55 protein-coding genes (1 of these 55 running past the window's edge) are annotated in these 57,671 nt (G+C 33.3%); 19 read left to right on the plus strand and 36 right to left on the minus strand.

The annotated features are described in order from the left end of the window. Positions 1 to 669 precede the first annotated feature (669 nt). From BUE95_RS08775 to BUE95_RS08795, 5 genes are all read right to left on the minus strand, one after another. Positions 670 to 1,710: an ATP-grasp domain-containing protein gene (locus tag BUE95_RS08775; RefSeq protein ID WP_073583546.1), complete on the minus strand. Its 1,041-nt coding sequence runs from the start codon at positions 1,708 to 1,710 to the stop codon at positions 670 to 672. Between the two features lie 2 nt (positions 1,711 to 1,712). Further along, positions 1,713 to 2,384 carry an NRDE family protein gene (locus tag BUE95_RS08780; RefSeq protein ID WP_073583548.1) on the minus strand — a complete coding sequence of 224 codons (672 nt, stop codon included), beginning with the start codon at positions 2,382 to 2,384 and terminating at the stop codon, positions 1,713 to 1,715. Beyond that, complete coding sequence (locus tag BUE95_RS08785) at positions 2,372 to 2,860, minus strand: hypothetical protein (protein ID WP_073583550.1); 489 nt, start codon at positions 2,858 to 2,860, stop codon at positions 2,372 to 2,374. The genes BUE95_RS08780 and BUE95_RS08785 overlap by 13 nt, the downstream gene beginning before the upstream one ends. 5 nt (positions 2,861 to 2,865) lie before the next feature. Beyond that, complete coding sequence (msrB, locus tag BUE95_RS08790) at positions 2,866 to 3,342, minus strand: peptide-methionine (R)-S-oxide reductase MsrB (RefSeq protein ID WP_200778613.1); 477 nt, start codon at positions 3,340 to 3,342, stop codon at positions 2,866 to 2,868. 162 nt (positions 3,343 to 3,504) lie between these two features. Continuing rightward, a complete protein-coding gene (locus BUE95_RS08795) occupies positions 3,505 to 3,948 on the minus strand; it encodes a DUF4268 domain-containing protein (RefSeq protein ID WP_073583552.1) in 444 nt (147 codons plus the stop codon). A 69-nt stretch (positions 3,949 to 4,017) separates the two neighbouring features. On the opposite strand from BUE95_RS08795, the gene BUE95_RS08800 reads away from it, so the two are divergent. Next, positions 4,018 to 4,659 carry an NUDIX hydrolase gene (locus BUE95_RS08800; protein WP_073583554.1) on the plus strand — a complete coding sequence of 214 codons (642 nt, stop codon included), beginning with the start codon at positions 4,018 to 4,020 and terminating at the stop codon, positions 4,657 to 4,659. Positions 4,660 to 4,777: 118 nt separating this feature from the next. Then, a complete protein-coding gene (locus BUE95_RS08805) occupies positions 4,778 to 5,587 on the plus strand; it encodes a lysophospholipid acyltransferase family protein (RefSeq protein WP_073583556.1) in 810 nt (269 codons plus the stop codon). 32 nt (positions 5,588 to 5,619) lie between these two features. On the opposite strand, the gene BUE95_RS08810 is transcribed toward BUE95_RS08805, so the two are convergent. Further along, complete coding sequence (locus BUE95_RS08810; protein WP_073583558.1) at positions 5,620 to 6,483, minus strand: alpha/beta fold hydrolase; 864 nt, start codon at positions 6,481 to 6,483, stop codon at positions 5,620 to 5,622. Positions 6,484 to 6,650: 167 nt separating this feature from the next. Between BUE95_RS08810 and BUE95_RS08815 the strand changes: the two genes are divergently transcribed. The 8 genes from BUE95_RS08815 to BUE95_RS08850 all read left to right on the plus strand — a co-directional run bounded on the left by BUE95_RS08815 (position 6,651) and on the right by BUE95_RS08850 (position 14,745). Next, complete coding sequence (locus BUE95_RS08815) at positions 6,651 to 7,469, plus strand: M48 family metallopeptidase (RefSeq protein ID WP_073583560.1); 819 nt, start codon at positions 6,651 to 6,653, stop codon at positions 7,467 to 7,469. Between the two features lie 65 nt (positions 7,470 to 7,534). Then, positions 7,535 to 8,824, plus strand: coding sequence for an MFS transporter (locus tag BUE95_RS08820; protein ID WP_073583562.1), 1,290 nt, complete (start codon positions 7,535 to 7,537; stop codon positions 8,822 to 8,824). Between the two features lie 32 nt (positions 8,825 to 8,856). Next, positions 8,857 to 9,393, plus strand: a complete 537-nt coding sequence (locus BUE95_RS08825; RefSeq protein WP_073583564.1) for a lipocalin-like domain-containing protein — start codon at positions 8,857 to 8,859, stop codon at positions 9,391 to 9,393. Positions 9,394 to 9,590: 197 nt separating this feature from the next. Further along, a complete protein-coding gene (lon, locus tag BUE95_RS08830; RefSeq protein ID WP_073583566.1) occupies positions 9,591 to 12,053 on the plus strand; it encodes an endopeptidase La in 2,463 nt (820 codons plus the stop codon). Positions 12,054 to 12,172: 119 nt separating this feature from the next. After that, entirely contained in the window at positions 12,173 to 13,192 is a 1,020-nt protein-coding gene (gene porQ, locus BUE95_RS08835) for a type IX secretion system protein PorQ (protein ID WP_073583568.1), read from the plus strand. A gap of 81 nt (positions 13,193 to 13,273) precedes the next feature. Beyond that, positions 13,274 to 13,555 (plus strand): hypothetical protein, encoded by a 282-nt coding sequence (locus BUE95_RS08840; protein WP_143165261.1) that lies wholly within the window; start codon positions 13,274 to 13,276, stop codon positions 13,553 to 13,555. A gap of 23 nt (positions 13,556 to 13,578) precedes the next feature. Next, on the plus strand, positions 13,579 to 14,262 hold the full coding sequence (gene cmk / locus BUE95_RS08845) for a (d)CMP kinase (protein WP_073583572.1): 684 nt from the start codon (positions 13,579 to 13,581) through the stop codon (positions 14,260 to 14,262). Positions 14,263 to 14,280: 18 nt separating this feature from the next. Further along, entirely contained in the window at positions 14,281 to 14,745 is a 465-nt protein-coding gene (locus tag BUE95_RS08850) for a hypothetical protein (protein WP_073583574.1), read from the plus strand. Positions 14,746 to 14,792: 47 nt separating this feature from the next. Here the strand turns inward: BUE95_RS08850 and BUE95_RS08855 are convergent, their stop codons facing one another. From BUE95_RS08855 to BUE95_RS08885, 7 genes are all read right to left on the minus strand, one after another. Beyond that, entirely contained in the window at positions 14,793 to 15,770 is a 978-nt protein-coding gene (locus BUE95_RS08855) for an MlaD family protein (RefSeq protein WP_073583576.1), read from the minus strand. A gap of 8 nt (positions 15,771 to 15,778) precedes the next feature. After that, positions 15,779 to 16,525, minus strand: coding sequence for an ABC transporter ATP-binding protein (locus tag BUE95_RS08860; protein ID WP_073583578.1), 747 nt, complete (start codon positions 16,523 to 16,525; stop codon positions 15,779 to 15,781). A gap of 2 nt (positions 16,526 to 16,527) precedes the next feature. After that, positions 16,528 to 17,313 carry an MlaE family ABC transporter permease gene (locus tag BUE95_RS08865; protein WP_073583580.1) on the minus strand — a complete coding sequence of 262 codons (786 nt, stop codon included), beginning with the start codon at positions 17,311 to 17,313 and terminating at the stop codon, positions 16,528 to 16,530. A 165-nt stretch (positions 17,314 to 17,478) separates the two neighbouring features. Continuing rightward, on the minus strand, positions 17,479 to 18,456 hold the full coding sequence (locus BUE95_RS08870; RefSeq protein WP_159433506.1) for a TlpA disulfide reductase family protein: 978 nt from the start codon (positions 18,454 to 18,456) through the stop codon (positions 17,479 to 17,481). A 211-nt stretch (positions 18,457 to 18,667) separates the two neighbouring features. Next, positions 18,668 to 19,906 carry an ATP-binding protein gene (locus tag BUE95_RS08875; RefSeq protein ID WP_073583584.1) on the minus strand — a complete coding sequence of 413 codons (1,239 nt, stop codon included), beginning with the start codon at positions 19,904 to 19,906 and terminating at the stop codon, positions 18,668 to 18,670. 143 nt (positions 19,907 to 20,049) lie between these two features. Beyond that, positions 20,050 to 21,417, minus strand: a complete 1,368-nt coding sequence (rimK, locus tag BUE95_RS08880; RefSeq protein WP_073583586.1) for a 30S ribosomal protein S6--L-glutamate ligase — start codon at positions 21,415 to 21,417, stop codon at positions 20,050 to 20,052. Positions 21,418 to 21,494: 77 nt separating this feature from the next. Then, positions 21,495 to 24,044 (minus strand): ATP-dependent Clp protease ATP-binding subunit, encoded by a 2,550-nt coding sequence (locus BUE95_RS08885; protein ID WP_073583588.1) that lies wholly within the window; start codon positions 24,042 to 24,044, stop codon positions 21,495 to 21,497. 254 nt (positions 24,045 to 24,298) lie between these two features. Here BUE95_RS08885 and gyrA point away from each other — a divergent pair, with 254 nt between their 5' ends. Beyond that, on the plus strand, positions 24,299 to 26,842 hold the full coding sequence (gyrA, locus tag BUE95_RS08890) for a DNA gyrase subunit A (protein WP_073583590.1): 2,544 nt from the start codon (positions 24,299 to 24,301) through the stop codon (positions 26,840 to 26,842). Between the two features lie 57 nt (positions 26,843 to 26,899). Further along, on the plus strand, positions 26,900 to 28,012 hold the full coding sequence (locus BUE95_RS08895; protein WP_073583592.1) for a hypothetical protein: 1,113 nt from the start codon (positions 26,900 to 26,902) through the stop codon (positions 28,010 to 28,012). Between the two features lie 91 nt (positions 28,013 to 28,103). Here the strand turns inward: BUE95_RS08895 and BUE95_RS08900 are convergent, their stop codons facing one another. After that, positions 28,104 to 28,862 carry a DUF4348 domain-containing protein gene (locus tag BUE95_RS08900; RefSeq protein ID WP_073583594.1) on the minus strand — a complete coding sequence of 253 codons (759 nt, stop codon included), beginning with the start codon at positions 28,860 to 28,862 and terminating at the stop codon, positions 28,104 to 28,106. A 470-nt stretch (positions 28,863 to 29,332) separates the two neighbouring features. Here BUE95_RS08900 and BUE95_RS08905 point away from each other — a divergent pair, with 470 nt between their 5' ends. Continuing rightward, a complete protein-coding gene (locus tag BUE95_RS08905; RefSeq protein WP_073583596.1) occupies positions 29,333 to 30,424 on the plus strand; it encodes an FUSC family protein in 1,092 nt (363 codons plus the stop codon). A 22-nt stretch (positions 30,425 to 30,446) separates the two neighbouring features. On the opposite strand, the gene BUE95_RS08910 is transcribed toward BUE95_RS08905, so the two are convergent. Both BUE95_RS08910 and BUE95_RS08915 read right to left on the minus strand, forming a co-directional pair. Continuing rightward, on the minus strand, positions 30,447 to 30,896 hold the full coding sequence (locus tag BUE95_RS08910) for an SRPBCC family protein (protein WP_073583598.1): 450 nt from the start codon (positions 30,894 to 30,896) through the stop codon (positions 30,447 to 30,449). Positions 30,897 to 30,991: 95 nt separating this feature from the next. Next, a complete protein-coding gene (locus BUE95_RS08915; protein ID WP_073583600.1) occupies positions 30,992 to 31,324 on the minus strand; it encodes a winged helix-turn-helix transcriptional regulator in 333 nt (110 codons plus the stop codon). Positions 31,325 to 31,437: 113 nt separating this feature from the next. Between BUE95_RS08915 and BUE95_RS08920 the strand changes: the two genes are divergently transcribed. Further along, positions 31,438 to 31,983, plus strand: coding sequence for a cysteine hydrolase family protein (locus BUE95_RS08920; protein ID WP_073583602.1), 546 nt, complete (start codon positions 31,438 to 31,440; stop codon positions 31,981 to 31,983). Between the two features lie 14 nt (positions 31,984 to 31,997). Further along, the gene (locus BUE95_RS08925; protein ID WP_073583604.1) at positions 31,998 to 32,384 is read left to right on the plus strand and encodes a nuclear transport factor 2 family protein; all 387 of its coding nucleotides are present in this window, start codon (positions 31,998 to 32,000) and stop codon (positions 32,382 to 32,384) included. Between the two features lie 160 nt (positions 32,385 to 32,544). Here the strand turns inward: BUE95_RS08925 and BUE95_RS08930 are convergent, their stop codons facing one another. The 3 genes from BUE95_RS08930 to gcvT all read right to left on the minus strand — a co-directional run bounded on the left by BUE95_RS08930 (position 32,545) and on the right by gcvT (position 35,900). Then, the gene (locus tag BUE95_RS08930; protein WP_159433507.1) at positions 32,545 to 33,660 is read right to left on the minus strand and encodes an STAS-like domain-containing protein; all 1,116 of its coding nucleotides are present in this window, start codon (positions 33,658 to 33,660) and stop codon (positions 32,545 to 32,547) included. Positions 33,661 to 33,989: 329 nt separating this feature from the next. Continuing rightward, entirely contained in the window at positions 33,990 to 34,709 is a 720-nt protein-coding gene (locus tag BUE95_RS08935) for a YebC/PmpR family DNA-binding transcriptional regulator (RefSeq protein ID WP_073583608.1), read from the minus strand. Between the two features lie 108 nt (positions 34,710 to 34,817). Further along, the gene (gcvT, locus tag BUE95_RS08940) at positions 34,818 to 35,900 is read right to left on the minus strand and encodes a glycine cleavage system aminomethyltransferase GcvT (RefSeq protein WP_073583610.1); all 1,083 of its coding nucleotides are present in this window, start codon (positions 35,898 to 35,900) and stop codon (positions 34,818 to 34,820) included. 165 nt (positions 35,901 to 36,065) lie between these two features. Between gcvT and hutH the strand changes: the two genes are divergently transcribed. Then, positions 36,066 to 37,568 carry a histidine ammonia-lyase gene (hutH, locus tag BUE95_RS08945; protein WP_073583612.1) on the plus strand — a complete coding sequence of 501 codons (1,503 nt, stop codon included), beginning with the start codon at positions 36,066 to 36,068 and terminating at the stop codon, positions 37,566 to 37,568. 50 nt (positions 37,569 to 37,618) lie between these two features. On the opposite strand, the gene can is transcribed toward hutH, so the two are convergent. The 4 genes from can to BUE95_RS08965 all read right to left on the minus strand — a co-directional run bounded on the left by can (position 37,619) and on the right by BUE95_RS08965 (position 40,996). Next, complete coding sequence (can, locus tag BUE95_RS08950; RefSeq protein ID WP_073583614.1) at positions 37,619 to 38,254, minus strand: carbonate dehydratase; 636 nt, start codon at positions 38,252 to 38,254, stop codon at positions 37,619 to 37,621. 96 nt (positions 38,255 to 38,350) lie between these two features. Continuing rightward, entirely contained in the window at positions 38,351 to 39,034 is a 684-nt protein-coding gene (locus BUE95_RS08955) for a carbonic anhydrase family protein (protein ID WP_073583616.1), read from the minus strand. A 6-nt stretch (positions 39,035 to 39,040) separates the two neighbouring features. Next, a complete protein-coding gene (locus tag BUE95_RS08960) occupies positions 39,041 to 40,633 on the minus strand; it encodes a SulP family inorganic anion transporter (RefSeq protein ID WP_073583618.1) in 1,593 nt (530 codons plus the stop codon). 69 nt (positions 40,634 to 40,702) lie between these two features. After that, positions 40,703 to 40,996: a hypothetical protein gene (locus BUE95_RS08965; RefSeq protein ID WP_073583620.1), complete on the minus strand. Its 294-nt coding sequence runs from the start codon at positions 40,994 to 40,996 to the stop codon at positions 40,703 to 40,705. Positions 40,997 to 41,220: 224 nt separating this feature from the next. On the opposite strand from BUE95_RS08965, the gene BUE95_RS08970 reads away from it, so the two are divergent. Next, complete coding sequence (locus BUE95_RS08970; RefSeq protein WP_073583622.1) at positions 41,221 to 42,162, plus strand: LysR substrate-binding domain-containing protein; 942 nt, start codon at positions 41,221 to 41,223, stop codon at positions 42,160 to 42,162. Between the two features lie 31 nt (positions 42,163 to 42,193). Here the strand turns inward: BUE95_RS08970 and BUE95_RS08975 are convergent, their stop codons facing one another. The 4 genes from BUE95_RS08975 to BUE95_RS08990 form a co-directional block, all read right to left on the minus strand. After that, a complete protein-coding gene (locus BUE95_RS08975) occupies positions 42,194 to 42,388 on the minus strand; it encodes a hypothetical protein (RefSeq protein ID WP_073583624.1) in 195 nt (64 codons plus the stop codon). A 104-nt stretch (positions 42,389 to 42,492) separates the two neighbouring features. Further along, entirely contained in the window at positions 42,493 to 43,152 is a 660-nt protein-coding gene (gene mnmD, locus BUE95_RS08980; protein WP_073583626.1) for a tRNA (5-methylaminomethyl-2-thiouridine)(34)-methyltransferase MnmC2, read from the minus strand. A gap of 73 nt (positions 43,153 to 43,225) precedes the next feature. Beyond that, on the minus strand, positions 43,226 to 43,684 hold the full coding sequence (locus tag BUE95_RS08985; RefSeq protein WP_073583628.1) for a hypothetical protein: 459 nt from the start codon (positions 43,682 to 43,684) through the stop codon (positions 43,226 to 43,228). After that, complete coding sequence (locus BUE95_RS08990; protein ID WP_073583630.1) at positions 43,684 to 44,175, minus strand: DUF4920 domain-containing protein; 492 nt, start codon at positions 44,173 to 44,175, stop codon at positions 43,684 to 43,686. The genes BUE95_RS08985 and BUE95_RS08990 overlap by 1 nt, the downstream gene beginning before the upstream one ends. Before the next feature lie 241 nt (positions 44,176 to 44,416). On the opposite strand from BUE95_RS08990, the gene BUE95_RS08995 reads away from it, so the two are divergent. Continuing rightward, positions 44,417 to 45,484, plus strand: coding sequence for a branched-chain amino acid aminotransferase (locus tag BUE95_RS08995; RefSeq protein WP_073583632.1), 1,068 nt, complete (start codon positions 44,417 to 44,419; stop codon positions 45,482 to 45,484). Positions 45,485 to 45,539: 55 nt separating this feature from the next. Here the strand turns inward: BUE95_RS08995 and BUE95_RS09000 are convergent, their stop codons facing one another. Beyond that, complete coding sequence (locus tag BUE95_RS09000; RefSeq protein WP_073583634.1) at positions 45,540 to 45,923, minus strand: pyrophosphohydrolase domain-containing protein; 384 nt, start codon at positions 45,921 to 45,923, stop codon at positions 45,540 to 45,542. A gap of 293 nt (positions 45,924 to 46,216) precedes the next feature. On the opposite strand from BUE95_RS09000, the gene BUE95_RS09010 reads away from it, so the two are divergent. Then, positions 46,217 to 47,242 carry a GyrI-like domain-containing protein gene (locus BUE95_RS09010; protein ID WP_073583638.1) on the plus strand — a complete coding sequence of 342 codons (1,026 nt, stop codon included), beginning with the start codon at positions 46,217 to 46,219 and terminating at the stop codon, positions 47,240 to 47,242. Between the two features lie 87 nt (positions 47,243 to 47,329). Here BUE95_RS09010 and BUE95_RS09015 read toward each other — a convergent pair whose 3' ends face one another. From BUE95_RS09015 to purL, 8 genes are all read right to left on the minus strand, one after another. Next, on the minus strand, positions 47,330 to 49,120 hold the full coding sequence (locus BUE95_RS09015) for an acyl-CoA dehydrogenase family protein (RefSeq protein WP_073583640.1): 1,791 nt from the start codon (positions 49,118 to 49,120) through the stop codon (positions 47,330 to 47,332). A gap of 135 nt (positions 49,121 to 49,255) precedes the next feature. After that, a complete protein-coding gene (locus tag BUE95_RS09020; protein ID WP_073583642.1) occupies positions 49,256 to 50,440 on the minus strand; it encodes an acetyl-CoA C-acyltransferase in 1,185 nt (394 codons plus the stop codon). Positions 50,441 to 50,494: 54 nt separating this feature from the next. Then, positions 50,495 to 50,851 (minus strand): four helix bundle protein, encoded by a 357-nt coding sequence (locus BUE95_RS09025; protein ID WP_073583644.1) that lies wholly within the window; start codon positions 50,849 to 50,851, stop codon positions 50,495 to 50,497. A gap of 32 nt (positions 50,852 to 50,883) precedes the next feature. Continuing rightward, positions 50,884 to 53,274 carry a 3-hydroxyacyl-CoA dehydrogenase/enoyl-CoA hydratase family protein gene (locus tag BUE95_RS09030; protein ID WP_073583646.1) on the minus strand — a complete coding sequence of 797 codons (2,391 nt, stop codon included), beginning with the start codon at positions 53,272 to 53,274 and terminating at the stop codon, positions 50,884 to 50,886. Positions 53,275 to 53,292: 18 nt separating this feature from the next. Continuing rightward, positions 53,293 to 53,733: a MarR family winged helix-turn-helix transcriptional regulator gene (locus tag BUE95_RS09035; RefSeq protein WP_073583648.1), complete on the minus strand. Its 441-nt coding sequence runs from the start codon at positions 53,731 to 53,733 to the stop codon at positions 53,293 to 53,295. Between the two features lie 132 nt (positions 53,734 to 53,865). Beyond that, positions 53,866 to 55,635, minus strand: a complete 1,770-nt coding sequence (locus tag BUE95_RS09040) for an AMP-dependent synthetase/ligase (RefSeq protein ID WP_073583650.1) — start codon at positions 55,633 to 55,635, stop codon at positions 53,866 to 53,868. Positions 55,636 to 55,762: 127 nt separating this feature from the next. After that, positions 55,763 to 56,617 (minus strand): DMT family transporter, encoded by an 855-nt coding sequence (locus BUE95_RS09045; RefSeq protein ID WP_073583652.1) that lies wholly within the window; start codon positions 56,615 to 56,617, stop codon positions 55,763 to 55,765. A 75-nt stretch (positions 56,618 to 56,692) separates the two neighbouring features. Next, positions 56,693 to 57,671 carry the final stretch of a phosphoribosylformylglycinamidine synthase gene (purL, locus tag BUE95_RS09050; RefSeq protein WP_073583654.1) on the minus strand. The gene runs 2,687 nt beyond the window's last position, so only the last 979 of its 3,666 coding nucleotides appear in the window; its start codon lies off the right edge, out of view; its stop codon occupies positions 56,693 to 56,695.

The following is a 57,671-nucleotide window of genomic DNA, read 5'->3' on the forward strand; positions in this document are numbered from 1 at the left end:
CCCGACTGCGCAGATGGTACTGCATTTATGTGGGAGAGTATGTCGCCGCCTTTCTTTTGAAAACCCTTCATCTATCGATGAGGGGTTTTTTGTTATCCATAATCCCATAACTCTGGGACTGAAAAACCACCGCTAAAGGGTGGTTTTGTTGTTTGGTGTCATTAGAATTGAAGAATCCTACTTGGTTAGTACGGCTGAAGTCTTTTAACTTTTGGTAAGGTGATAGGTATTAGCGTGTGGAACTATGAAACAGCGTTGTCTCAATGTAGTTTACTTTACTACTTTTTGAAAAGCTACGTTTGTTTGGATTATGAGTTTAGTTAGTTCAGCTGTAGCTTTATAACTTTTGAAAGGTGTTATTGGTTTTGTTTCTAAATGTCGTCCCTACGTGACTATGCAATTAGAATCCTCTTAGAGTAACTTTTTTATAAATTTGAGGTTTGTTTAGACTTGTTCGCCAGAAGTATCTAAACTTTTGGCAAGCGTATTATTTAGTTTAGTTTCCAGCATAAAATCTTAATGGAACTTTAATAGGATATTATTCAACTCTTATGAGTTTTAGTTGATTTTGGTGTTCGCGAGTTTGCTTGTATTAATAAATTTGTTTCTGCCCGGAGAATAGAGTATTTTAAGTAAAAAAAGTGCGTATAGTTCTGTCTAAATAATTTTTTAAAATTCTAAAATGGTATCGTAATGTTTGTGGTGGTTTTTAAATTCTTGGACGCCTTCTTTGAATGTTAGGTATTTAGCTCCATTTTTGTGGTTGTTCTTGCTAATTAAATACATGTAATGAAAATGGCGAGTAAGTTCTTTCCAACCAAACCATATGCTGTGTTTTGGGTCGTACATGTGTGTGGGTTCACTTATAGCTCCGTTGATTTCTACAATTTGAAAATTTTTCCCTTTAGCTAAGTCTTCATAAGATTTATACATAATGTCCATTCGGCCAAAGTGAAATCCATCAATTTGGTTGCAAATCCTATTGAAACTTTCTATCATTTCAGCGGTTATTTCGTGACTAGCATCTACGAATTTTGTACCACGACAATGATTTCCATAAGGGACTAAATTAATAGTTTCCCCTATTTTTAAAACAGCGTTTAGTTTGTCTTTGTATTCTTCTTCAAGTGCTTTTAGTTGAATAAGATAGCGTTTGTTTTGATGAATTAATTCACGAAGTGTATTTTTTCCGTTTCCTTTTAGGATCATAAATTCTTTTGATACAATTCCGGTTATTTTTCCCGGTTGGTTTGGAAGTTTTACATAAAATAATCCAATTTCGTTTTCAAAAGGAATTAATTCTTGCAGTAGCACTTCAAATTTTGCTTTTTTGAGGTAATCCTGTAATTCTTCTGTGTTGTATAATTTTTTTACAGCAGTACCTCTTAGACCGATATCAGGTTTGGCAATTAGTGGAAAAATAATGTTCGCAATGTTTATTTTTTCTAAAATGCTATTTAGCGTTTCATTTGGATGAATCAAAATGGTTTTTGGATAATAATCAGTAGGAATCAAATCGTAAATTTCTTTTTTTGATTCCATAAAAAATCCGCCATTTTTTATTGTTGGATTAGATGCGTTGAAGAAAAAGAATGATTTTGTTCTGAAAGCATAATATAAGTATTGAAAGTAGACGGGTAAATAGACGACCTGATAAGGCCAATATTCCCAATGTATAAGTTTATGAAAGAATAGTTTTATTTTTATCATATTTACAGTAAGTCAAGATAAGACATTTGAATTTGGTTTTCTGAAACTACACATTGTGTAATGCTAATAGTTTTTAACATATCGTTACGGTTAATTTGGAGACCAAACTCTTTATTGTTGGCTTCAGTAAATTGATGAAAATTAAAAATTTGCTCAGGGGATATTTTTTTTTCAGTTTTTATGAACTGGTGAAACCAATTTTTTCTTTGTTCTCTTATTTCTTTTGAATACAGCGTTGCAGAGGACCAAATGTGAAATTCTTGTTTGTTGAGAATAGTTGTTTTTTTGTAAACTTCATTCCATTGTAATTCGATTAGTTTATTGTCTTCAAAAAGTACAATAGTGAAAGGTTCGATATCATCTAAATCAATAGTTTTCCAAAAGTTGAATGTATTTTCGGCTGTCATAAGATCCAAAACGATTAAACCTCTACTTTTTCTATATAGGGGTTTGGGGATGTGTTTTTCTTGCGCACCATTGAGTAATACAATAATTTTATTTTCGTTGTGTGCTATCCATGTGCCTCCAGCTTTAGGGTCTTTTGGAAATATTAAAGTCTTATTGTTTATTGAATGTTTTTGAGGAGATAGCGCCCGCTCTCTTGCGATTTTTTCATCTCTATTTGATGTAATGATACAACCATCAAATTTAGGAACATAAGTTACTGTGCACATTGTTTTCGAAATTCGATAGTTGATGGAGCTACTCCAAAAGAATTGGAAATTTTAATATGGGGTAAATTATGTAAAGCCACTTTTATCAATGCCTGATGATGAATGCTGTGTTCTAAATTATAAACTAATTCTCTGAAATAATTGGTTTCCAATAGCTCACTACTACTAAAATAGTTATAGGCCAATGAAAGTTTTTTGTTTGGTTTTTCTATTGCTACAAGATATTTTTGAATGATTGTTATAGCTTCATTTTTATCCGTTTGAAGAAGTAAATCTCGTTTTCTATCGTCGTAATTAATTATTCCCAAATCATAATTTTCTAATAGGCAACCTATGAGTTCTATAATGTGACGCATATGTTCGCCTATAGTTGCATTGCTTAATTCGGGATTTTTTTGTGTGAACTCGTCGTTAGTGAGTTGACGAAGGAGCGCAATATTTTCGTTAAGATTAATTTTTATACTTTCTATTAGCATGAATGTTATTTTTTTTCTGGAACAAATTTTATTGAAACGGAGTTCATACAGTAGCGTTGACCAGTAGTTTCTTTAGGACCATCATCAAAGATATGCCCTAAATGACCATCGCATTTTGCGCACAAAACTTCTGTTCTAATCATTCCAAAACTTAAATCTTGTTTGTATATAACAGAGCCTTTGATTGCTTTATCAAATGAAGGCCAACCACAGTGAGAATCAAACTTGGTATCTGAGGTAAACAAATCATTCCCACAACCGGCACAAACATATTTACCCTTTTCAAAATGGTCCCAATATTCTCCTGTGAAAGCTCTTTCGGTTCCTTTATTTCTTAATACTTCATATTGTTCAGGAGTAAGTTGGGCTTTCCATTCGGTCTCCGTTTTTTTGGAATTTGAATTCATAGTTTTCGTTTCTTTGTTTTGAGATTGGCATGCTTGTAAACATACAATTGCAAATAATAAAAATAATTTTTTCATATGTGTAAATTTTATTTTTTTGTGATCACATATGGTGTCGCTTTTTTTAATTGGTGTTTGGTTAGCAAACTTATTAATAATAGCGATTTCATAGCTAACATTTTTTCAAATTTAATTGTACTTTTTCAAATAAAATGTTAACGAATTTACAAAGTATTTGAATTATGTATTTATTTCTAGATCTTTAATATAATCTTCATTCTCATAGAAAAAGCTTTCAAATGCATCCATTTTTTCGGCAAAGAATTCAAAAATTTGGGGCCAAGTATCTTTATTATTAATACTTATTCCAGTTTTTTCTACCCAAACACGACTGATAATTTTTCCTGTTTCTAGATAGAAGTTTCGTTCAAAAATAACATCTTCAAGATAATCCTCTAGTAGTATGGTCTTTAACGATTCTACTTTCTCATAATATACTTTACGTTTTTCTTCGTCTTTTGGTTCTATATCTAGTATAACTTGAGCTTTTTTATTGTCTACATAAAATTTGAAAGTTACATCTTTAATTTTGGTGTTGTATAATAACCATTTGCGAGGATATTCAGAGGCGAATGCTATCCAAAAGTCTTTTTTTATTTTAATTGCTTCTTCTTTACTAAACATAGTATTTTAAAAAATGTTATTTTTCCTGTAAAAAAATAATTATCTTTAGTTTTGAAAAAAATAATTGATATGCTTTTCACAGATTTTATTAAATATATTCCAAAGATAGAAAAAGAAACCCTTCTTTCTACTGATGCTCATGCAAAAATGGCACCATTAGAGCGTATTTCTTATTTGAAAGAGGAGAATTATATGGATAAAAACCCTAGAAAAGCTGCAGTTTTAATGCTTTTTTATCCAAAAAATGAGGTTACACATTTGGCTCTAATTGTGCGAAACACCTATCCTGGCGTTCATTCCTCACAAATTGGATTTCCTGGAGGGAAAGTTGAAGAATATGATGTTAATTTAGAGGAAACAGCATTGCGAGAAACGCATGAAGAAGTTGGTGTTCCTCCACACAAGGTAAAGATAATTAAGTCGTTTAGTGAGATTTATATTCCCCCAAGTAATTTTTTAGTAGCCCCATTTATGGGCATTTCATCAGAAGAGTTAACTTTTATTCCTGATTTAGATGAAGTAAAGCGTGTGCTTGAATTTTCGATTGTAGATTTCTTAGATGATAAGAGTATTACAAAAGTTAAAATGTCTACCTCTTATGCAACGGATATAGAAGTTCCTGCTTTCATGGTAGATAAATATGTGGTTTGGGGAGCTACAGCTATGATGATGAGTGAATTAAAAGAAACGATTAAAAGTGCATTAATTTAACTGGGTTTAAATTATATGCTTGGTAAAGATTAAAATTGTGATTTTCTTCTTTTTTTCTTTTAAAAATCTTTGATTTTATTACTTTTGCCATCTTGTTTTGTTAATAAAGTTAATTATTATGGGATTATTTAAGAGAAATCCTTTCGGACATATATTATTTTTAAAGAAGTGGTTAATTCGTGTTGCGGGGATTATTACTCATAGGCGTTACAAAGGGTTCAATCAATTGCAAATTGAAGGGTCTGAAATTATTAGAAGTTTACCCGATACAAATGTTTTATTTATATCAAATCATCAAACCTACTTTGCAGATGTTGTTGCTATGTTTCATGTTTTTAATGCCAGTTTAAAAGGTAGAGAGAACAATATTAATAATGTTTTTTATTTGTGGAATCCCAAATTAAACATGTATTATGTAGCTGCAAAAGAGACCATGACAGAAGGTATTTTACCTAGAATATTTGCTTATGCAGGTGCGATAACAGTGGAACGAACTTGGCGACAAAAAGGTAAGGATGTAACAGAAAAAAAAGAGGTTAATCCTAATGATACTGAGAATATAAAAGTTGCGCTAGAGGATGGTTGGGTAATTACTTTCCCACAAGGTACGACTCGTTCATTTAAACCCGTTCGTAAAGGTACGGCTCACATAATTTTACAGCATCGTCCTATAGTGGTTCCTATAGTTATTGATGGATTCCGTCGTTCGTTTGATAGAAAAGGATTGCGAATTAAAAAGAAAGGAATTCTACAATCTTTCGTAATTAAAGAGCCGTTAAAAATTGATTATGATCATGCAACTGTTGATGAAGTAGTAGAAATGATTGAGTATGCTATAGAACAACATCCTTCTTTATTGAAGGTTATTCCTGCAGAAGAATTAGAAGAAAGAACAAAATTAGATCGTGAGCGATCTTGGAAATATTAAGCCTTTTTTCAGAAACGAAATTGGATTACATTTTATTTGGATATAAAATCCATGATTCTTTTTATTACCATTTCATCTCCAAGTATTTTTCGATGTCCAAGTCCATTGGTAATCATAAGTTCGGAACCATTTAAATGTTCGTGAATATGATGAGCCGCTTTAACAGAAACATCATCATCTTCTTGATCGTGAAGAATTAGTACTGGGATTTTAATTTCTTTTGCAGCTTTGTATGCTGAATAATCATCCATTTTTCCAGCAAAGCGTTTTTCGAAATGATCTCTTAATTTGATTCCGTATTCTGGTTGTAATTCTAATTTTTTGATAAAATCATCAATAATATCTTGAATAATATCGCCAGCTCCGATAGTTATAGCTTTCTTAACTTGAAGATTTTGCTTGATTGCATTTAAAACCGACATCCCACCAAGCGAATGTCCAATGGCATATTCAAACTTACCATATTGTTTTTCCAACTCTAAAATTGAGGCTATAAATTCAGTCATTATTGAATAATTGCCTTTTGATTTACCATGTGCAGGTGCATCAAAACTTATGGTCATGTAACCCATTTTTAGTAACTCATCAGCAATTTTTACTAACTGAGTTCCTCTACCGGACCAACCATGAACTAAAAGAACTTTTTTATCACTTTTACCATATTCGTATACCACAATTTCTTTATTTATTTCGGTAACAGGTATACTTTTTTGAACGCTTTCACGTTCCATATGTAATTCTCTTTTTGGTAATTTATGTCGAATTGGGGTTGTAAAAAGTTTAGCAGCAAATTTAGTGGTCAAACTTGGCGATATTGCCTGTAGTAGTTTTGCGGTCAACAAAATGGCTTTCGGGATTTCGATAACTTGTGATTGCTTTTGTTTCTTTTTAGACATGTTCATAAATTTTGCGCAAGTTACAACTTATGTAAATTTGGAAGTGCATGTGGATTATAAAATAAAGTTAAATTATAAATAATAATAAGTTTCTTTACAGGAACAAAACACATCTAGGGTTAAGTTGCTAACTTATAAAATTGTATTTTTGTAAAAAATTTTCAGTTATGAATTTCAAATTAAAATTTATTGCTTTTGCAATTTTAGTACTTGTAGTATCTTGTGCTAAAAACCCGTTCACTGGGAAAAGTACAATGGCTTTAGTTCCAAATAGTCAAATTTTTCCGTCAGCTTTCCAACAGTACAATCAGTTTTTATCTGAGAATAAAGTTGTTAAAGGAACAGCAGACGCAAAAAGAATAGAAACTATTGGAACTAAAATAAAAACGGCTTCTGAAAGATGGTTGACTGCTAATGGTCATGCTGATTATTTAGAAGGATATGCATGGGAATACAAATTGGTAGACAGCAAGGAAGTAAACGCATGGTGTATGCCCGGTGGAAAAATTGTTTTTTACACAGGAATTTTACCAATTTGTAAGGATGATGCAGGAATAGCTGCTGTTATGGGGCATGAAGTAGCACATGCCTTGGCAAATCACGGACAACAGCGAATGAGTGCAGGACTTTTACAGCAATTAGGTGCTGTAGGCACACAAGTTGCTGTTGGAAATAAAGACCCTCAAACACAGGCTTTGATTATGCAAGCTTATGGAGTAGGTTCTCAAGTTGGTGGTATGTTGCCTTTTAGTCGTTCACATGAAAGTGAAGCCGATATGATCGGATTAACATTGATGGCAATTGCAGGATATGATCCGATAAATGCCGTTAAAGTTTGGGAACGAATGTCTGCAAATTCTGGAGGACAAGCGCCACCAGAAATTTTGAGTACGCACCCTAGTAACGAAACCCGTATTAAAGAATTGACCGCTTTAATTCCTCAAGCTAAAGCAGAGGCAGCTAAGTTTGGAGTAACTTTTAAATAATTCAAAAAATACTATTATATTTGAATCCCGACATTGTCGGGATTTTTTATTTAAAGACCATTATTATGCAGCAACTTGAAAAAGGAGATTCAAAACTACTAAATGCTTGGGCATTTTATGACTGGGCCAATTCGGTATATGCTTTGGTGATTTCTTCAACCATTTTTCCTTTATATTACGGCGCTTTATTTCGTCAAAAAAACATTGAAGAAATTGTTTTATTTGGATTTTCCATACGAAGTGAGGCTTTAATAAGTTATGTTACAGCGTTAGGTTTTTTAATCATTGCTTTTATTTCACCTTTGCTATCAGGAATCGCTGATTATATGGGAAATAAAAAGTTTTTCTTGAAACTTTTCTGTTACGTAGGAGCTATTTCTTGTATGTCGTTATACTTTTTTTCTCTGGATACGGTTGTTTTGAGTTTGATTTCGTATTTGCTTGCTTTGATAGGTTTTTGGGGGAGTTTGGTTTTTTATAATTCGTATTTGCCCGACGTGGCTCACAAAGAACAGCAGGACAAAATCAGTGCCAAAGGATTTAGTTTGGGATACCTTGGAAGTGTTCTTTTATTGCTGATTTGTTTGGCTATGGTGATGTTAGTAGAAGATGACCAGAAACTCCAAATGATGCGATATTCCTTTCTTTTTGTTGGGTTATGGTGGATAGGTTTCAGTCAGTATTCCTATTATTATTTACCTAATACAAAGAATACTAATAAGTTACATCGAAACGTGGTTTTTAATGGATTTAAAGAATTGCGTAAGGTTTGGCATCAGTTGAAAGAATTAAAACCATTAAAACGTTATTTAGCCGCTTTTTTTGTATACAGTATGGCTGTGCAAACTATCATGATTATCGCGGCTTATTTTGGAGAAAAAGAGGTACAGTGGGGTAGTGATAGTAAGCGAACTATGGGGTTGATAGTTAGTATTTTATTAATTCAATTGATTGCAGTTTTGGGTGCTTGGTTCACTTCAAAAGCATCGGCAAAATTTGGAAATATAAAAGTGCTAATTTTTATCAATTTCTCTTGGATTTTAATTTGTACCTATGCCTATTTCGTAGTTACTCCAAATGATTTCTACATTGCTGCTGCTTTTGTGGGATTGGTGATGGGAGGTATACAATCCTTATCACGTTCCACGTATTCTAAATTTATTCCTGAAAATACAGTAGATACGACTTCGTTTTTTAGTTTTTATGATGTTGCAGAGAAAATAGGTATCGTAATCGGAATGTTTACCTATGGTTATATTGCTGATGTTACGGGAAAAATCCAAAATGCCATCTTATTTTTGATTTTATTTTTTGTAGTTGGGTTACTTTTGTTGTTACGTGTTCCAAAAAAATAAAATATATTTTTATATTTGATAAAACAATAATTATGAAACATATTAAATACACCTTAGCTTCTTTTTCAATCCTATTAACTACACTTTTGTTGCTTTCCTGTGAAAACGAGCCATTGGATCCAGCGATTGACGTTTCAGGAAATTCATCTGTTGTTGGGTCGTATTTCATTACTGCATTCAATACTTCTGTTCCTACAGATTTAAATCAGGATGGAACGGCTTCTTCTAATCAACTTAATGAAACAACATGTTTTGATGGTAATTATATTCTTCTAAATCCCGATAATACTTTTACGGCTAATTCAAAAGGAATTGACATAACGACTAATGGAACTGATGAGACGATTACTTGTTTTGTTGATCCAGATATTAACGGAACTTGGTCTTTAAGTGGAGATCAATTGTCATTAACCTATACCGAAGCAGGAGAACAATTTACCGATATTTTCACAGTTTCTGGTTCAACATTAACACTAAGTATTAATGATGGTGAAATTGTTGGGGTTACTTCTACTGGAGACCCTGTTTATTTGAATGCTGACATTGATATTATTTTTACAAAACAATAGTATTTCCTTTTTTACCCTATAAAGTCTCAAAAATTTCTTTGGGACTTTTTTTATGGCATACAAATTGACTTATAAGACTTGAAATTGCTATTTAAAATTATTTTATGATTTGATTATCAATAGAATACTGCCTTAATGTGTAACTTTGAATACAGTTTCAAAAAAGAATTACTGACAAAAAGACCATAAATATTATTATGCCGAATCAAAAAATACTAGCACTTGACAATTTGTCACTTCAAGAAATGGATCCAGATGCGGAATTGATTCCGTTGATGACCCCTGAGGATGAAGAAGAAATGAATAACGAGGCGTTGCCTGACGATATTGCCATTTTACCTTTACGAAATACTGTTTTATTTCCAGGTGTGGTTATTCCTATTACAGCAGGAAGAGACAAATCGATTAAATTAATTAATGATGCTAATGCCAAAGGGAAAATCATTGGTGTGGTGGCACAAATTGATGAAAACGTAGAAGAACCAACTCCAAATGATGTGCATCACGTTGGAACTGTAGCCCGCATCATGCGTGTTTTAAAAATGCCTGATGGCAATACAACCGTAATTTTGCAAGGGAAAAAGCGTTTTGAAGTGGCCGATTTTACACAAGAAGAACCCTATCTACGCGCCACAATTAAAGAAGTTTCAGAGGAACGCCCAGAGACCAAAGATGTGGAGTTTAAAGCGATTGTAGAATCCATTAAGGAATTGGCTATCCAAATTATCAAGGAGAGTCCGAATATTCCAACAGAAGCTACTTTTGCTATTAAAAATATCGAGAGTAACCCTTTCTTAATCAATTTTGTTTCTTCTAACATGAATCTTTCGGTAGAAGAAAAACAAGAATTACTTTCTATTCCAAATTTAAAGGATAGAGCATTAGAAACGTTGCGCTATATGAATTTAGAGCTTCAAAAATTAGAAGTTCGCAATGATATTCAATCAAAAGTTCGTTTTGATTTGGACCAACAACAACGAGAATATTTCCTACAGCAACAAATGAAAACCATTCAAGAAGAATTGGGTGGTGTTTCCTATGAAGCTGAAATTGAAGAAATGCGTGCGAAAGGGAAAAAGAAAAAATGGGATGATAAAACAGCAAATCATTTCGAAAAAGAATTGGCAAAGCTACAACGCACCAATCCAAATTCGCCAGACTTCGGTATTCAACGCAACTATATTGAGTTGTTTTTAGAATTGCCTTGGAATGAATTTACCAAAGATAATTTTGATTTAAAACGCGCTCAGAAAATTTTAGATCGCGATCATTATGGTTTGGAAGAGGTAAAGCAGCGCATCATTGAGCACTTGGCGGTTTTAAAACTGCGAAACGATATGAAATCCCCTATTTTGTGTTTGTATGGACCTCCTGGTGTTGGTAAAACATCTATTGGAAAGTCAATTGCAGAAGCTTTAGGGAGAGAATATATCCGAATGTCGCTTGGAGGTTTACGTGATGAGGCGGAAATTAGAGGTCATCGAAAAACGTATATTGGAGCGATGCCGGGACGAATTCTTCAAAATATTAAAAAAGCGAAAACGTCAAATCCTGTATTTGTTTTAGACGAGATTGACAAATTATCATCAAGTCATAACGGTGATCCATCTTCGGCTTTGCTAGAGGTTTTAGATCCAGAGCAAAACAAAGAGTTTCATGATAATTTCCTAGAGTTGGGTTATGATTTATCTAAGGTAATGTTCATTGCCACTTCAAATAGTTTGTCAACCATTCAGCCAGCACTTCGTGACCGTATGGAAATCATTGAAATGACAGGCTATACGATTGAAGAAAAAATAGAGATAGCCAAAACACATTTATTGCCAAAACAATTAAAAGAACACGGCTTAACGGCTAAAGATTTACAAATTGGTAAAAAGCAATTAGAGAAAATCGTTGTGGGGTATACACGGGAGTCGGGTGTACGTGGTTTAGAAAAGAAAATTGCGCAAATGGTACGTCATGCGGCAAAATCTATTGCAATGGAAGAGCCTTACAATGTAAAAATTACCGATACCGATATTTTAGAAGTATTAAAATCACCTAGAATGGAGCGCGATAAATACGAAAATAACGATGTTGCGGGAGTTGTTACAGGTTTAGCTTGGACATCAGTAGGGGGTGATATTTTGTTTATTGAATCCTTAATTTCTAAAGGAAAAGGTGCTATGGCGATGACTGGAAATTTAGGGACCGTTATGAAAGAGTCGGTTACTATTGCTTTAGAATACATTCGTGCTAATGCTGAGGATTTGGGTATTAATCCTGAAGTTTTAAATAATTATAATATTCACATCCATGTACCAGAAGGGGCCACTCCAAAAGATGGACCAAGTGCAGGAATTGCCATGTTGACTTCTATGGTATCTTCTTTTACTCAAAAACGCGTCAAGAAGAATATTGCGATGACCGGAGAAATTACGTTACGTGGAAAAGTACTGCCTGTGGGTGGAATCAAAGAAAAGATTTTAGCAGCTAAGAGAGCAAATATTAAAGAAATCATTTTGTGTAAGGAAAACAAACGTGATATTGAAGAAATCAAAGCAGATTACATTGAAGGATTGACCTTTCATTATGTGGATCGAATGAGTGAGGTTTTAGATATAGCGATTACGAACCAAAAGGTAAAAAATGCTAAGGTTTTAGAAGTTAAAAAATAATAATAAAATTACATAAAGAGGAACTCTCAATAAATCACTTATTGGGAGTTCTTTTTTTGTTTCCTAACCGATATAATTTTATCTTCGCAGTTGCGTTATAAGTAAGATTAACACACAAAATGCTAAGAAAACTCGTATTTCTATTTGCTTCTCTACTATCGGCTACAGCTTTTAGCCAAATAGGAGGTAGCGCAGTATATCAGTTTTTGAACTTAGCCCAATCGCCAAGACAAGCCGCTTTAGGTGGAAAAACGGTAACAGTGGTGGATTTTGATGTCAACCAAGCGTTTTATAATCCTGCCACAATTAATGCCGATATGCACAAACGATTATCGGTAAATTATGGGAATTATTATGGTGAAGTGTCTTACGGAACAGCTGCTTATGCTTACACTTATGACCGTCATTTACAGACCTTTCATGCGGGAATCAATTACATTAATTATGGGACTTTTGAAGGAAGAGATGAACTCGGAAATTTGACAGCTGATTTCACCGGAAGTGAAGCTGCTTTATCCCTAGGTTATGCTTACAACATTCCCTGGACCGATATGTTTGTCGGTGCTAATGTAAAGTTGATTTCGTCAACGTTAGAAAGTTATAATTCTTGGGGAACAGCTATTGATTTAGGATTTTTGTATGTCGATTATGATAACGACATTAATTATGGTTTCACGGTTCGTAATTTAGGTTTTCAAATTAAGCCTTATCAAGATACCAATGAAAGGTTACCACTTGCTATTGATGCGGGTATTTCTCAATTATTGGAAAATGTTCCCATTCGTTGGCATGTTACTTTAGAGAATTTGCAACAGTGGAATATTGCTTTTTCTAATCCAAATAGAACAACGGGTGGTTTAGACGGGAGTTCGCAAGAAGAAAAAGTATCGTTCTTTAATAACGCTTTGCGTCATGTAATTTTAGGGGCCGAACTGTTTCCTGAAAAGGGTTTTAACCTTCGAGTGGGATACAATTTTAGAAGGGGAGAAGAATTACGAATTGTAGACCAACGTAATTTTTCAGGAATTTCTGTTGGATTTGGTATTCGTTTTGGAAAAGTGAAATTCGACTATTCGTATTCTAGATATACTGTAGCAGCGAATACGAGTTTGTTTGGATTGATGATAGATTTGGAGTAGAATAGAGTAAAAAGTAAAAAGTAAAAAGTAAAAAGTAAAAAGTAAAAAGTGAAAAGTGAAAAGTGAAAAGTGAAAAGTGAAATGAGATTGTTGTTTTTTTCAATTTTCTGCTTTTTAGTGTTGTCATGTAAAGTTGATGAAAGTGATTTACGAGATTCAACTTGGAAGATTTACAAAAAGAATTCATATGAGTTTGGAGATGTTATTTCTTTTGATGCTATGATTGTAAAAAACGATACAATCTACTTAAATAGAGAGTCGATTTATGAAATCATAGCGTATCGAAATAGGTATTTTACAGATGAATTTATCACTATTAAAAATTTAAAAACACAAAATTCAGCGACTTACATTAAAAAGTAATTCGCGCATTCGTGGCAAAATATATGAAAAAAATTACCATAGCAATAGACGGTTTTTCGTCAACGGGAAAAAGTACATTGGCTAAGCAATTGGCTGCAACATTAGGTTACGTTTATGTAGATACTGGAGCCATGTATCGCGCAGTAGCTTATTTTGCGATGCAACATAACTTGGTTTCAGAAACCCATTTAGATAAAGCAGGTTTGATTGCTCAATTACCAAATATCAATTTGCGGTTTCAATTCAATCCTGCTTTAGGGTTTGCTGAAATGTACTTGAATAACGAAAATATCGAAAGGCAAATTAGAACTATTGAAGTTTCACGTATGGTGAGTAAGGTTGCCGAAATTTCAGAAGTTCGTGCCAAATTAGTCGAACAACAACAAGAAATGGGTAAAGATAGAGGCGTTGTAATGGATGGGAGAGACATTGGAACGGTAGTTTTCCCTGATGCTGAATTAAAATTATTCATGACGGCAAGTTCGAAAACCAGAGCGCAACGTCGTTTTGACGAATTAGTTGAAAAAGGACAACACATTACTTATGAAGATGTACTTCAGAATGTAGAAGAGCGTGATTATATTGACACTCACAGAGCCGATTCTCCACTTGTAAAAGCAGAAGATGCTGTAGAAGTAGATAATTCGAGTCTGTCTAAAAAAGAACAATTTGAATTGGTCTTGAATTTAGTAAAAGCGAAATTATAACTAACTAAACAAAACAATATGAAATTTTTAAGTAATTCTTTAAAGGTGACTTTTTTATTATTGTCAATTTTATTTTTAAATGGATGTAGTGGAGATGACGATAATGACGAAACAAATGCAAGCATTGAAGGTGTTTGGCAATTAGGGTTAATGTATGGAACTGCTAATTATAATGGAATGAATGCCAATTTAGAGGGTGAATCTGAAGGAACTATGGAGTTCAAAACAGATGGTACTTATGCTAGTAACATTATTAGTGGTAGTTTAACCGTTTCAATTCCTGCAATGAGTTATTCTGAAACAACGCCAATTGAAGCAGCTTCAACAACAGGAGATTATTATTATGATGAAATCACAAATGACTTAGAAATTGATGGCGAAATGTCGAAAGTAGTGGTTTTGAATGCTAATTTTATGAAAATTAAGACGTTAATTAATGATAGTGGTGTAACTGGAGAACTTTTTACTGAATATCACCGATAATTCAATAACTATTATGAAAGGCTGTCACTTAAAAATGACAGCCTTTTTTAATTAGTTTTCTTTTTAGCTTTCTCTTTTTCTAGCTTTTTAAAATAGCCTCTAAACAAGAAATTGTGTTTCAAAGCTTCTAAATCTTCATTTAATTTAATGCTCGCTTTGTTGATATTGGTCATTGTAGAGTCAATTTGTTTCACCAATTTAGGATTGTTAGAAAGATAATTTAGAGCACCATTGCCATCTTTTATATTGGTAATGGTTGCATTTAAATTCGTCACTACTTTATCAATTTCACTACTGGATTTTTCTAAATTAACGATAATTTTTTTTACGCTATTGGCAACAATGGTATCGTTTAACGTGCCTATAACATTATCTTTTCGGTTTAATTCGTTAATTAATGTATTTAAATTGGCTACCGTTTCAGCGGTTCCTTTTGATGTTTGTTTGAGATAATTCATAGTCGTTTTCAAATCTTGTGCCATAACAGAGTCCCGAATCAACATACCTACTGTTCCTTTACCTTGCGTGATTTCTTGTGTTATTTTCAGTAAATCTGCTGTTAGTATGGCCGCATTTTCATTCGTGACATTTAAGGTTTCTAACATGGCATCGGTTCCAATTCGACTAAAGGATTTAATCGTATCTCCACTCATTACTTTTGAAGCCTCCCCTTTTCCTGGAATAATATTAATAATCATGTTGCCTACTAAACCATCCGAACTTATCGTCGCAATAGCATTTTTCTTAATGTGTGACATGATTTTAGTATCAATTATCATGTTTACACTAATCGTTGTGTCGTTTATCATTTCGATTTCTTTTACTGTACCAATATCAATTCCTGCATAGCGAACATTATTCCCTAATTGCAATCCATTGACATTAACGAAGACAGCTTTTAAATGTGAGGTATTGCCAAACAAATTTTGTTTGTTTCCTATGAAATAAATGGCCGCTAAGAAAACCAAAGTACCTATGATTACAAAGATTCCGAGTTGTATTTTTTGTGAATTTGATTTTTCCATTGCTAAAACTATTTAAAAAATGCTTGTACTTTTGGATCGGTTGAACTGGCTAATTCGTCAAACGTTCCTTCTATATAATTCACACCATCAATCAATAAAATCATCCGATTGGCGATGACTTTTGCGCAATCTACATCGTGTGTAATGATGATCGATGAGGTGTTGTATTGTTTCTGAATCGAATTCATCAAAAGCACAATTTCTTTTGATGTAATTGGGTCTAAGCCTGTTGTGGGTTCGTCGTATAAGATGATTTTGGGTTTTAAAATCAAGGTTCTGGCCAAAGCAATTCTTCGTTTCATACCGCCCGAAAGTTCGTTCGGCATCAAATCGATGGCGTGTGCTAAACCAACGCTTTCTAAGGCTTCCATAACCAAAGGTGTTGTATCTTCAATAACGCCAAACTTTTTGGTATGACGCCGTAATGGAAACTCTAAATTTTCGCGAACGGACATCGAGTCGTATAAGGCGCTTCCTTGAAATAAAAATCCTATTTCGGTACGCAATTCGTCTAATGCTTCTTGTTCAAGTTTGTTGATCTTTTGATTCATAACTAAAATCGAACCGCTATTGGGTTGTTCTAAGCCAATCACACATTTAATCATCACCGATTTTCCTGAACCCGATTTTCCCATCACCACTAAATTTTCTCCTTCAAAGAGTTCCAAATCGAAACCATTCAAAACCACATTGCTGCCAAATTGCTTGTGCAAGTCTTTGATGGTGATAATCGCTTTTTTTGTTGGAGTTGTCATAGCTATAAATCGTAAAAAATATTCGTTACAAAAACCGCTACAAAGTCAATAATAAAAAGTAACATAGAGGTATAAACCACCGCTGCATTCGCTGCTTTTCCTACGCCAGCCGTACCTTTTTTACAGTTGTAGCCTTTGTAGCAACCTACTAAACCAATTGCAAACCCAAAAAAGAAGGTTTTGATAGTAGCCGGTACAATATCGCTGTATTCTAAAATATTAAAAACCTGGTTGAAATATAAGGTAAACGACACATTACCTTTGATGTTTTCCACTAAAAACGATCCGTAAATTGCAATAAAATCGCCCACGATTACTAATAGTGGCAACATCAATGTAGTCGCTAAAATTCGGGTAATAACTAAATATTTAAAAGGATTGGTTCCCGAAACTTCCATGGCATCAATTTGTTCGGTTACTTTCATGGAACCTAATTCGGCACCAATTCCTGAGCCAATTCTTCCGGCGCAAATTAAAGCGGTGATGATAGGACCAATTTCACGAATAATAGAAACACTCACCATAGATGCCATCCAAGAAACGGCACCAAATTCTTGCAACGTAGGGCGCGATTGTAGTGTAAATACCAAACCAATAATAAACCCCGTAACACTTACCAACAACAAGGAACGATTTCCGATATAAAAACATTGACGTAACAATTCTTTGAATTCGTAAGGCGGTTTCCAAAATTCTTTGAAAAAGCGTCCTGCAAAGTAGGAGAGTTCGCCCACTTCGATGAGGAAGTTTTGTAAAGCTTCAGTAAGATTGTCGAAATATTTTTTCATGAAGCATCTTAATTACAACCAAATATAGTGATTTTTAGTCAGATAAAATAGGATGTTTGTAAGAGATGTAGTAAAAAATAGGAGTTGTGGTGGACTGGGATTTGGTCTTTTTTTTTATTTTCTCAATTGAAGAGGCATAAATAGGTATAGGCTAAAATATGATCTTTATTTTTGTTCAAAAAGTTTTGTAAGGTGTTTTTTTAATTGTTCAGGTGATATATTTTGATCTATGATTATACCTTTTTCGTCAACTAAAATGTTTGAAGGTATGGATTGAATATTATACATTTTAGCTACTTTTCCATCAAATTCTTCAGTTTCTATTACGTTATCCCATGTTGATTTTTCCTTTATAATTGCTTTTAACCATTTATGTTTGTCTTTATCAGCATCAAGTGAAACCGCAAGTATTTTAAAATTCTGATTTTTAAATTGGTTATAAATATTTTTAATTTCAGGCATTTGTTTTCTACATGGTTCACACCAAGAAGCCCAAAAATCAATAAATAAGATTTTACCTCTATAATTTTTAGTTTGCAATAGTTTTCCATTTTCATTTGGAAGTTCAAAGTCAGAAATGGGATTTCCAATCATTGAAATTTCTTCTTGGTATAAATTACTTTTTAAAATGTTTATTGAAGATGTATCTTGATGCGCCACATCCAGTTTTTCATACATTTTTCTCAATTTTAAAATGTTTGCATCTGGATTCCAAGATTCACTAAGAATTAGACTAGCGCTATATTTATTTTTTGGGTTCTCAGAAATGATTTGGTTTATTTTTGAATATTTTTTTGATTGCCAATTTTTATCTTTTTCAAATTTAGCTTGATAATTTTCGTATTCCTTTTGTAAATCAGCAGTCTTACTACCTTTTATTGATTTAAAAACAATCCAGTCTAATTCAGTTTCTCTAATCTTTTTGTTTTGAATTTCAAGAATTATAAATAGTTCGCCTTCTTCAATAAAAAAGTCTTTCTCCATAGCTGAAGTTCTTCCTTGGGTACCTATCATAGCACTTGTCATAGAAGGTATTCTTCCTTCAAATTTAAATTCATTATTTTTTACTAGACAACTATCCTTGATTGAATTATAGTTAAGATAAATATAACCAGAATAATTTCCCTCTATTCTTCCATTCAAAATAAAGACGTTAGGCCTTAATTTGTTACAACTTGAAAGTAATATAAGAATTAATAAAGAAAATAATGCTTTTGAAAATTTGAAATGCATAGTTGTTTTTCATCAAATATATTCATTTTACTTACAGATTTTAATTGTTTAACTTTTTATCAACAAAAAATCCGACCTACTTTTACAAATCGGATTTTATATTTAGCGATAAAGAAATGTCTTATATGTTTTCGTTCGAATTTAAGAGCCAATTAAAAACATTGAGATGAATTATACCACTTCTGCTCTGAGTAAAATCATCAGTTGTAAGGAGAAATTTTGGATAGTTATCCTTAATTTTTTCTAATGAACTAAATTCTCGTTCTATTGTTTTATCACTAGTTATTTGCCATGCTACTTGATAATATGCAATTGCTCCTGTTTTTGTTTTACATACAAAATCAACTTCACTGTTTCTGGTTGTGCCAGTCCAAATTTTATTTCCTCTTCGAAGTAGTTCTAAATACACTATGTTTTCTAAAATGTGTCCTCTTTCTGTTGTCCGTTCTTTACCAACCAATATATTCAGAAGTCCCATATCTACTAAATAATATTTTTCTTGTGTAGCGAGTTGTTTTCTCCCTTTTAAGTCAAATCTATTTACTTTATAAAATACAAAACTTCCTACCAAATAATCTATATATTTTTCCACAGTTGCGTGATGGATACTTTGTCCGTCTTGCTTTAAAGTAGTTGATATGTTGTTAGGCGATAATGCGTTACCAATATTTGATGCTACAAATTTTAAAATATTTTCAAATGCTCTTTTATCATTAATTTTATGGCGCTGGGTAATGTCTTTTTCAACAATAGTTTTATAAATTGCTTCTAAATATTCATAAATTTTGTCAAATCCAGCATCACGAAGTTCTATTCCTTTTGGTAGCGATGTTTCATTTATATAATCAAAAAATAAAGTCTCATAATTCAAATACTTATTTTTTGTATCAATATTTCTTGCTGTTAAATATTCATTAAAAGAAAATGGTAATATAGAAATTTCTATATAACGACCACTTAATAAAGTGGCTAATTCGCTACTTAACAAATAGGCGTTAGAACCTGTAATGTAAACATCAACATTTTGTGTTGCAAAAAGGCCATCTACTAATTTTTCAAATGATGGGATATTCTGAACTTCGTCTAAGAAAATATAATTTGGTTTGTTTTCTACAAGTTTCGTTTTAATTTCAAAGTATATTGTGTCCCAACTTTTATTGACATAATTTTCAGGTAACTCAAAATTGTAAAATTGAATTTGTTTTTGTTCAATTCCTTTTTTTAAAAGTTGTTCTCTGTATAGTTCCAATAAAGTAGATTTACCAGATCTTCTCAAGCCACTAACAACTTTGATAAGATCTTTATCTTTGTATGAAAATAATTTATCTATGTATTCTTTTCGATTTGTATAATTTTCCATATTTCAAAGATAGTAATTAATTATCGAAACTTGTAAAAAAAACAAATTTCGATAATTTATTATTTTGGTAATTGATTTTCAATGATTAAAAAATCCGATCTGCTTTTACAAATCGGATTTATGTATTTGGTATTTTCTTTTGTCTATTTCCACTTAAAGTTTTTCTCAATTGCTTTAATCATTTCGCCAGCAATGTCTTTTTGCGTAGCGCCCTCGATTCCTTCTAAACCTGGTGAAGAATTTACCTCTAACAATAAGGGCCCTTTAGAGGAACGAATAATATCAACTCCCGCTACTTTCAAGTTCATCGCTTTTGCAGCCTTTATGGCAATTTTCTTTTCCTCCGAAGTGATTTTGACTACAGAAGCAGTGCCTCCCATGTGAATGTTGGCTCTAAATTCACCCGGAGCTGCTTCTCTTTGCATGGCAGCTACTACTTTTCCGTCTACCACAAAAAGACGTAAGTCTTTCCCGTTTGCCTCTTTGATAAATTCTTGAACTAAGATGTTGGCATTCAAACTCTTGAATGCATTAATAACCGACTCAGCAGCTTTTTTTGTTTCTGCCAAAACGACACCTTTTCCTTGTGTGCCTTCTAATAACTTCACAATCAATGGTGAACCCCCAACCATTTTGATCAAATCATCTGTATCTAAAGGGGAATTGGCAAAACCGGTAGTAGGAATATCAACACCATGATTTAAAAGCAATTGCAATGAGAATAATTTATCTCTCGATTGGGTGATAGCTGAAGCATTGTTTAAAGCAAATACTTTTAACGCTTCAAACTGTCGCGTAAGCGCACAGCCATAATAAGTCATACTTGGGCGAATTCTCGGAATTACAGCATCAAAATCATTCAAGACTTTTCCGCCACGATAATGAATTTCCGGATTTGTCGCATCCAATTTCATGTAGCAATATTTTAAATTTAAGAAGTGCATTTCATGACCTCTCAATTCTCCTGCTTCTAGTATACGTTTGTTACTGTACAATTCAGGATTGCTAGCTAACAATCCTATTCTTAATCCTTTTTTTGTTTCGCTACTTGCGTAGTAATATTCTTTAAGTTTTTCAGTAGTGGGTTGGCCTAATAAATAACGTTTTTCAGGGTCAACTAAAATGCGTCCCGACATGGCTTCACGACCTAATAACATTCGGAAACCCATAGAATCTCTATTGGTTAGAGTAACTTCAATTTCCCATGTTTTTTCTCCTATTTCTAGTTTGGTTTTGATTACATAGCGTTGTTCTCTAAAACCACTAGAACTTTTTACGACTCTTTTATCGACTAGAGGTGCCTCGCAATGAATTACGGCTTTAACGTTATTTTGTATGGGATTGATGTCAAATTTCACCCACTTTTCACTGTTTTTTTCAAATGTAACGATGTTAACAGCATGTAAAGCAGAAGTTTTAGCCCCTGAGTCTACACGTGCCTTAATGGTTGGAATTCCTAAACTAGGAAAGGAGCACCATTCTTCGCTACCCACGATAACTTTGTCTTGCATATTTTAATTGAGAATTATAAAACTAATGTAGTACTTTTTTTAATACAAATACAAAATCACTAGATAAAAAAACCAAGCTATGCGCTTGGTTCTTCTAATTTTTTGATTTCTATTTTGAGTTCTTGTGCGGTTTCATCTAGGTCCATGAAAATTTGATCTCCTTCATGAATTTTGTGTGTGATGATTTCTTCTGCTAGTGCATCTTCCACATATTTCTGAATGGCTCTTTTTAGCGGTCGTGCACCAAATTGTTTATCAAACCCTTTTTCAGCTATGTAATCTTTTGCTGCTTCGGATAGTTTTAATGTATAACCTAAGTCTTTAACTCTTAAATATAATTTATCCATTTCAATATCGATGATTTTATCAATATCGTGTTTTTCTAGAGCATTGAAAACGATTACATCATCAATACGATTTAAGAATTCAGGAGCAAATGCTTTTTTCAGAGCGTTTTCAATAATTCCTTTTGAGTGTTCTTCCGTCTGTGCTTGTTTTGCAGCAGTTCCAAATCCAACTCCCGTACCAAAATCTTTCAATTGACGCGCTCCAACGTTAGAGGTCATAATGATAATCGTATTTCTAAAGTCGATTTTGCGACCTAAGCTATCCGTTAAATGACCGTCATCTAAAACTTGAAGCATCATGTTGAATACATCGGGATGTGCTTTTTCGACTTCGTCTAAAAGTACAACGCAATAAGGTTTTCTTCTAACTTTTTCGGTTAATTGTCCTCCTTCTTCGTAACCAACATAACCTGGAGGCGCTCCCACCAAACGTGAGATTGCAAATTTCTCCATGTATTCACTCATGTCAATACGAACTAAGGCATCTTCAGAGTCGAACAATTCTTTTGCAATTACTTTTGCTAATTGTGTTTTTCCAACACCCGTTTGTCCTAAGAAAATAAAGGAACCAATTGGTTTGTTTGGGTCTTTTAATCCAGCACGATTTCTTTGGATGGATTTAGCAATTTTTAAAACCGCTTCATCTTGACCAATTACTTTACCTTTGATTAATTCTGGTAAATGTGCGAGTTTATTGCTTTCTGTTTGTGCAATACGATTTACTGGAATTCCAGTCATCATTGAAACCACATCGGCTACATTGTCTTCAGTAACGGTTACTTTGTTGTTTTTAGAATCTTCTTCCCATTGTTCTTGGGCAATAGCCAAATCTTTTTCGATGCGTTTTTCATCATCGCGAAGTTTGGCTGCTTCTTCGTATTTCTGTTTTTTTACAACGGTGTTTTTAAGTTCCCGAACTTCTTCTAATTTCTTTTCTAATTCCAGAATTTGTTTTGGGACATCGATATTAATGATATGAACACGAGAACCAGCTTCGTCTAAAGCATCAATTGCTTTGTCTGGAAGAAAACGGTCTGTCATGTATCGGTTTGTTAATTTTACACAAGCTTCAATAGCTTCTGGAGTATAAATTACATTGTGATGATCTTCGTATTTTGGTTTGATGTTATTTAAGATCGTAATGGTTTCTTCAACAGATGTTGGTTCTACAATCACCTTTTGGAAACGTCTTTCTAGTGCGCCATCTTTTTCGATGTATTGGCGATACTCGTCGAGAGTTGTTGCTCCTACACATTGAATTTCACCTCTGGCTAATGCTGGTTTGAACATGTTAGAAGCATCAAGCGAACCCGTTGCGCCACCCGCACCTACAATCGTGTGAATCTCATCTATGAATAAGATGATATCGTCGTTTTTCTCCAATTCATTCATAACCGCTTTCATTCGCTCTTCGAATTGTCCGCGGTATTTGGTGCCAGCCACTAAACTTGCTAAATCAAGTGTCACAACACGTTTGTTGAATAAGTTACGAGATACTTTTTTCTTGATGATACGTAAAGCCAAACCTTCTGCTATAGCTGATTTACCTACTCCAGGTTCTCCAATTAAGAGCGGGTTATTTTTCTTTCTACGGCTTAAGATTTGGGAAACACGTTCGATTTCTTTTTCACGTCCTACAACAGGATCTAATTTTCCTTCTTCAGCCATTTCTGTTAAATCACGACCAAAATTATCTAAAACAGGGGTTTTGGATTTTTTATTGGTTTTGTTTCCCGAAGTTGGATTATTAAAACCGCTGTCTTTTAAACTGTCATCTTGTCCGGAGTCGTCATTAAATGACTCTGCTCTTGGCAAATTTTCTAAATAATCGTCTTCGTTTGTCATCATGGCTGTATATTGTTCTTTAACGGTTTCGTAATCGATTTTGATTTTGTTCAATAATTTGGTTGTAGGGTCATTTTCATTGCGTAAAATACACAACAACAAATGTGCAGTACTAATTTCGGAGTTATTAAAAAGTTTTGCTTCCAAGAAAGTAGTCTTCAATGCACGCTCGGCTTGACGTGTAAGGTGCAAGTTTTTTTTATCAATATTTTGAATGCTATTAGGATTGGCAGGGCTTAAGATTTCAACTTTTTTTCTTAGATGCGATAAATCAACAGCTAAATTATTTAAAATATTGATTGCTTTTCCGTTGCCATCTCTTAGTATCCCAAGCATTAAATGTTCTGTACCAATAAAGTCGTGACCTAGCCGAAGCGCTTCTTCTTTGCTGTAGGTGATTACGTCTTTAACTCGTGGTGAAAAATTATCGTCCATAGCATTAGTAATATTAGTAAAAGTACAAAATTTTATAAGAAAGTGCAAAAATCATACCTTACACTTGAAGTTGATTGCTAAATGACAAAAAATATTTGAGAAAAGAAAGAAATTGCATTAGGATTTATTATCAATCTGTAAATAAAATTGTTAATAAAAAGTAGAAATAAGTTAGTTTAAAACACTATTAAAATCTCAAAAAGCCGTATATTGGCACGTTTTAGTACTAATAGATAATTTTAATATAAATACTTATGTCAGAAGGAGAAAAGTTAATTCCTATTAACATTGAGGATGAAATGAAATCAGCTTACATCGATTATTCGATGTCAGTTATTGTGTCAAGAGCACTTCCTGATGTTAGAGATGGTTTAAAGCCTGTACACCGAAGAGTTTTATTCGGGATGTATGAATTAGGAGTTCTTTCGAACAGGGCACACAAAAAGTCTGCTAGAATTGTTGGAGAAGTTTTAGGTAAATATCACCCACATGGGGATACTTCAGTATATGATGCAATGGTGCGTATGGCTCAAGAGTGGAGCTTGCGTTACTTGATGGTGGATGGTCAAGGTAACTTTGGGTCTGTTGATGGCGATAGTCCAGCAGCTATGCGTTATACTGAAGCCAGAATGAAGAAGATTTCAGAGGAAATGTTGGCAGATATTGATAAAGAAACAGTTGATTTTCAATTGAATTTTGACGACACTTTGCAAGAACCAACGGTTATGCCTACTAAAGTTCCTACTTTATTAATTAATGGGGCTTCGGGTATTGCGGTTGGTATGGCAACTAACATGGCGCCTCACAATCTAACAGAAGTAATTGATGGAACGTTAGCTTACATCGATAATAATGATATTGAGATAGACGAATTAATCAATTACGTTAAAGCTCCTGATTTTCCAACTGGAGGAATTATTTATGGTTATGAAGGTGTAAGAGAAGCCTTCAAAACGGGAAGAGGACGTATTGTTATGCGTGCTAAAGTAGGTTTTGAAGAGGTAAATGGAAAAGAAGCAATTATTGTAACAGAGATTCCTTACCAAGTGAATAAGGCAAATATGATTAAGCATACGGCCGACTTGGTTAATGAGAAAAAAATTGAGGGTATTTCTAATATTCGTGATGAATCGGATAGAAATGGAATGCGAGTGGTATATGAATTGAAACGCGATGCCGTTCCGAATGTAGTTTTGAATACGTTATACAAGTATACGCAATTGCAATCTTCTTTTAGTGTTAATAATATTGCGTTGGTGAATGGTCGTCCTCAAATGTTAAATCTTAAAGATTTGATTTATCATTTTGTGGAGCATCGTCATGATGTAGTGGTTCGTAGAGCCCAATTTGATTTAAGAAAAGCAGAAGAAAGAGCACATATCTTAGAAGGTTTGATTATTGCATCGGATAATATTGATGAGGTTATCAAAATTATTAGAGCATCTAAAGATGGCGATGAGGCAAGAACCAAATTGATTGAGCGTTTCAAGTTATCAGAAATTCAAGCTCGTGCTATTGTTGAAATGCGTTTGAGACAATTAACTGGTCTTGAACAAGATAAATTACGCGCAGAATATGAGGAAATAATGAAATTGATTTCCTACTTAAAAGAATTACTTGCAAGTAAAGAAATGAGAATGCAAGTAATCAAAGATGAATTGGTTGAAATTCGTGATAAATATGGTGATGCGCGTCGTTCACAAATTGAATATTCGGGAGGTGATGTGAGTATAGAAGATTTGATTGCGGATGAAAGTGTTGTAATTACGATTTCTCATGCAGGATATATCAAACGTACTTCTTTATCAGAATATAAAACTCAAAATAGAGGTGGAGTTGGGCAAAAATCAGCAGGAACAAGAGATCAAGATTTCTTAGAGCATTTATTTGTAGCAACCAATCATCAATATTTAATGTTCTTTACTCAAAAAGGAAAATGTTATTGGATGCGTGTTTATGAAATTCCGGAAGGAACGAAAGTAAGTAAAGGACGTGCTATTCAAAACTTGATTAATATTGAAAGTGATGATAAGGTGAAAGCCTTTATTTGTACACAAGACTTAAAAGACCAAGACTATATCAATAGTCACTATGTGATTATGGCTACGAAACAAGGTCAAGTTAAGAAAACATCTTTAGAACAATATTCACGTCCACGTCAAAATGGAATTAATGCCATAACCATTAAGGAGGACGATGAATTGATCGAAGCAAAATTAACTACTGGAAACAGTCAGGTTTTATTAGCGGTTAAATCAGGAAAACTAGTTCGTTTTGAAGAAGAGAAGACCCGTCCGATGGGAAGAACAGCTTCTGGTGTTAGAGGTATTACTCTTGCCGATGATAAAGATGAAGTTATTGGAATGGTATCTATCGATAAAGATCATATTGCTGATTCTCAAATATTGGTTGTGACCGAAAACGGTTATGGAAAGCGTACTAAGTTGGTAGATGAAGATGGTGAAGATGTGTATCGTATTACAAACCGAGGTGGAAAAGGTGTGAAAACCCTTAATATTACAGAAAAAACAGGTGCTTTAATTGCTATAAATAATGTTACTGATGCTGATGATTTGATGATTATCAATAAATCGGGATTAACAATACGAATGATGGTTTCTGATTTAAGAGTAATGGGAAGAGCAACACAAGGTGTTCGACTTATTAATATTAAAGGGAATGACTCTATTGCGGCAGTTACTAAAGTACTTCGTGAAGATGAAGAAACAGACCTTGATGAGAAAGGAGGTGCTACTGATGCTGAAATTGGCACAGATGTTGCACCATCAGAAGAATAAAATTTATAAGAGCCCAATTTACTTTGGGCTTTTGTTTAACCAAAGTTTTAAAAAGATATGAAAAAGTTAATTTTAAGCGCAACATTATTGTTGTCGATTGCATCCTTTGCTCAAAAAGATGAGTTAAAGACCTTGAAGAAAATTTATAGTAAAACGACTATCTCCGATAAAGATTTAGTGGAATACAAATCGGCTAGTGAGGCATTAGAAGCAGTAGCTACAGAAGAATCGGATAAAGTATATGCTAAATTGTACAAAGTTTCCTATCCGGTATTGGAACTTTTTTCAAAAGGTGAAAAACCTGCTGTTCAAGACCAACAAAAGGTATATACTGATAGTTTTATACCGCAGTATATTGCTACAGTTGATGAAACAATTGAATATGAGAGAAAGTCAGGAAAGAAAGTTCATACCGATAAATTGATAGAAGATAAAAATCGCTTTAGACAAGGTATTTCTTCATTTGCAATGACTTTAAATGGTAGTTCAAAATTTAAAGAGGCATCAGAAGTTTTTTATTCGCTTTATAAACTCGATCCAATTGGTGAAGGGAAATCGCTTCAAAATGCTGCCATTTTAGCAACTCAAGCACAAGATTACGTATTGGCTCAAAAGCTTTATGAAGAGTTTTATGAAAGTGATTATTTTAAAAATGGAACGGTTTATTATGCAGTTAGTAAAGCAAGTGGAAAAGAAGAAGATCTAGGGTCAAAAGAATTGAGAACTAAGTATGTAGGTATGGGCTTGTACGAGAAACCGAGAGATGAAAAAGTAAGTTCTTCAAAACCAGAAATTCTAAAGATATTGTCTATTTTGTACGCACAAAATAACATTAATGATAAAGAAAAGTTTGATCGTGTAATTACGGAAGCTAGAGCACTTTTGCCAGACGATAAGGATTTACTAGAGACACAATTCAATTTGTATTTTAATCAAGGGTATGCTTTTGTTAAAGACGATATGAAATTGGTTGATGAAATTAACAACTCAACGGCAGACAAAAAGAAATATGATGCTTTGATGTCGAAAAGAAAGGAACAGTTTACTAAAGGACTTCCGTTTTTTGAGAAGGCTTACAAATTGAAACCTTCAGATGAAAACACCAAAAATATTTTAAAGATTACTTATGAAATAGTAGGTCAACCAGAGAAAGCAAAAACAATTCAATAAAACGGTTAGTGTGTAATTTTAAGCCACTTTTTTAAAACCGTGTAAAAATAACACAAGGGATAATTTTTAAAAATTATCCCTTTTTTTTATTTTAAGTGGAGTAATCTTCCGTTTTTATTAAAAACCACTCGTTTTTAATTTTTTGGAAGGTATATTTCACCCAAATGCCGTTGTATTTTCCTCTGTAGTAAATGTTTCTGAAAGCGTTTCTTTTTTTGATGTTTGGTAATAGAACCAAACTTCCCATCTCCTGGTTTAAATTAAAATACTTCCATTGTTCTAAAGTTGTTTTTTCAGAAACAACCTCGTAGTCATTATCGAGCATTTTTCTGTTTAAAGGAAATACAATATGCTTTTTCTGAAAAACACTATCATTAGAAAATAAAATTAAAAATGAAATAAATTCCTTGTCAGATAAATTCCTTTTATTGATTTTCTTTAGGTTTTTTAATGTCCATTCGTCTTCATTATGCTCAAATTCATACAGCCAATTTTCATTCCTATCAAAGTCAACTAGGGCGATATCTTGTTTGAGGGTTCCTTCTAGTTTTGTTTCAAAGAGGGATAGGGTATCAGTGTGTAAAAACGGAATAAAACCTTTTTCTGATTGAAAAAGTTCTTCAACAGAAATGGTCTTGTTGGTGCGCTCTTCTTGAAATGCTCTTTCTACGAGAAATTTTTCTAGGAAAGGAACAAATGTACTGCTATCAGAAGTTGCGGTTTTTGTTTCTTTTTTGATATTTAAAGTGGGGGCGAAATCATTTTGTTTTGTGGGTAAAAGTAGTGGCTTTTTATCATCAGACTTACACGATAGGAAGCTTAAAAAAAGGAGTAGGAGTAGTTGTTTCATTGATTTTGTAGTATTTTTTACTGTTTTTGTGTACCCAAGATTCCTTTTACTGTTTTTTATTTTTTTAAAACTCTTTTATTGTTAGTTTGGGTAGCACAAATGTCTTGAAATTTTTTTATTTCGAGTAATCATTTAGACGATTTCATTATTCAACGTTGATTGAAAACGATATGTGTTTATTGTCTGTGCTTTTTTAAAGACATATGGTCATTAAGAGGACTGTACAGCTAAAAAAATGAATACTTTAAGCATAAAAAATAGCGATATGAGACATAATAATAAATGGACTATCCCTATTTGAGTTGGGCATCCAAACAATTCATTGAAATTAATTAACAGGCAGTAGTGAACTTAGGTTATTAATTTTTCTAAAGATTCAATATGTGTGATTGTTTTTTTGTTAAAACTGTTAAATACATGCAACGTTGCATTGCAAAACAGCTAACTTTACTTTTTTGAAAATTTTTAGAATGCGTAATTTTAAATTGTTGCTAATCTCAGTTATTAAGGGCATAAATTCTTTTTTTGAACTTAAGGAAAGTAAGCGCTCACGACATATTCCATTTTTAGCATCACTTTGTGTTGGAATTCCTCTTTTTTTGGGATTCTATTTTGAAAATTTAGAAAAAGGCTTATTGGTAAGTTTAGGAGGTTTGGTTATTTTATATTATCAGCCTAATCTTTCCTTTGGGAGTCGAATGCTAACCCTGTTAGTTTGTTCTTTAGGATTTGTATTTTCACTTGGAATTGGGCTTAGTTTTAGTTTTAACCCATACGTTTCAGCAGTTGTTCTTGGTTTTTTCGCAATGGGTATTCATTTGGTTACTACCTATTTTAAAATTAAACCGCCTGGTAATTTTTTCTTTATCATGATAGCTTCTATGGCAAGTTGTCAGCGTTATAATTTAGAGATCATTCCTGAAAAAATTGGGTTTTTATTTTTGGGAACAATGTTGGCTTGTTTTTTAGCCTTTGGTCACGGATGGCTTACGATTAAAAAAGGACAAACACCAGAAATCTTTGGCATTCAAATTAAGAAAGGAAAATTTGTTTCATTAATTGACTCGATTGTTATCGGAATCTTTATTGCTATTTCGTTACTTATAGGGCATTTGCTTGAAATGCAAAACCCATATTGGATTCCTATTTCTTGCCTTGCAATTTTACAAGGAATTTCAAAACAACACGTTTGGGAGCGTATGCTTCATCGTATCGTTGGGACTTTTATAGGAATTGGACTTTGCTGGTTGCTATTATTATTTTGTAATACGCCATTAAGTGTTTGTATTACAATTTTTGTGTTGCAATACTTAGTAGAAGTGTTAATCGTTAAAAATTATGCATTGGCGATTATTTTTATAACACCCATGACCATTTTATTAGCCGAAATAGGAAGTTCGTTTACTGCGAATACCGAAATCATTGTATCTGCACGCTTTTTAGATATCACTATTGGAAGTATTTTAGGAGCTCTTGGCGGATGGTTTATTTACAATCAACGATTCAAATACAAAGCCACGCAGCAATTACGAAAGACTAGCGTAATGATGCGAAAAAAATGATTTACTCGTAACTATTTAAAAATCAATTATCTGGAATATTAGGTTCTACTAATTTCTTTAGTTTTTCTAAGGATTCTTGCCAACCCAAGTAACACATCTCAGTAGGAATCATAGCTGGAATGTTTTCCTGAAGTATTTTGATTTCTGTACCACACGAAACTGCTTTTAACCAAACCGAAGTTGTCATTTCGCCTGGTAAGTTGGGGTCATCAAAAGTATCAGTGTATTTTAAAAATTCGTTGGGTTTGATATCTAAATATTTCCCACCAAAAGAATGTCCGTTACCGGTTGTAAAATTGATAAACGACATTTTAAAACTACCTCCAATTTTTACCTCCATACTGTGAACTTCACACAAAAAACCATACGGTGGAATCCACGAAGCCATTGCATTTTTATCTGTAAATGCGCGATACACCTTTTCAGGTGAAGCCGTTACTATGCGATGTAACGATACAAAATTGTCTGCCATATTTTTTTATTACTAATTTACGAAAAAAAGGATTGGATTTTGTTTTTTTAAGAGAAAGCAGGGTGTAAAACCCGACTTAGAGGTTCGTGCTTTATTTAAACTAAGTTCTCTAAACCAAATTCAGCCAGTTGGTCTACTATTGGCAAAGTTTTCAAGCCTAACTCGGTTAATTGATATTCTACTTTTGGAGGAATTTGAGGATAGACTTTTTTGCTAACCAATTTGTTTTCAACAAGCATATTCAACTCTTGTATCAACATTTTTTCACTGATACCTGTAACAGATCTTTTCAATTCGCCATATCGAACTGTATTTTTGTTGATTTGGAACAATATCATTAACGTCCATTTGCCACTTAAGAGTGCTAAAGAAGCTCTAACTGGACATCTTTCATCATAAGCGGGATGTGTTTTTAATTTTTTTTCCATTGATAATCAATAATTCTAACTTTTTAGTGAGTACCTAACTAATTTGTAGGTACTTGTGCAAAGGTAAGTAACTTTCTATCTTTGCACAAATAACATTAATAAAAAATAAAATTATGAGCAAAGCATTAATTATAATAGACATTCAAAATGACTATTTCGAAAATGGAGCAATGGAATTAGTAGGTTCTTTGCCAGCAAGTGAAAATGCCAAACTAGTTTTGTCAAAATTCAGAAATGAAAATTTACCAATTGTTCACATACAACATCTTGCAGTAGCTCCGGGTTCAGTGTTTTTTTTACCAGAAACCAAAGGTCAAGAAATTCACGAAAATGTAAAACCAGAAGACGGAGAAAAAGTAATCACAAAATATTACCCAAACAGTTTTAGAGATACGGATCTTTTAGATTACTTAAAATCTAAAAGTATTACAGAACTTGTAGTTGTAGGGATGATGACGCATATGTGTGTTGATGCTACAGTGAGAGCAGCTAAAGACTTTGAATTTGAATGTACCGTAATTGGAGACGCTTGTGCTTCAAGAAATTTAGAAATTAACGGTAAAACCGTAAAAGCAGAAGATGCTCACAATGCGTTTTTAAGTGCGTTAGCTTTCTTTTATGCCGATGTTAAAAACACTCAGGATTTCCTTAATAGTTAATTGAAATTAAAAACATGAAAGCAAAAGAAGTAGTAGCGGCGTATTCAATAGCCCTTTCGAAAGGTGATATTCCAACAGCATTTTCTTATTTTAGTCCAAATGCAAAATGGCACCAACCGGGTAATCACCAATATGCAGGCACAAAAAATGGATTAGAAGCCATTGGTAAAATGTTAGGTGATATGATGACAGCAACCCAAGGTTCATTAGTTGTTAAACCAGCAGGAGCCATGATGGTTAATGCAAATTTAGTTTCATTTCCCGTACATTTTAGTGGTAAGATTGGAGAAAAAACGATAGCTATGAACGGAATTGACTTGTTTGAAGTTGTAGATGGCAAAATTGTCCAAGTTTGGTTATTTTCAGAAGATCAAGATGCCGAAGACATATTCTGGGGTTAATTTGGTTAAATAAAAGCGACGCATTAATTTTAATGTGTCGCTTATTGATTTTTGTACTATCTGAAGTAAAAATATTGGGTTTTGTTTTTAGTGAGTCATGCTTTGTGGGCACGGAATGCAATTCCGCGCTATCGGGAATTTAATTTTACGCTATCGCGTTTTATTCATCTTCATCATTAGATTGTGTTAGTCTTTGAGAAATAGCTTTATCGAGTAAATTTCTGATTAACGGCTCCATATTAATATTTCTAATAATTGATGAAAACGAAATTGCTCCTAATTTAATAAATAACTTACCAACCATTTCATCAGCAAAACTACTTGAAATTACCGGTACACCTTCCCAATCAATTACTAAAGGATAGTTAGGTTTTGCTTTAATTAGATTGTTGATTTTGGTATTAATTTGTTTTCCTGAACGTCTAGTTCCAAATCCAGTAGTTTCTTTTTTCATTGATAGAATTAAACAGTCTTGATCTTCCATTTCATAATGATAATCAATTACATTGCCTGGCTCATAATTCTCATCCATACCAAAGTTCAATGCTTTTGATATGGAAAAATCATTTGTAACGTTAATTTGTCCACATACTAATGTTCCCTGATAGTATTGAAAATCTCTTCTATCATTTCTGGTTGTTTCATTAGATGTACTTATAACTCTTGCTTTACCACTTGTTATTTCTAACGAACCACCAGTTAGTGTTGTAACTCTTAAAGATCCAGCCAAACCATTACCTTGGCCGTATTTAGGATTCCGCGTAACACCAGCTTTCATCGCTTCTCCTATAGCTTGAGTATCTGTTCTCAATGATGGAAACCCTTCTTTAAGTGATTCTAGTATTCCTCTACCAGAATCAGCAACAGCAAAAGCTATAACACCGTTTGTCGGATATGTACTAGCTTGAACAAAGCCCCCATTTTTACTTTTAGAATGATTTAGTACATTATCGGTTATTTCATTTACTGACCATTCTAAACCTGAAATTATATCTTTTGGTAACTCCATACTTCTCAAGACTACATCCATGAAATCATTAACTATTTGAAATTGCTCTTTTTCATCTTTAAAATTTCTTGTAACAAGATGTCTGTCATGCATAGCCTCTGATTTTTCAAATTGACTAGGAGCTAAATAATGTGCCCAATTAACACTTCTAAAAAGTCTTCTTACATTTTCATTATGAGGTAGTTTTACATAAACATTATAACCTTCATCTCTAATTTCTGTAATTGATGAAATTATAGGTAAGACACCATTAGGATATGCTTGCATCACTTTAGAAAAATCTAATGTTAAGTCTTGATTTGATGATTCTTTAAACATATTAATTGCTGAACAAACATCTTTAACATTAAATGAATTTAGTTTACCAGTAAATTCAATTGTAGAATCTTTTTTTCTAAACCAAGTATTTCTATTAAATTTTTGTTTCATAATTATATTTATATTTATATAACATGTTAAACATATTTAATTGCAATATAATAAAATTATTACAATTCTTAATTTGTGATAATTTTCAGTTTTATTTTAAATTTAAGATGAATAAAAAAATCCTCACAATTTCTTGCGAGGATTTCGTATATAAGATAGAAAAAGGATTACTCAGCGCTTTCTTGCATTGTATGATATACGTTCATTACGTCATCGTCTTCTTCAATTTTTTCTAATAGTTTTTCAACATCCGCTACTTGGTCGGGTGTTAATTCTTTTGTTATTTGCGGTATTCTTTCAAATCCAGAAGATAAGATTTCAATACCTCTTGATTCTAATTCTTTTTGGATAGCACCAAAACTTTCAAAAGGAGCGTACATTAAAATACCGTCTTCGTCAGCAAAGATTTCTTCTACACCAAAATCAATCATTTCTAATTCTAATTCTTCCACATCTTGTCCTTCAGCTGGAATTCTAAAATTACAAGTATGATCAAACATAAATTCAACCGAACCTTGTGTTCCAAACGTTCCGTTGCATTTGTTGAAGTAACTTCTAATGTTAGCAACCGTTCTGTTATTGTTATCCGTAGCCGTTTCAATTAAAATCGCAATTCCGTGAGGTGCATACCCTTCAAACAACACTTCTTTAAAGTTAGCCGTGTCTTTATCCGATGCTTTTTTAATAGCGCGTTCTACGTTATCTTTAGGCATATTCGCTGCCTTCGCATTCTGAATCACCGCTCTTAAACGGGAGTTGGTTTCAGGATTTGGTCCGCCTTCTTTAACGGCCATTACAATATCTTTTCCTATACGAGTAAACGTTTTTGCCATTGCTGACCAACGTTTCATTTTACGGGCTTTTCTAAATTCAAACGCTCTTCCCATTTCTTTTTTGGTTTAAAGTTTCAAGTTTCAGGTTGCAAAAATAATAATTTCAAGTTCAAATTCAAGGTCAATTTCAATTTTCAAATTTGTACTTGTTCTTGCCCTTGACTACTTTTTATAAAATGGCATTTTAACCACTTTCGCTTTAATATCTTTATTTCTAATTCTGATGTAAATTTCAGAATCTGGTGTAGCTAAAGCCGTTGGTACATATCCCATTCCGATAGCAATTCCCATAGATGGTGATTGTGTTCCAGAAGTTACAATTCCAACTACATTTCCGTTTGCATCAGCAATTTCGTAATCGTGACGAGGAATTCCTCTTTCGATCATTTCAAAGCCAACTAATTTACGAGAAACACCTGCTTCTTTTTGTTTTTTCAAGTTTTCTGAATTCGTAAATTCTTTATCGAATTTGGTAATCCAACCTAAACCTGCTTCTAATGGCGAAGTGGTATCATTGATGTCGTTTCCGTACAAACAGAATCCCATTTCTAAACGTAAGGTATCACGCGCTGCTAATCCAATTGGTTTGATTCCAAATGCTGCACCCGCTTCAAAAACTTTGTTCCAAATGTATTCCGCATCTTCGTTTTTGAAGTAAATTTCAAATCCTCCCGAACCCGTATAACCTGTAGCCGAAACAATTACATCACTTTTTCCTGCGAAAACTCCAATTTGAAACGTGTAATAGCCCATACTAGACAAATCAATAGCTGTTAAGGATTGCATCGCTTCAGCAGCCTTTGGCCCTTGAATAGCTAATAAGGAATAACTGTCTGAAGCATTAGTCATTTCAACTCCTAAATCATTGTGTGATGAAATCCAATTCCAATCTTTTTCGATATTTGATGCATTTACAACAAGTAAGTAGTGATTGTCTTCTATTTTATAAACGATTAAATCGTCTACAATTCCTCCTTCGTTATTTGGTAAACAAGAATATTGTGCTTTTCCATCTGCTAATTTAGAGGCATCATTTGAAGTTACTTTCTGGATTAGGGCCAATGCATTTTCTCCTTTTAAGAAAAATTCTCCCATGTGCGAAACGTCGAAAACACCAACGCCATTTCTAACGGTTTCGTGCTCTGCATTTACTCCTTCATATTGTACAGGCATATTGTAACCTGCAAATGGAACCATTTTAGCTCCTAAACTTTCGTGAATGTGCGTTAACGCTGTATTTTTCATGATTTGATGTTGTATTATTAGAGGATGCTAATTTATTGAAAATTCTTAAAAATGTATCCTTAAATCCTTTAAAATTTGTGAAGTATTTATTTTGTGTTAATATTAATAAATAATCTTGCATTTTAACAATTGTTTGTGGAATTTTGGACTTTTAAAACAAACCGAATGGAAACCATACATTATATTAGTTCCGATTTACTATCGATTGAAAAAATTAACGAGATTGTTTTTCAAGAAAAACAACTTGCCTTGTCTGAAGAAGCTGTCGTAAATATTGAAAAATGTAGGAAGTATTTAGATGATAAAATGCAATCGAATTCTACTCCAATTTACGGAATCAATACTGGTTTTGGGTCGTTGTGTAATGTAAAGATTTCAAATGAAAATTTATCAAAACTTCAAGAAAATTTGGTAAAATCACATGCTTGTGGAACAGGAGAAGAAGTGCCACATGAAATTGTGAAAATCATGTTGTTGTTGAAAATCCAATCCTTAAGCTATGGTCATTCGGGTGTTCAATTGGTAACGGTACAGCGTTTGATTGATTTTTACAACAATGCTATTTTTCCAGTAATTTATACACAGGGTTCTTTAGGAGCTTCTGGAGATTTAGCTCCGTTAGCCCATTTATCCTTGCCATTATTAGGTGAAGGTGAAGTGTATGTAGATGGCTTCAGACAGCCGGCTTCAAAAGTACTAGCGAAATTTGGTTGGGAACCCATCGTTTTACAATCGAAAGAAGGATTGGCTTTGTTAAACGGAACGCAGTTTATGAGTGCTTACGGGGTGTATTGCTTGATTAAAGCAGCTAAAATTTCGTATTTAGCAGATGTAGTAGGGGCGATTTCCTTAGAAGGTTTTGATGGACGAATCGAACCTTTTACAGATTTGATTCACTTGGTTCGTCCTCACAAAGGTCAAGTGCAAACGGCAGAGAGAATGCGCAATTTGTTGGAGGATAGTGAAATTATTGCACAACCTAAAGTACATGTTCAAGATCCATATTCTTTTAGATGTATTCCACAAGTGCACGGTGCTTCGAAAGACGCGATTGATTATGTGATGAAAGTGTTCCGTACCGAAATCAACTCGGTTACTGATAATCCAAATATTTTTGTTGGTGAAGACACGATCCTTTCGGGGGGTAATTTTCATGGACAACCCTTGGCTTTAGCTTTAGATTTCTTAGGTATAGCATTGTCAGAATTAGGAAGTATTTCGGAAAGAAGAACCTATCAATTGATTTCTGGATTGAGAAATTTGCCTGCCTTTTTAGTAAATGATCCTGGTTTGAATTCAGGTTTTATGATTCCACAGTATACAGCGGCAAGTATCGCTAGTCAGAACAAACAGTTGGCAACGCCAGCAAGTATTGATAGTATTGTTTCTTCAAATGGGCAAGAAGATCATGTGAGCATGGGGGCTAACGCAGCCACCAAGACATTGCGTATTGTTGAAAATGTAGAACGTATTTTAGCAATCGAATTGTTAAATGGCTCACAAGCGTTAGAATTTAGAAGACCTTTGAAGTCTAGTGAGTTTATTGAAAGTTTTGTAAAATCGTATAGAGATGAAGTTTCTTTTGTGTCTGAAGATAGGATTTTACATTATGATATTGAAAAGTCAGTATCGTTTTTGAATAGTTTTCAGATTGAAATGGAAGAATAATTGAAAGAAAAACGCTCAGTTGATCATTCAATTGAGCGTTTTTTATAGCTTTAAAATTTTAATTGGTAAACATCATCTAAGTCCGTATCACAACTAAAGTTTACTCCCAAATCGGTAACGTAGCCGTCGTTAAGACCATATACCCAGCCGTGTAGCGATAATTCTTGTCCGTTTTTCCAAGCGTTTTGAACTATAGATGTTTTAGCTAAATCCATAACTTGCTCTTTCACATTGATTTCAACAAACTTATTGAAGCGTTCTTTTTCATCTTCTATAGCATCTAATTCATGTTGATGAAATCGATAAGTGTCTTTTATATGTCGAATCCAATTGTCAATAATTCCGATTGAAGTATTTCCCATTGCAGCTTTAACACCACCACAACCATAATGGCCACATACAATGACATGTTTTACTTTTAAGGCGTTAACCGCGTAATCGAGTACGCTTAACATATTCATGTCGGAGTGTACCACCATATTCGCTATGTTGCGATGTACGAAAACTTCGCCTGGTTCAGCCCCAATAATTTCGTTTGCGGGTACACGACTATCAGAACAACCAATCCATAATAAGGGAGGGTTTTGGCCTTCGGCTAAATTTTTAAAATAATCTGGGCTTATGGCTAGTTTGTTTTCAACCCATTTTTTATTGTTCTCAATTATTTTTTTATAAAAATCGGTCATTATCATTTTTTTAGCGTATCAAATGTAAAATAAAAAAGCTATCAATTCTAGATAAATAGTTTGAATTGATAGCTTCTCATGATTAATTGTTTTGTATTAATGTCTTAAATCGGCAACTGTAAACTCAGGATTCGAATCGTCTTTAATGTACATAACATCATCGTAGAAAATTACTCTTCCTGATTCGATATCGTGCATAGCACCCACGATTCCGATTTGGCCTTCCTCTAGCATTTGTTCTAAAACAAAGCTTCTTTCAATGATGTTTTTTACATTTCTTTTTACATTGATTTCTGCAACATTTTCAACAAATTCACCATTTTTAGAAGTTCTGTTCTCTAAGGTATCTTTCTCTTGGTAAACAGCAGGTTGGATTTTTGAAAGTAATTCTGTTAAATTACCCATTTCAACATGGTCACAAGCACCTTTAACGGCACCACATTTAGAATGTCCTAGGACTACAATCAATTTAGAACCTGCAACTTTACAAGCAAATTCCATACTTCCCAGGATATCGGTATTCACAATATTTCCTGCGATTCTTACAGAGAAAATATCACCTAATCCTTGATCGAAAATTAGTTCAGCGGAAGTTCTACTGTCAATGCAACTTAATATAGTAGCGAATGGCCATTGCCCATCACGAGTTTCGTTTGCTTGTTCAAGTAAATTTCTATTTGCTTTTAAATTATTAATGAAACGACTATTTCCTTCTTGTAAAAATTGTAACGCTTTTCGTGGCGTCATTTGCGCTTGGGTTTCTTTATTATGTGCTTTCATATGGTTTTATTTTTCTTCTTTATGTTCTTTTATTTTTACGTGTTTAAACTCCGTATTGTCTAAATTGTATTGTTCTTTAAACCCTTTTAATGTTAAATGAATATCTTTATCTTCTGCTTTTACATCTCTAAAATCCTTTATCAATTCAACTACATCAAAGTCGATATACTTTGTATTAGAAGCATCTATGATTAGCTGAGACCCAACGGGAATGCTAGCTAGGGTATTCTTTATAGCCGCCTTATTTAAAAAGGAAACTTCTTGTGCCAATTTAATGGTAATGACATCGCCATCTTTGAAGGATTCTTTTTTAAAAGAATAAGCAATCTTTAAATTTTGATATAAAATAAAGATGATACTTGTTGCTAATCCTATTCCAACTCCTTTTAATAAATCGATACGTACAACTGCTATTACGGTGATTACAAAAGGAATAAACTGTGTATAACCATTGTTCCACAAATGTACAAAAACGCTTGGTTTTGCCAATTTATACCCTACCATCAATAAAACTGCAGCTAATGCAGCCAAAGGAATTTTGTTTAGTATAAACGGAATAGAGAGCGCAAAAGTGAATAATAGCAATCCATGAAAAATGGTTGATAATTTAGTTCTACCACCTGAATTAATATTTGCTGAAGAGCGAACCACTACAGAAGTCATGGGTAATCCTCCGAGTAAACCGCTTAATATGTTTCCAACACCTTGAGCTTTTAGTTCGCGATTGGTATCTGTAAATCTTTTATAAGGATCTAACTTGTCGGTAGCTTCTATACACAATAAGGTTTCTATGGAGGCTACTACTGCAATTGTTACCGCTACAATCCAAACTTTTTCATTGGTTAAGGAAGCGAAATTAGGAAGCGCAAATCCATTCTTTATTTCTGTAAAAGTAGGTAGACTAACTAAATGATTTTGTGTGGTAATGGCTAAACTAGAACCTGACTGAATAAAAAACTCATTCAGTAAAATACTAATTACTACGACTACTAATGCGCCTGGAATTACTTTTATATTTTTTAAAGCTGGAACTCTTTCCCAAGTAATTAAAATAACCAATGATAATAAGGCAATAATTAAGGCTCCAGTATGAATGTAATTGATAGACTCTATTAAAGTATCAAAAGTGGTATGACCTGATTTTTCAATATAAAAGAAGTCACCTTCATTGTCTACATCATGACCAAAAGCATGGGGTATTTGTTTTAGAATGATGATAATTCCAATTGCAGCTAACATTCCTTCGATAACGCTTGTTGGAAAATAATTAGAAAAACTTCCTGCGCGTAAAAAACCTAATGAAACCTGAATTAATCCAGCTAAAATTACAGCTACTAAAAAGATATCAAATCCCCCTAGATCTGTAATTGCCGCTAATACAATAGCTGTTAATCCTGCGGCAGGACCCGTTACACTCAATGAAGAATTACTTAAAAAACCAACGATAATACCTCCAATTACACCCGAAACAATACCTGAGAATAATGGTGCTCCTGAGGCTAAAGCTATACCCAAACATAAAGGTAACGCTACTAAAAAAACAACAAGTCCAGCTGCAAGATCACCTCTTACATTGGAAAACATAGAATGGTTATTCATGAAATTTATATAATACATTAATATTCCGCACCTAAATTAAAGGGCGTTTTGAAGAAAGAAGAAAATGTATTACACGAAATTTGGAGGTGGTGAAAAAATTTGATGCGCTAAATTATCGAAACATTTCAGATTGAAATCAACGAGAACGTTAAGTTTTGTTAGCCTACCGAAAGAAAAATTAAATACAGAGTCGTTAGTAGGGGTTATCGATTTTACTTCATTAAAAGGGGCGTGATTTTCTTCTTCTTCACACATAGTGTAAAAGCAAGAAGTATCCGCTTTCTCATCTATCATTCCGATTAAGGTGGGTGTAGATAGAAAAGTAATGAAAACAAATAAAAAGATATTTACTAACAATTTCATGGAGCGAAGATACCATTTCGGTTTGAAACATTTCTTAATTTTTTTATAAAAAAGTTTTGAGAGTTACTTTTTCAAAAGGATTTGCCAATGCTAATGCGTACTTGGTTTGTGTTTACTATTCAACAAAAGCAAATTCGTGTATGTCAATAAATTTGTAAATTTTTAAGTTTTGTCTTATAAGTTAAATTGATTGTTTTTATATTTGTATCAAAATAATCAATATAATGACCATTACACAACTCTCTTATGTTTTAGCCGTTGCAGAGTATAAAAATTTTACTTTAGCTGCAGAAAAATGCTTTGTAACCCAACCCACATTGAGTATGCAAATTCAGAAATTAGAAGATGAACTAGATGTTTTAATTTTTGATAGGAGTAAGAAGCCTATCATGTTAACAGAAGTGGGTGAAAAAATTGTGAATCAAGCAAAAAACACGGTTAATGAGGCGGGTAGGATAAAAGACATCGTGGATCAACAGAAAGGCTATATTGGTGGCGAATTTAAAGTTGGGATTATTCCAACGGTGATGCCTACTTTATTGCCAATGTTTCTTAATAATTTTATAAAGAAATATCCCAAAGTAAGTTTGATCATAGAGGAGCAAACAACGGAGGAAATTATTAAGAAGCTTAAAAATGGTCATTTGGACTGTGCTATTGCTGCAACTCCACTTGAAGAAGATAATTTAAAAGAAATCGTTTTGTATTACGAACCTTTTGTTGCTTATGTGCCAGAGAAACATGCTAGTTTTGATAAAAAGGAGATTACAACAGAAGATTTAGATTTGGATTCTATTTTGCTTTTACAAGATGGTCATTGTTTTAGAAATGGAATTTTAAATTTGTGTAAGAACAATAAATATATTGTAGATAGTCATTTTCAATTGGAAAGTGGAAGTTTTGAAACGCTCATTAAACTTGCTGATGAGGGATTGGGTACCACTTTGTTGCCCTATTTGCATACTTTAGATTTAAACGAAAAGAACAAAGCTAAGTTGCGTCCGTTTAAAGATCCAAAACCGGCTAGAGAGGTTAGTTTAATTTATCCTAAGAACGAATTAAAAATTCACATTATAAATGCATTGCGTGACGTGATATCAGGAGTTGTTAGAGGAGCAATAGCGTTTAGTGATATAGAAATAATTAGTCCAAAGTTTAAAAAATAATAGAAAAGTCCCACGATTGTGGGACTTTATTTTAGTTGATATAAATTAAACATTGTCTTAATTCGGGCTTTTCTTCGGTGAATTTTAGAAGCCACTCTCTCAATTGGTCAATTTCATAAGGAAGTAAGTTTTTAACGGCTTTTTCTAATTCTTTACAAAATAATTTTGCGTCAAAACTTACTCTTTCAAGAATTGATTTGGTGTAAGAAAACATAGCTCGGGGCATAATAATTCTTTTTTGAGTTTGTTACTTGGTAAGAACATGATGTAAATTTAATTAAAAAAAGATTAAAAATTTATTTTGTAGTCTTAAAAAAAAGCTAAATGTGATTATTTTTTGGCGCGTAACATTTCTCGTTTTCCAGGTGCTCCTGGTAATTTTTCAACTTTAAATCCTGCATTAAGCATCGCATTTTTTATAGGGGTCCTGCAGGCATAGGTAACAAGAATTCCGTTTGTTTTTAATGCATCATACATTTTTTTAAAAATAGATTCACTCCAAAGTTCGGGTTGTAATTGAAATCCAAAAGCATCAAAATATATCAAGTCGAATTGATTTTCATCGTCGATGTCTTGAAAAAATTGTTTTCGTTTGGTTAAGGTGAAATTTTCTGCAATTGTTTGCATTTCTTCCCAAGATGAGGAATGTAAGGTTTGGAAAATTTTCTCATGCAATAAGGCATTTAATTCGGAAACATAATTCAATTGCAAAATTTCTTCTTTTGAAATAGGATAGGCCTCAACGCCAACGTAATTGATGTTTTTTTTATCTTGTGTTTCTAAAAAAGTAATAAAGGCATTAAGTCCTGTTCCAAAACCAATCTCCAAAATCGAAATGGAGTCTTTATGGTGAAAGAGATTCAATCCGTTTTTGATAAATACATGTTTGGCTTCCTGAATGGCGCCATGCGTAGAATGATAGTTCTCGTCCCATTCAGGAATTCGAATGGTGGTGGAGCCATCTTGTGTTATGATAATTTCTCTTTTCATTACTAATTAAAAAAAAAGGTTCAAGAATTCGTTTCCTAGTTCTTAAACCTTATTTGATTCTAGATCGATTGATTTATTTGATGTATAGTTTTTTAATTTTAGGTATGGGACCACCACATTTAACTTCATGACAACTGATACATGCATTTATCCCGTTATTAAAATGTGCTTTGGCATTTTTTGGGTCTTCATAAATTAATTCTTGTGCTTTTATAAATTTTGCCGCTTGCTCTTTAAAAAATAAATCTTTGTCTGATTCATCGGTCATTACTGCTTCATGAATTTTCATAAAATGCTGTGGAAATTTGCCAATCGTATCGCCCTTCAAAATACGTTCTTTTAAACGTTTGTTATCCACATACATTTGTTCCATCAAAGCTGCCATTTCAGACATTTCATACATTTCAAATGCCTCTTCCTTTGCTGTAGATTTTTTTTCAGAAGTTATGGTGTCATTTGAAATGGTTTCATTTTTCTTATTACAAGAAAGCAATAAAAATATTGGAAAAAGGAGAGAAAATACCGTTTTCATTATTTTGCAATTAAAACTCCGTTTGCTAAGAAAGAATAAGTTGTTTTTGGCGCTACAATACTATCAATTGCTGCTTGTGATTTTCCTGCATCTTTAGCATAGTGCTTTAAAGCATCAATGCTTTCAATGTTAACAAAGGCTTTCCCATTAACAATAACTTCTTTGTTTTGTGCATTTTTTGGTACAAAAAAACTGTAATCTTCAAATTTCACAAAAGCTTCTTTATCATCTGATAATTCTAAGGTCATCCAACAACCTTTCTTTTGACAAACTTCGTTAATCTCAGTTTTAAATTTTACTTCTAGGGTATCGCCTTCTTTTAATGTTGAAAATTTTTCCATCATCTCAGAATTGGATAACGCATTTTCTGCAGTGATAGAATCACCAAAAATGGCATAATCAACTTTCGCTATTTCAGGAGTGGTTTCTTTTTTTTGTTCACAGTTAGCAAATAAAATTGCTAGAAAGAATAGTGTAATCGTTTTTTTCATCTTAGGATAGTTTGTTTAACAAAAATAGCTATATTTTTGATTTTTCAGTGTTTTTTATGTGAATTATTAATAGTGTTTTATCGTATACTTTTTATTTCTAAGTAAAAAAGAAGTAATTGTTAGATTTTTTTTATTTTTTGATTAATTAAAGTTAGCCATCTTTTTTTTATTAAATTTGCAATTTATTAGTAAAAAAGGGCGTTTTTTTACTAAACCTATAATACATAACAATACACACTTGATGGAATTAAAAACTTTAAATGAGGTTGAAATTAATTTGGTAACTTCATCGAAAATTAACCAAGTAGATTTTGAGAATCTTACATTTGGTAATATTTTTACCGATCACATGTTGGTTTGTGATTACAAAAATGGTGCTTGGCAAATGCCTTCTATAGTACCTTATGCACCATTTATGATAGATCCTTCTGCCAAAGTTTTTCATTATGGACAGGCCATTTTTGAAGGAATGAAAGCTTACAAAGATCAACAAGATGCTGTTTGGTTGTTTCGTCCAGATGAAAATTACAAGCGTTTTAATAAAAGTGCGACAAGAATGGCGATGCCAGAAGTACCTGAAACTGTTTTTCTGGGAGGGTTAAAAAAACTTCTTGAAGTAGATCGTGAGTGGGTTAGGAAAGGGAAAGGGAACACGTTATATATTCGTCCTTTTATGATTGCTACAGGTCATGGAGTTATTGCGGCACCATCTCAAGAATATCGTTTTATGATTATATTATCACCTGCAAAATCGTATTATTCAGGAGAGGTAAAAGTTCTTATTGCAGAACATTACAGTAGGGCAGCAAATGGTGGAATTGGAGCGGCTAAAGCAGCAGGTAATTATTCCGCTCAGTTTTATCCAACAAAATTAGCCAACGAGCAAGGTTTTCAACAGATAATATGGACAGACGACGCTACACACACCAAATTAGAAGAGGCAGGGACTATGAATGTTTTCTTTAGAATTAATGATACCCTTTTAACGGCTCCTACAAGTGAAAGAATCTTGGATGGTGTTACCCGTAAAAGTGTTATTGAATTAGCAAAACGAGAAAATATTGATGTTGAAGTTCGTTCTGTTTTAGTAGACGAACTAGTTGAGGCAGCAAAAAATGGTTCGTTAAAAGAGATTTTTGGCGCTGGAACAGCTGCGGTGATTAACCCAATAGTTGGTTTCTCCTATTTAGGAACCTATTATGAGTTACCTAAACTAGAAAACGCTATAGCACTTGAAATTAAAGAAAAATTGACAAATATTCAATATAAATTAGCAGATGATACTTTTGGTTGGACTGTTAAGATATAAGTGAAAGCTAAATTGAAATTAAAAGTTGCCTTTGCTATACACTTAGGCAACTTTTTTATTTTAAAATATTTTCAAAGTTGGGTTTGAAGTAATTAGGTCCTTTCATAACTTTTCCATCCTCACGGTAGATGGGTTTGCCATCATTTCCAAGTTTACTCATGTTAGAACGCTGAATTTCATCAAAAACTTCCTCTATTTTATGTTGGAGCCCATGCTCTAAGATAGTGCCGCATAAAATGTACAACATATCTCCCAGCGCATCTGCAACTTCAATAATATCATTGTTTCGAACAGCTTCTAAATATTCTTCATTTTCTTCTTTCATTAAATTAAAGCGAAGTTCGTTTTTTAATGTTCCTAAATCTGCTTTCATTTCTTCACTTATTCCCAAACCATAGGTTTCGTGAAATATTTTTACTGCTTTTAATTGTTTTTGCATAATTGTATTATATTTTTCACTAAATTTAAAAAATTAGAAACTATTTAATCGCTACTTTTGTAAAAATTTTCAATATGTTTTCAACAGGACAAGTATATTTTGCAATATTCTTTTTAATCGCTTTTGTTGCAACAATGATAGTGGTATATCGCAAAGATTTAAAAGTTTTAAAACCTTTTTACAAAGGGGTTTATTGGGTGTTTTTAGGTTTCATTTTTTTTATTGGCTTACTGTTTCTGATTAAATTTATCATGAAAGATTAATTTTATATTTGAATTATAAAACGAATACAAATGAAAATTTTAAAATATATATTTCTTTTATTAGCTTTATTGAGTGTGGCTTTTTTGATTTTTGTAGTTACACAGCCAAGTGAATTTCGTGTTTCAAGAACGAAGCAAATAAAGATTTCCAAAGAGGTTGTTTTTGATTTTATAACGGATAGTACTTTATCTTCTTATTGGAGTCCTTGGGAACAAAACCAAGCGGTCTTTTCTAATATAAAATCCGTTCAAGAAGATTCTCTTTCGCAGACACTAATATTAAATCAACAAGAAAATGAGTCTTACTTTAAGTTAAAAACTTCTGAAAAGGGCACAATGGTTACTTGGAATTTAAAAGGGAATCTTGATTTTAAATTAAAATTAGAGAGTATTTTAAGTGGAGGTGTAGACCGTGTTTTAGGGGAACAATTAGAAAAAGGATTGGTTAATATTGAAAATTACTTAGTTAAAGAATTAAATACTTTTACTGTAGCTGTAAACGGTGTTGTAACGAAACAAGCTACTAACTACATACAACAAATTGATACTTGCAAAAGCAGTGATTTTCAAAAGAAATCTAAAGAAATGTTACAGAACATGCTTTCTTTTGTAAAGAAAAATGAAATTAGAGTGACGGGTTTACCTTTTATCGACTATAAAAATAGAAAAAATTCGAATGGCACAATTGTTTTTGCAATGTGTGTTCCCGTTGAAGAACAGATTTTGACCACAGAAGGGAGTGAGATTTCGGGTGCAAGTTTTGAAGAATTTCTTGCTGTGAAAGCAACTTTAACGGGAGATTATTCGCACAGTGAAAAAGCATGGAAGAAAGCACTCGATTTTGTTAAAAAGAGTCAAGTTAATGTTGATGAAACTGGACATTATATAGAAGTATACAGAGTAAGTTTACCAAATGAGAGAAAACCGTCTAAATGGATAACTGAATTTTATTTGCCAGTGAAGCAAAAAGTTGTTAACAAACCAAAGCCTATTTCACGACCTAAAGTTGTTAATCCCGATACAATTGCAATACCATCAAATTCAATAGCAGATTAAATTTTTTATGTATTGCTAAAAGCAAAAAAACCATTCGCCTTAACGAATGGTTTTTTTAAACAAACTAAACCAATTATATTGCTGTTATTAAAAAGCGTATTTATTTTCGCTAATAATTTTTGCAGCAATTTTTTCACGAAGTCCAATTACATTTGGCATGTTCGTATATTTTGTAAAACGTTTTAATCCCATTAACATCATACGTTGTTCGTCGCCTTCAGCAAAAGAAACGATTCCTTCTTTTCCTTTTTGGTTTACGATATCTACTGCATGATATAAGTATAATTTTGCCATAGCAATTTGCTCCTGAACTTTGTCTTCGCCTTCTTTTTTAGCTAATTTCTCTGTTCTAAGAATAGTACTTTCAGCCATGTAGATTTCGATTAAGATATCAGAAGCAGCCATTAATAATTGTTGGTGTGATTCTAATTCTGGTCCGTATTTTTGCACTGCTGCACCTGCAACCATTAAGAATACTTTTTTCAATTTAGCAATCATTTCTTTTTCTTCAGCAAATAATTCTGAATAATCTGGAACATCGAAAGATGGAATTCCCATTAACTCTTCAGCTACAGCCATCGCTGGACCTAATAAATCAACGTGACCTTTCATTGCTTTTTTCACTAACATACCAACGGATAACATTCTGTTGATTTCGTTAGTTCCTTCGTAAATTCTTGCGATACGAGCATCTCTCCAAGCACTTTCCATTGGAGCGTCTTCTGAGAATCCCATTCCACCAAAAATTTGAATTCCTTCATCTGTACATGCTTGAACATCTTCAGAAACGGCTACTTTTAAGATTGAACATTCGATAGCGAATTCTTCAACACCTTTTAATTCAGCTTCTTGGTGCGAATTTCCTTCACTAACTCTAATGTTGATTCTGTTTTCAATATCTGCAGCAGCTCTATACGTAGCACTTTCACCTGCATAAGCATTTGTTGCCATTTCAGCAATTTTAGCTTGAATTGCTCCAAAACTTGAAATTGGCGTTTTAAATTGAACTCTTTCATTAGCATAGTTTACTGCTCCAGTAATTGTTCTTCTTTGTGCTTCTAAACAAGCAGCAGCTAATTTAATACGTCCAACATTCAAAGCATTCATTGCAATTTTGAACCCTTCACCACGACCTGCTAACATATTCTCTACTGGTACTTTCGTTTCATTAAAGAAAACCTGACGAGTAGAAGAAGAGCGAATACCTAATTTGTGTTCTTCATCTCCTAAAGAAATTCCGTTTGATGGATCATTTTCAACGATAAAACCTGTGATGTTTTTATCATCTTCGATACGAGCGAAAACGATAAATACATTACAGAATCCAGCATTTGAAATCCACATTTTTCCTCCAGTGATTTTATAGTGTGTTCCGTCTTCAGAAAGAACCGCTTTTGTTTTTCCTGAATTTGCATCTGATCCAGCTCCTGGTTCCGTTAAACAGTAAGCACCAAACCATTCCCCTGAAGCTAATTTTGGAACATATTTTTGTTTTTGTTCTTCAGTTCCGTATAACGTAATTGGCATAGTTCCAATTCCAGTGTGCGCTCCAAAAGCAGTTGAAAACGAACCCGTTGCACCTGATATGTAATCACATACCAAAACAGTATTGATGAATCCCATTTCCATTCCACCGTAAGCAGCAGGAACGGCAACGCTTAAATAACCAAGCTCTCCGGCTTTACGCATTACTTCTTCAGTAAGTGCATAATCTTTCTTTTCAAAGCGCTCTTTGTTTGGCCATAACTCTTTGTCTACGAATTCGATTACCGAATCACGCATCATAATTTGTTCTTCGTTGAAGTCTTCTGGTGTGAAGATGTCTTCGCATTTAGTTTCTTTTACTAGGAATTGTCCTCCTCTGATAATATCTGACATAATTAGCCCCCTATCCCCCAAAGGGGGAACCTATTAGGGGTCAATAGGGTTTAAATTTTACAATATAATTTTTTTTAGTATTTCAGTATAATGTATAACCACAATCCATATTCCCCCTTTGGGGGTTAGGGGGCTTTACTTCAAAAATTCAAAAACTCCAGCTGCACCTTGACCAGTTCCAACACACATTGAAACGATTCCATATTTGCTGTTTCTTAAGCGCATTTCGTCAAACAATTGAACGGATAGTTTGGCACCCGTACAACCTAGTGGGTGACCTAAAGCGATAGCTCCACCGTTAACGTTTACGATTTCAGGATTTAAACCTAATTCTCTCACTACAGCTAATGATTGTGCTGCGAAAGCTTCGTTTAACTCAATTAAATCGATTTGGTCTTGCTTTAATCCCGCTTGTTTTAATGCTTTTGGAATGGCTGTAACTGGTCCAATTCCCATGATTCTTGGTTCTACACCTGAAGCAGCATAGCTTACCATTCTTGCAATTGGTTCTAAGTTTAATTCTTTCACCATTTCTTCGCTCATGATTAAAACGAAAGCTGCACCATCACTCATTTGTGAAGAGTTTCCAGCGGTAACCGAACCATCAGCAGCGAATACAGGACGTAATCCTGCTAAAGCTTCTACAGAAGTTCCTGCTCTTGGACCTTCGTCTTTATTCACTACGTATGATTTTGTTTCTTTCTTACCATTTTCATTGATAAACGTTTGTTCTACTGTAATAGGAGCAATTTGTTTATCGAATTTACCTTCTGCCTGAGCTTTTAAAGCTTTTAAATGCGATTGATAAGCAAACTCATCTTGGTCAGCACGAGAAACATTAAATTGTTTTGCAACAGCTTCAGCCGTTAATCCCATTCCCCAGTAATAATCTTCGTGACCTGCAGCAGCCACTTTGTAATCTGGTGTTGGTTTGTAACCTCCCATTGGAATGTAACTCATACTTTCGGCACCACCTGCAATGATACAATCTGCCATTCCTGACTGAATTTTAGCTGTTGCCATTGCAATAGTTTCAACTCCAGAAGCACAATATCTGTTTACTGTAACTCCAGGAACATCCGTAATTTTTAATCCCATTAATGAAATTAAACGCCCAACGTTTAAACCTTGCTCAGCTTCTGGCATTGCATTTCCTACCATCACGTCATCAATGCGTGTTTTGTCGAAATCAGGCAACTCTTTCATCATGTGTTCGATGGTTTCAGCTGCTAATTCGTCAGGTCTTTTGAATCGGAATACCCCTTTTGGAGCTTTTCCAACTGCTGTTCTATATCCTTTTACTATATATGCTGTTTTCATATTTATTTGTATTAAGATTGGAGTATTAAGTATTAAGACTTTCCAATCGTTTTATTAATTTTCTTTAAGAGATTTTTGGAAAGAAAAACTCATGTTACTAATTTCTACTAACTGATTAATAATTGGTTGTATTATTTCTTCATCAACTAAACTTAATCGTTTTGCTAAAATTAGTTGTGTGATAAGCTCAAATGTAGAACCATTTGCAATTCCTAAAAATTGAATGAATTCTTTATTAGAATTTCTTCCAGAACCTTCTGCAATATTTGATGGGATAGAAACGGCACATTTCTTAATTTGATGAATTAGATTAAATTTCTCATCAATTGGGAGTAAAAGTGAAACTTTGTAAACTTCAACTGCTACGTCCATTGCTTTTTGCCAAATCTTTAATTTTTCAAAATTATGCATAGGTCTTAATACTTAATTCTTATTACTTTATACTAATTTCTTAATGGTTTCCCTTTGGTTAACATGTGCTGAATTCTTTCTAAAGATTTTCTTTCTCCAGTTAAAGATAAAAATGCTTCTCTTTCTAAATCCAATAAATATTGTTCAGAAACTAAAGTTGCCTCTGATAAATCGCCACCAGCCATTACATAAGCTAATTTGTTAGCGATTTTTTTATCGTGTTCAGAAATGTATTTACCGGCTTCCATTTGGTCTGTTCCTACTAAGAACATACCTAAAGCTTGTTTACCTAATACTTTGATATCTTTTCTTCTTACTGGTTGTGTGTAACCTTGTTCTGCCATTTGTAATGCTACTTGTTTAGCTGTAGCGATTTGACGGTCTTTGTTTACCACAACGATATCTCTTCCTTTTTGTAAAACGCCAGTATCAAAACCTTCGTAAGCTGATGTAGCAACTTTTGCCATTCCTACGGTTAAGAAATATTCTTGTAAAACATTTAATTCAACATCGTTTTTACGGAATAAATCAGATGCTCTCAAAGCCATTTCTTTAGAACCACCACCACCAGGAATTACGCCAACACCAAATTCTACTAATCCGATATATGTTTCTGCGGCTGCAACGGCTCTATCAGCGTGCATGGTTAATTCGCAACCACCACCTAATGTCATTCCGTGAGGAGCAGCGATAACTGGAATTGCAGAATAACGACAACGCATCATCGTATCTTGGAACATTTTGATTGCCATGTTTAATTCGTCATACTCTTGTTCGACAGCCATCATGAAAATCATTCCTAAATTAGCACCAACAGAGAAATTAGCACCTTGATTTCCAATTACTAAACCGTTGTAATCTTTTTCAGCGATATCAATTGCTTTGTTGATTCCTTGTAAAACACCAGCACCGATTGAATTCATTTTTGAAGTAAATTCTAAGTTGATGATACCATCCCCTAAATCAGTAATGATTGCATCGCTGTTGTTCCATATTTTTTTGCTTTCGCGAATGTTATTCAAGATGATGAAAGCATCCTGACCTGGAACTTTTTCTACTTTTTTATTTGTGATAGAGTAGAAGTGTGTTGCTCCATCTTTAATCGAATAGAAAGAAGTAACACCAGAAGCTACCATATCCGTTACCCATGAAGCAGGTTGGAAACCTTCCGCTTTCATTAATTCGATTCCTTTTTCAACACCGATAGCATCCCAAATTTCGAATGGACCATTTTCCCAACCGAATCCAGCTTTCATTGCATCGTCGATTTTATAGAAAGCGTCAGTGATTTCAGGAATTCTGTTTGAACAATATTGGAACATCGAAGCGAAGTTTTTTCTGTAGAAATCTCCAGCTTTGTCTTTTCCAGTAACTAAAACTTTGAATCTATCGATTGGTTTTTCAATCGTTTTGGTTAATTCTAAAGTTGCGAAAGAAGCTTTTTTATTTGCTCTGTATTCTAATGTATCTAAGTCTAAAGTCAGAATGTCTTTTCCTTCTTTTTTGTAGAAACCTTGTCCGGTTTTACTTCCTAACCATTTGTTTTCCATCATTTTGTTAACAAATTCTGGAAGTTTAAATAATTCATGCGCTTCGTCGTTTGGACAATTTTCATAAATACCATTTGCCACATGAACTAAAGTATCTAAACCTACAACATCAACCGTTCTAAAAGTAGCTGATTTTGGACGACCAATTACTGGACCTGTTAGTTTATCAACTTCTTCAACAGTTAATCCCATTTCTTTTACTTGGTGAAATAAGCTTTGGATTCCGAAGATTCCAATTCTATTTCCAATAAAAGCAGGAGTATCTTTTGCAATAACTGAAGTTTTCCCTAAGAATTTTTCACCATAACCATTCAAGAAATCTAATACGTCTTGAGATGTTTTTGGTCCAGGTATAATTTCAAATAATTTTAAGTAACGCGCAGGGTTAAAGAAGTGCGTTCCACAAAAATGTTGTTGGAAATCTTCGCTTCTTCCTTCGCTCATAAATTGAATAGGAATACCAGAAGTATTTGAAGTTACTAAAGTTCCTGGTTTTCTATATTTATCAACTTGTTCGAAAACAATTTTCTTGATGTCTAAACGTTCAACAACAACTTCGATAATCCAATCTGCAGTTGCAATTTTCGACATATCATCGGTAGTATTACCCGTTGTAATTCTTGAAGCAAAACTTGGATGATAAATAGGAGCGGGCTTCGATTTTAAAGCGTTAGCTAAATGATCATTTACTAATCGGTTTCTAACGGCTTTACTTTCAAGAGTTAGTCCTTTTTTCTGTTCGGCTTCGGTTAGTTCGTTTGGAGCGATGTCTAATAATAAGACTTCCACACCAATATTAGCAAAATGGCAAGCGATTCCACTTCCCATAATACCGGAACCAATAACAGCAACTTTTCTAATATTACGTTTCATGTTGATAGGTTTGTTGTTTTATTTTTCGTTATAAATCTTTTTTTCTGAAATTAATTCGTTAATGATTTCGGCAACTTCCATGAAATTTTGAAGTTTTTCTTCACTAACATATTGCTTTACGATTTCATTAAATCGTAATACGGTTTCTTTTGATAATTCTCTTTTCTCTTTTCCTTCTTTAGTAAGTTGAATGATAACGCCTCTACCGTCAGTAGGATTCTTTTTTCGTGTAATCAACCCTCTTTCTTCCATTGATTTTAAGGTTCGTGTTAAGCTAGTTGCTTCCATTCCCATTTTCGGACCGAGTGTCGTAGAGGGTGACCCTTTTTCTCTATCAATGCTAAGAAGGGCAAAACCTGTTGCCATTGTAGCGCCATATTTTGCAGCTTCTTCATTATACATTCTTGCAACGGCTTGCCAAGTTGTTCTTAATGCATAATCAATTGTTTTGTCTTTCATATAGTTGATTAAATCAGAAACTTTTTTTCAAATATAAAAAAAAATACTATGCATGCATAGTATTTTTTAAGTTTTTTTCAAAATTTAACATTTTAAAACAGTAAAACCCACAAATCGTGGGTTTTATTATTTCTATCCGTAAATTTTTTGATACAAATCAGCATATTTTTCTTTGATGATTTTTCTTCTTAATTTCATTGTCGGAGTTAAGTGACCATCTACAATTGACCATACATCAGGTGTTAGTTCAAATCGTTTTACTTTTTCCCAATTTCCGAATTTTTCATTAGCAAAATCGATTTCTTCTTGAATTCTGTCAATTACCATTTTATTGGTACATAGTTCTTCATTTGTGTTAAAATTAAGATTATGTCTTGATGCCCATTCTTTAACAAACTCAAAATTAGGTTGTATAAAAGCCGCAGGCATTTTTTCACCATCTCCAATCACCATTATTTGTTCAATAAAACGAGATTGTTTGAACGTGTTTTCCAAAATTTGAGGTGCTACATATTTTCCGCCGGAAGTTTTGAACATTTCTTTTTTACGGTCTGTAATTTTTAGGAAACCATCAGCATCTATCTCTCCAATATCACCGGTATGGAAATATCCATCTTTTAAAACATCTGCAGTTTGTGTTTCGTCTTTGTAATATCCAATCATCACGTTTGGTCCTTTACATAAGATTTCACCATCATCTGCGATTTTAACTTCAACACCATCTAAAACTTTTCCAACCGTTCCTACTCTAAATCCACCATTTCTCATGTCGTTTACTGAAATAACAGGAGAAGTTTCCGTTAAACCATAACCTTCCATTACAGGAATGTTAGCCGCACAAAATACTTTTGTTAAACGAGATTGTAGAGCAGCACTTCCCGAAACTAATAATTCTAATTCACCACCGAGACCTTCTTGCCATTTGGAGAAAATTAGTTTGCGAGCAATTTTCAACTTGAACTCATAGAATGCGCCATTTTGTTTGTATGGTTTGTAATCCATACCTAAATTCAAAGCCCAGAAGAAAAGGGCTTTTTTTATACCAGTTAAATCAGCACCTTTAGCATAAATTTTATCATACACTTTTTCTAACAAGCGAGGAACAACTGACATAACGTGTGGTTTTACCTCTTTTAAATTGTCTGAAATTTTTTCAATACTTTCTGCAAAATATATTGAAATACCATAATACTGGTATAAATATGTCAACATTCTCTCGAAAATATGACAAATAGGTAAAAAACTCAACGCCCTAGTACTGCCTGCTCTTAGAGGAACTCTAGGAGCACTCATCAACACATCAGAAACAATGTTTTGATGCGTTAGCATAACACCTTTAGGCCTACCAGTAGTTCCGGAGGTATAAATAATAGTTGCTAAATCTGTTGTAGTAACATTATTTTTTCGATCCTCTACAACGTCTTGATTGGCATTGTCAGCTCCTAATTCTAAAATTTCTTTCCAACTTTTACATCCAGAGATATCATTATAAGAATAGACCTCTTTTAGTGAAGGGACGTTAGCTTTGATACTTTGTAATTTTTCGTAAACTTCAACATCAGAAACAAAAACAATTTGTGATTCTGAGTGATTTAAAATGTATTCATAGTCTTCCGCAGAAATTGTAGGATACATAGGAACTGTTTGTGCACCAGTTTGCAAAACGCCTATATCGGTTATGTGCCATTCTGTTCTATTGTTAGACGAAATGATAGCAATTTTATCATTTTTATTTACGCCTAATCGAAGTAAACCTCTTGAGATTGCGTTTGCTTTTTCTAAATATTCTTGAGTAGAAGTTTTTACCCAAGTGTCTCCATATTTAGTAACTAAAGCATCATTTAAATTATACTTTTCTAATTGGTGGTAAGGAAAGTCAAATAAGCGTGTAATATTGTTCATAATTCGCAATTATTATTTAATGCAAAGTATAAAAATAAAATTAATTATGCAATTTTTTTAAATAATTGATAATCTTGTTCTTATATTATTAATAATAATAAAAATACTATGCTTACCTACTATTTTTTTACATTAATTGAGAAATTGTTATCACAATTATTGAAATTATGGCTAATGTTAGGCCAAAATAATTCCATTTGGTCATTTTTTCTTTAAAAATTACGATACCGGCAATACTTCCAAGAATTATTACCCCCATATTCATTCCCGCAAAAACAGTGGATGGGTTTTCGGATAATGCTTTGTGTGCCTTTAAGTAAAAGAGAATATTTCCAAAATTTAGTACTCCTAAAGCCAATCCCCACAGTAGGTTTTTAAATCTTAAAACTTCCTTTTGCGCAAGTATTTTACCTATAAGAAATAATAATGAGATTATAAAAGCCCCACTAAAAATGATGAAAAGCGAAGTAGTAAAGCTAAAATCTTTAAAGACAGCGACTTTTTTAAACAAAATATCGATGACTCCAAAACCCAATAAAACTAGTAAAGGATATACCCAATTATCCGATTTATGCTCTGATTTTTTATTTAATGTGAAAAATATGGCAGAAAATCCAATAACAAATCCTATTATTTTTAGTCGGCTAAACGTTTCATTAAATAAAAAGTATGAGGCTGCTAAAGGAATAAATAAAGACAATCTTTGGGCAATGTCGGTTTTTACGATTCCTACTTCTTTAATAGATTTGGCTTGAATTAAAAAGACAATAGGTAAAATAATGGCTAATCCAATAAATAGGGCATAAGGAATTGTTTTTTCTTTGAAAGTTAATTCGGGTTGGTATGTAAAATAGGTGAGTAGTAACGCCGAAAAATAATTAAAAGTAATGATTTGAAAAATATTCAATTGATATTGTTTGGCTACTTTTAAAAATATCCCAACAGTTACGCTACAAATTACGCTTAAAATGACAAACCACATATTCTTTTATTTTGACACAATAGTACAAAAAAAGCACCTTTATTAAAAGATGCTTTTTTATAAAGTTTAGGTAAATTATTTTTTATTTTCAATCCATTTTCTGGCATTCACAAACGCTTCTAACCATGGTGAAACTTCGTCTTTCTGTCCTCTTTCTGGATAATGTGCCCAGTTCCAAGGGAAAGTAGAACGCTCAATGTGTGGCATCATTACTAAATGTCTTCCTGTTGTATCACACATCATTGCGGTATTGAAATCAGAACCGTTTGGATTGGCTGGATAACCTTCGTATGCATATTTTGCCACAATATTATATTTATCTTCAGAATAAGGTAATTTAAATTTTCCTTCTCCATGTGAAATCCAAACGCCTAAAGTTGTTCCTTCTAAAGTGGATAACATCACTGAATTATTCTTCTGAACCGTTACCGAAGTAAAACCACTTTCGTGTTTGTTCGAAGTATTATGGTGCATTTTTCCGTGAACTTCGTGTTCTGGATTGATCAATTCTAATTCCATTAATAACTGACAACCATTACAAATTCCGACTGAAAGTGTGTCTTCGCGTTTGTAGAAGTTTTTCAAAGCTGTATTTGCTTTTTCATTGTATAAAAACGCTCCAGCCCAACCTTTTGCCGAACCTAGAACATCGGAATTTGAGAATCCTCCAACAGCTCCAATGAATTGAATGTCTTCCAAAGTTTCTCTTCCCGAAATTAAATCGGTCATGTGCACATCTTTTACATCAAATCCTGCTAAGTACATAGCATTTGCCATTTCGCGTTCGGAATTACTTCCTTTCTCACGAATAATAGCTGCTTTTGGTCTTGGTTTTGAAGTATCAATAACAGGTAATTTTCCATCAAAATGTGATGGGAATGTGAATTGTAATTTCTGATTTTTGTAATTATCAAAACGTTCTTGTGCCATTCCGTTTTTAGATTGTTTTGAATCTAATAGGAAAGATGTTTTGTACCAAGTATCTCTTAAAGTTGAAATACTGAATGTCAAACTATCTTCACCGTTGATAACCGTAAATGCATCGCCATCGATA

Origin of the sequence: Flavobacterium cucumis (genome assembly GCF_900148835.1) — a bacterium.
GTDB classification, from domain to species: Bacteria; Bacteroidota; Bacteroidia; order Flavobacteriales; family Flavobacteriaceae; genus Flavobacterium; species Flavobacterium cucumis.

Excerpts from the sequence above, each read along its gene's own strand:
- BUE95_RS08775 (WP_073583546.1), bottom strand. The coding sequence starts at position 1,710 with ATGATAAAAATAAAACTATTCTTTCATAAACTTATACATTGGGAATAT.
- BUE95_RS08780 (WP_073583548.1), bottom strand. The coding sequence starts at position 2,384 with ATGTGCACAGTAACTTATGTTCCTAAATTTGATGGTTGTATCATTACA.
- BUE95_RS08785 (WP_073583550.1), bottom strand. The coding sequence starts at position 2,860 with ATGCTAATAGAAAGTATAAAAATTAATCTTAACGAAAATATTGCGCTC.
- msrB (WP_200778613.1), bottom strand. The coding sequence starts at position 3,342 with ATGAAAAAATTATTTTTATTATTTGCAATTGTATGTTTACAAGCATGC.
- BUE95_RS08795 (WP_073583552.1), bottom strand. The coding sequence starts at position 3,948 with ATGTTTAGTAAAGAAGAAGCAATTAAAATAAAAAAAGACTTTTGGATA.
- BUE95_RS08800 (WP_073583554.1), top strand. The coding sequence starts at position 4,018 with ATGCTTTTCACAGATTTTATTAAATATATTCCAAAGATAGAAAAAGAA.
- BUE95_RS08805 (WP_073583556.1), top strand. The coding sequence starts at position 4,778 with ATGGGATTATTTAAGAGAAATCCTTTCGGACATATATTATTTTTAAAG.
- BUE95_RS08810 (WP_073583558.1), bottom strand. The coding sequence starts at position 6,483 with ATGTCTAAAAAGAAACAAAAGCAATCACAAGTTATCGAAATCCCGAAA.
- BUE95_RS08815 (WP_073583560.1), top strand. The coding sequence starts at position 6,651 with ATGAATTTCAAATTAAAATTTATTGCTTTTGCAATTTTAGTACTTGTA.
- BUE95_RS08820 (WP_073583562.1), top strand. The coding sequence starts at position 7,535 with ATGCAGCAACTTGAAAAAGGAGATTCAAAACTACTAAATGCTTGGGCA.
- BUE95_RS08825 (WP_073583564.1), top strand. The coding sequence starts at position 8,857 with ATGAAACATATTAAATACACCTTAGCTTCTTTTTCAATCCTATTAACT.
- lon (WP_073583566.1), top strand. The coding sequence starts at position 9,591 with ATGCCGAATCAAAAAATACTAGCACTTGACAATTTGTCACTTCAAGAA.
- porQ (WP_073583568.1), top strand. The coding sequence starts at position 12,173 with ATGCTAAGAAAACTCGTATTTCTATTTGCTTCTCTACTATCGGCTACA.
- BUE95_RS08840 (WP_143165261.1), top strand. The coding sequence starts at position 13,274 with ATGAGATTGTTGTTTTTTTCAATTTTCTGCTTTTTAGTGTTGTCATGT.
- cmk (WP_073583572.1), top strand. The coding sequence starts at position 13,579 with ATGAAAAAAATTACCATAGCAATAGACGGTTTTTCGTCAACGGGAAAA.
- BUE95_RS08850 (WP_073583574.1), top strand. The coding sequence starts at position 14,281 with ATGAAATTTTTAAGTAATTCTTTAAAGGTGACTTTTTTATTATTGTCA.
- BUE95_RS08855 (WP_073583576.1), bottom strand. The coding sequence starts at position 15,770 with ATGGAAAAATCAAATTCACAAAAAATACAACTCGGAATCTTTGTAATC.
- BUE95_RS08860 (WP_073583578.1), bottom strand. The coding sequence starts at position 16,525 with ATGACAACTCCAACAAAAAAAGCGATTATCACCATCAAAGACTTGCAC.
- BUE95_RS08865 (WP_073583580.1), bottom strand. The coding sequence starts at position 17,313 with ATGAAAAAATATTTCGACAATCTTACTGAAGCTTTACAAAACTTCCTC.
- BUE95_RS08875 (WP_073583584.1), bottom strand. The coding sequence starts at position 19,906 with ATGGAAAATTATACAAATCGAAAAGAATACATAGATAAATTATTTTCA.
- rimK (WP_073583586.1), bottom strand. The coding sequence starts at position 21,417 with ATGCAAGACAAAGTTATCGTGGGTAGCGAAGAATGGTGCTCCTTTCCT.
- BUE95_RS08885 (WP_073583588.1), bottom strand. The coding sequence starts at position 24,044 with ATGGACGATAATTTTTCACCACGAGTTAAAGACGTAATCACCTACAGC.
- gyrA (WP_073583590.1), top strand. The coding sequence starts at position 24,299 with ATGTCAGAAGGAGAAAAGTTAATTCCTATTAACATTGAGGATGAAATG.
- BUE95_RS08895 (WP_073583592.1), top strand. The coding sequence starts at position 26,900 with ATGAAAAAGTTAATTTTAAGCGCAACATTATTGTTGTCGATTGCATCC.
- BUE95_RS08900 (WP_073583594.1), bottom strand. The coding sequence starts at position 28,862 with ATGAAACAACTACTCCTACTCCTTTTTTTAAGCTTCCTATCGTGTAAG.
- BUE95_RS08905 (WP_073583596.1), top strand. The coding sequence starts at position 29,333 with ATGCGTAATTTTAAATTGTTGCTAATCTCAGTTATTAAGGGCATAAAT.
- BUE95_RS08910 (WP_073583598.1), bottom strand. The coding sequence starts at position 30,896 with ATGGCAGACAATTTTGTATCGTTACATCGCATAGTAACGGCTTCACCT.
- BUE95_RS08915 (WP_073583600.1), bottom strand. The coding sequence starts at position 31,324 with ATGGAAAAAAAATTAAAAACACATCCCGCTTATGATGAAAGATGTCCA.
- BUE95_RS08920 (WP_073583602.1), top strand. The coding sequence starts at position 31,438 with ATGAGCAAAGCATTAATTATAATAGACATTCAAAATGACTATTTCGAA.
- BUE95_RS08925 (WP_073583604.1), top strand. The coding sequence starts at position 31,998 with ATGAAAGCAAAAGAAGTAGTAGCGGCGTATTCAATAGCCCTTTCGAAA.
- BUE95_RS08930 (WP_159433507.1), bottom strand. The coding sequence starts at position 33,660 with ATGCAAGCATATCCTAATGGTGTCTTACCTATAATTTCATCAATTACA.
- BUE95_RS08935 (WP_073583608.1), bottom strand. The coding sequence starts at position 34,709 with ATGGGAAGAGCGTTTGAATTTAGAAAAGCCCGTAAAATGAAACGTTGG.
- gcvT (WP_073583610.1), bottom strand. The coding sequence starts at position 35,900 with ATGAAAAATACAGCGTTAACGCACATTCACGAAAGTTTAGGAGCTAAA.
- hutH (WP_073583612.1), top strand. The coding sequence starts at position 36,066 with ATGGAAACCATACATTATATTAGTTCCGATTTACTATCGATTGAAAAA.
- can (WP_073583614.1), bottom strand. The coding sequence starts at position 38,254 with ATGACCGATTTTTATAAAAAAATAATTGAGAACAATAAAAAATGGGTT.
- BUE95_RS08955 (WP_073583616.1), bottom strand. The coding sequence starts at position 39,034 with ATGAAAGCACATAATAAAGAAACCCAAGCGCAAATGACGCCACGAAAA.
- BUE95_RS08960 (WP_073583618.1), bottom strand. The coding sequence starts at position 40,633 with ATGAATAACCATTCTATGTTTTCCAATGTAAGAGGTGATCTTGCAGCT.
- BUE95_RS08965 (WP_073583620.1), bottom strand. The coding sequence starts at position 40,996 with ATGAAATTGTTAGTAAATATCTTTTTATTTGTTTTCATTACTTTTCTA.
- BUE95_RS08970 (WP_073583622.1), top strand. The coding sequence starts at position 41,221 with ATGACCATTACACAACTCTCTTATGTTTTAGCCGTTGCAGAGTATAAA.
- BUE95_RS08975 (WP_073583624.1), bottom strand. The coding sequence starts at position 42,388 with ATGCCCCGAGCTATGTTTTCTTACACCAAATCAATTCTTGAAAGAGTA.
- mnmD (WP_073583626.1), bottom strand. The coding sequence starts at position 43,152 with ATGAAAAGAGAAATTATCATAACACAAGATGGCTCCACCACCATTCGA.
- BUE95_RS08985 (WP_073583628.1), bottom strand. The coding sequence starts at position 43,684 with ATGAAAACGGTATTTTCTCTCCTTTTTCCAATATTTTTATTGCTTTCT.
- BUE95_RS08990 (WP_073583630.1), bottom strand. The coding sequence starts at position 44,175 with ATGAAAAAAACGATTACACTATTCTTTCTAGCAATTTTATTTGCTAAC.
- BUE95_RS08995 (WP_073583632.1), top strand. The coding sequence starts at position 44,417 with ATGGAATTAAAAACTTTAAATGAGGTTGAAATTAATTTGGTAACTTCA.
- BUE95_RS09000 (WP_073583634.1), bottom strand. The coding sequence starts at position 45,923 with ATGCAAAAACAATTAAAAGCAGTAAAAATATTTCACGAAACCTATGGT.
- BUE95_RS09010 (WP_073583638.1), top strand. The coding sequence starts at position 46,217 with ATGAAAATTTTAAAATATATATTTCTTTTATTAGCTTTATTGAGTGTG.
- BUE95_RS09015 (WP_073583640.1), bottom strand. The coding sequence starts at position 49,120 with ATGTCAGATATTATCAGAGGAGGACAATTCCTAGTAAAAGAAACTAAA.
- BUE95_RS09020 (WP_073583642.1), bottom strand. The coding sequence starts at position 50,440 with ATGAAAACAGCATATATAGTAAAAGGATATAGAACAGCAGTTGGAAAA.
- BUE95_RS09025 (WP_073583644.1), bottom strand. The coding sequence starts at position 50,851 with ATGCATAATTTTGAAAAATTAAAGATTTGGCAAAAAGCAATGGACGTA.
- BUE95_RS09030 (WP_073583646.1), bottom strand. The coding sequence starts at position 53,274 with ATGAAACGTAATATTAGAAAAGTTGCTGTTATTGGTTCCGGTATTATG.
- BUE95_RS09035 (WP_073583648.1), bottom strand. The coding sequence starts at position 53,733 with ATGAAAGACAAAACAATTGATTATGCATTAAGAACAACTTGGCAAGCC.
- BUE95_RS09040 (WP_073583650.1), bottom strand. The coding sequence starts at position 55,635 with ATGAACAATATTACACGCTTATTTGACTTTCCTTACCACCAATTAGAA.
- BUE95_RS09045 (WP_073583652.1), bottom strand. The coding sequence starts at position 56,617 with ATGTGGTTTGTCATTTTAAGCGTAATTTGTAGCGTAACTGTTGGGATA.